Genomic DNA, 55,229 nt, shown 5'->3' with positions numbered 1-55,229 from the left:
GGTGCAGGGCGCACATAGCGGGCGGCTATCAGCAGATGGAGTCCGTCTCCGTTGACCCGGGATTCACCCGGCACCAGTTTCGGACCTTTCCTATACCTCTACGGGTCTGCGCTTTTGCAGAATCAGGCATTGGCTGCCGCCCGCCGTGGCCTGTCCGACCTTCGAGGAGCCGCGTGCATCCGCGCATCATCATCGCCGACGACCATCCCGTGGTCCTGCATGGCATCCGTATCGTGCTGCAGACCTACCTGATGGACATCGTCGGCAGTGCGCGCGACGGCGCCCAGCTGCTGGAGCTGGTGGATCACCACGACTGCGATGCGGTGCTGACCGACCTGTCGATGCCGGGTGCCGGTCCGGACGGTCCGGAGCTGATCGACGCGCTGCGCATGCGCCGCCCTGGCCTGCCGGTGGTGGTGCTGACCGGCGCCCGCCATCCCGGCCTGCTGGACAGCCTGCTGCGGGAGGGTATCAGTGGCCTGGTCGACAAGTGCGCCGATTTCGCCGAACTGCCCCACGCGCTGAACGCCGCGCTGGCCGGGCAGGTATTCGTCTCCCAGCAGTTGCGCCACCACCTGCAGGCGCGCGACCTGCTGTTTCCGCGTCAGCCGGCGCCGTTGTCGGCACGCGAACAGGAAGTGCTGGAGCTGCTGGCAGCCGGCCTCAGCGTGAACGAAGTCGCCGAGCGCTGCGGGCGCAGCCCGAAGACCATCAGCCGGCAGAAGGCCGAAGCCAAGCGCAAGCTGGGCCTGCAGAACAACCAGGAACTGTTCGACTACCTGCAGACCCGGCGCGGCTGAGGCAACCTCCGACCCCAGTCCGCGGCATGCCCCGATGGGAGCCACCGCAAGGTCTGGCGATGATGGGCCATGCCCATCCATGACTGGCCCGAACAGGAACGCCCCCGCGAGAAGCTGATCGCGCGCGGGCCCACGGCACTTTCCGACGCCGAACTGCTGGCCCTGTTTCTCGGCTCCGGGTTCGGTGGCCGCGATGCCGTGCAGACCGCGCGCGACCTGCTGCAGGCGCACGGCCCGTTGCGGGTACTGCTCGACCGCCCCGCCGCCGAGCTCGCCCGCCTGCCCGGGCTCGGCCCGGCACGCAGTTGCACGCTTGCTGCCGGGCTGGAACTGGCCCATCGCTACCTGGCGGCCGAGCTGGAGCACGGCGAGGCGGTTGGCAACAATCCGGCGGCGGTCGGCCGCTACCTGCAGCACCGGCTGCGTGGCCAGGCCCGCGAGGTCTTCATGGCCCTGTTCCTGGACAACCGCCACCGCCTGATCGCCTGTGAAGAGCTGTTCCACGGCACCATCAACGCCGCACCGGTCTACCCCCGCGAAGTGGTGCGGCGCGCTCTGCTGCACAACGCGGCGGCGGTGATCCTCAGCCACAACCACCCTTCCGGCGACCCGGAACCCTCCAGCGCCGATACCCGCATCACCGACGAACTGCAGCAGGCGCTGGCGATGGTGGACGTGCGCCTGCTGGACCACTTCGTGGTCGGCGAGGGCCGTCCCGTTTCATTTGCTGAACGGGGCCTGCTATCCCTGCCCCAGCCGCGGCTGTTCGGCTGAGCGCGGCCCTTCAGGCGCCATCGGCCGCCCCCACAGGCATGTTCTGGTCAGCGTGGGCGTGGGTATCTGCGCTAAAATGGGCGATTCCGCCGCTCATTCTCACAGCAGGCCTCGTGAAAAATCTCCTCCGCGCCCTGATCAGCCAAGGCATCGAAGCCTTGCGCGCCAATGGCACCCTGCCCGCCGACTCCCTGCCGCCGGACTTCGTGGTCGAGCGCCCGAAGACCCGCGACCACGGCGACTTCGCCACCAACGCCGCGATGCTGCTGGCCAAGGCCGCGCGCAGCAATCCGCGCGCACTGGCGCAGGCGCTGGTCGAGGCGCTGCCGCGCAGCGAGGACGTGAGCAAGGTCGAGATCGCCGGCCCCGGCTTCATCAACTTCCACCTGGCCCCGGCCGCGTACCAGCGCGAAGCCGCGTCGGTCATCAAGGAAGCCCACGACTACGGTCGCAACCTGTCCGGCAATGGCCGCACGGTGGGCGTGGAGTACGTGTCGGCCAACCCGACCGGCCCGCTGCATGTCGGCCATGGCCGCGCGGCGGCGATCGGCGACTGCGTGGCGCGCGTGCTCGATGCCAACGGCTGGAACGCCAAGCGTGAGTTCTACTACAACGACGCCGGCGTGCAGATCGAGAACCTGGCGCTGTCCACCCAGGCACGGATCAAAGGCATCGCGCCGGACCAGGACGGCTGGCCGGAAGGTGGCTACCGCGGCGAGTACATCGCCGACGTCGCCCGCGCCTACATGGCCGGCGCCAGCGTCGACCTGGAAGGCAGCACCGTGGTCGGCGCCAAGGACCCGGACGACATGCAGGCGATCCGCCGCTTCGCCGTGGCCTACCTGCGCAACGAGCAGAACCTGGACCTGGCCGCGTTCGGCGTCGACTTCGACATCTATTTCCTGGAAAGCTCGCTGTACGCCGACGGCAAGGTAGCCGAAGCGGTGGCCAAGCTGCAGGCGTCGGGTCATACCTATGAAGAAGGTGGCGCGCTGTGGCTGCGCAGCACCGACTTCGGTGACGACAAGGACCGCGTGATGCGCAAGTCCGACGGCACCTTCACCTACTTCGTGCCCGACGTGGCCTACCACCTGTCCAAGTGGCAGCGCGGCTACGAGCGCGCGATCACCGAGCTGGGCGCCGACCACCACGGCTCGCTGGCCCGCGTGCGCGCCGGCCTGCAGGCGATGGAAGTGGGCATCCCGCAGGGCTGGCCGGAATACGTGCTGCACCAGATGGTCACCGTCATGCGTGGCGGCGAGGAAGTGAAGCTGTCCAAGCGTGCCGGCAGCTACTTCACCCTGCGCGACCTGATCGAGGAAGCCGGCCGCGATGCCACCCGCTGGTTCCTGATCGCGCGCAAGCCAGATTCGCAGCTGACCTTCGACATCGACCTGGCCCGCCAGCAGAGCAACGACAACCCGGTGTTCTACGTGCAGTACGCGCATGCCCGCGTCTGCAGCCTGCTGCGCCAGGCGCAGGAGAAGGGCCTGGTGTATGAGCAGGGCAACGGCCTGGCCAACCTCGGCCGCCTGGCCGACGACGCCTCGCTGCTGCTGATGAACGAGATCTCGCGCTATCCGGAAGTGGTGGAAGCGGCCGGCGTGGCGCTGGAACCGCATCTGGTGGCGCAGTACCTGCGTGAATTGGCGCATGCGTTCCACACGTGGTATCACGGGACGCCGGTACTGGTGGATGACGCCGCCGACCGCAATGCCAAGCTGACCCTGGCCTGTGCGGCACGCCAGGTGCTGGCCAATGGCCTCGAACTCCTGGGCGTCAGCGCCCCGGAAAAAATGTAAGCATCAGGAGACGCAGTACACATGGCAGCACGACGCGGCAAAAGCCAGGCACGACGCAACAGCGGCAGCCAGGGCACCCCCGGATGGGTGTGGCTGGTGGCCGGTGTAGCGATCGCGGCCGTGGTGTTCCTGGCGGCGCCGAACCTGTTCAAGGGCGAGGGCGATGGCTTCCTGCGCGCCGGTCCGCAGCCGAACCCGAACGCGCAGCCGGCCCCGGTCGCCGATGCCGACAGCGATGTCGGTACCCAGCCGGCCGCGCAGCCGGCTGCGCCGAAGCAGGCCGAACCGGAAAAGCCGGCTGCCACCCAGTACGACTTCTACACCCTGCTGCCGGGCAAGGAAGTCGAGATGTCCGACGCCGAACTGGCCGCCAGCGCGCGTGCCGAAGACCAGCGCCGGGCCAAGGCCGAAGCGCAGCGCGCGCAGGCGGCACTGGAAGGCAAGCCGGTTCCGCCGGCGACCACGACCGCACCGGCACCGGCGGCCACCGCCAGCGTGTCCAGCACCGCGCAGGTGACCGCCACCAGCCGTCCGCTGCCGGCACCGCTGAGTGAACGTCCGGCTGCGGCAACGCCGCCGGCCAGCACGGCCTCGACCAGCACCGCCGCCGCCACGCCGGCAGCGCGCGTGGAAACCGCAACGGCAACGTCGGGTACCCCGGCCACTGCCGCACCGGCGGCCGCCGACAACGCCCGCTATATCCTGCAGGCAGGCGCCTTCGGCGCCTCCGGCGATGCCGAAGCAACCAAGGCCAAGCTGGCGATGATGGGACTTGCGGCGCGCGTGGAGTCAGCACAGATCAACGGCAAGACCGTGTACCGCGTGCGCATGGGGCCGTATGGCAGCGCCGGTGAACTGTCCGAAGCCAAGCAGAAGCTGGATGGCACCGGCCTGCAGGCGATGGCGATCAAGGCCCAGTAAGCCTGCCGCTGTGAATGAAAAAGCCGGGCATTGCCCGGCTTTTTCTTGTTTCTGCAGAGTCGAGCCATGCTCGACTCTACAAACGTCGGTCAGCCTTCGCGGGCGACCTGGAAACCGGCGAAGGACTGGCTGACCGGCATCAGTTCCAGGCGATTGATGTTCAGGTGCGGCGGCAGGCTGGCCACCCAGAAGATCTGTTCGGCGATGTCTTCGGCGGTCATCGGGTTGGCGCCGTTGTAGAGCTTGTCCGACGCCGCCTGGTCGCCGTGGGTACGCACCACGGTGAACTCGGTTTCAGCCATGCCTGGCTCGATCGTGGTCACGCGCACGCCGGTGCCGTGCAGGTCCGAACGCAGGCCCAGCGAGAACTGGCTGACGAAAGCCTTGGTGCCACCGTAGGCGTTGCCACCCGGGTACGGGTAGACGCCGGCCACCGACGAGATGTTGATGATCGCGCCCTTGCGCTCCACCAGCTGCGGCAGCAGGCGGTGGGTCAGGGTCACCAGCGCGGTGATGTTGGTGTCGATCATCGTGGTCCAGTCCGACAACTTGGCGCTCTGTGCCGGCGCGGTGCCCTGCGCCAGGCCGGCGTTGTTGACCAGCAGATCGATCTCGCCAAAGGCGGGCGGCAGTGCCAGCAGCGCCGCTTCCATCGCAACCGGATCGCGGATGTCGAAGGCGGCGGCATGCACCACGTCCTTGCCGTAGCGATCGACCAGCGGCTGCAGGCGTTCGCCGCGGCGGCCCGTGGCGATCACTTTCCAGCCGGCCTGGGCGAAGCGGTGGACGGCGGCGGCGCCGAAGCCGGACGTGGCGCCGGTAATCAGGACAGTGCGGGTCATCAGGCAACTCCAGGGGGAAAAACCGGACGCCCATTCTGGCACCGTCGGCCCGCCCTTGCGTTGTCGATGCCGGCTGACCACGCCCGAGGCGTGCGCGGCTCAGCGCACGCGGAATACCCGGGCCTTGGGCAGGTCTTCGTCGACCTGCAGGAACCAGCGCCCGGCAATTCCTGGAACAACGGCGATCTGCGGCGACTGCAGCACCTTGCGCAGCTTCATCTGCCCCTTCATCACCTGCCATTGCTGGCCGTTATCAAGGGTGAACAGCGTGCCGGGCTGCCAACCTGCGACCTCTCCGACCACGCGTGCATTGACCGGTCCTTCTTCCAGGCCCAGATGCATTGCTGGCGGTGCCGGCACATTGGCAGGCAGCGGCGCAGCGGCGGGGGCCACCGCTGCCGGCCCGGTGGCCGCGCGCTCTGCCTCGCGCAGTACCCGGTTCAGCGCCTGCAACTGCGCTGGACTGAGCCCGACCTCGGCCAGTTGGGATGTACTCAGGCGGCGCTCGACGGGTACGAAGCGGTCCTGGGCGAAGGCAGCGAAGCTGCTGGCGAGCAGCAGTGCGGAAAACAGATACCGGCGCATGCAAGGGTCTCAGCGAACGAGTGCCCACGATGCTGCAGTTCGATGACACTCCGGTGACACGCCAGGGGCCGGTACAATGGGCCATGATCAACAACGATGTCCTGCGCAGCGTGCGCTATTCCCTGGACCTGGGCGACCACCACGTGGTGACCCTGTGCCAGATGGCCGACCCGGCCTTCGCCGTGGATCCCGAACAGGTGAAGGCCTGGCTGCGCCGCGAGGACGAAGCCGGTTTCGAAGCGATGAGCGACAGCGCGCTGGCGCACTTCCTCGATGGCCTGATCGTGCACCTGCGCGGTCGCGACGAGAGCCAGCCGCAGCGCGCGGTGGAAACCCGCATCGACAACAACCTGGTGCTGAAGAAGCTGCGCGTGGCGTTCCAGCTGCGCGACGTCGATCTGATGGAAATCTTCGCCAGCGCCGGTTTCAACGTCTCCAAGTCGGAAGTCGGTGCGCTGTTCCGCCAGCCCGGGCACACCAATTACCGGCGTTGCCTGGACCAGATGCTGCGCAACTTCCTCAAGGGCCTGAGCCTGCGCCTGCGCGGCTGAGCACGGCCTCGACGAACGCCCGCGCCGCCGGTGTCGGCAGCCGCTGCCAGACCAGGTGCACGCGGCGGGTCGGGGTTGGCTGCAGCGGAATCCGCACCACGCCCTGGAAGCCTTCGGCGATCAGCGCCGGCACGATGCCAACCGCCAGACCATGGCGGACGAAGCGCTCCACCAGTTCCATCAGGTTGACCTCGAAACGCACCGTGTGCGGCAGGCCAGCGGCGACGAAAGCATCGTCGGTCTGCCGCCGCGCACCGGTGCCGCGCGGGAAGTCGACCAGCGCCTCGTCCTGCAATTCGGTCAATGGCAGCCGCTTGCGCCTAGCCAGCCGATGCGAGGGGGCCAGCACCGCCACCAGGTCTTCTTCCTGCAGCATCTGGTGGCAGACCCCGTCCAGGCCGGCCGAGGGCGCCAACCCCACCAGTGCAACATCCAGGTCACGCGACTGCACCTGCGCGATCAGGTCCTCGCTCTTGTCCACCCGCAACTGGAATTCCACCTGTGGGTGCGCCTGCTGGAACGCGGCCAGCATCGCCACCACATCGATATCGGTCAGCGAGGAGATCTGCCCGATCGCCAGCAGCCCGCGCACCTCGCCACTGACCGCGGCCACGTCGGCGCGCAGGTGGCGCAGGCTGACCAGCACCTGGCGTGCGTGCACCAGCAGCGCCTCACCCGCTGCCGTCGCCCGCACCTGCCGCGGCAGGCGCTCGAACAGCGGCGTGCCCAGTTCCTGCTCCAGGTAGGCAATCTGGTGGCTCAACGCGGACTGCACTACATGGCAGCGTTCGGCTGCGCGGGTGAAATTGCCCTCCTCGGCAAGGGCAACGGCAAACTCGAGCTGCTTGAGATTCATCCAACTATCTCGTTTCCAGATGGCATGGATGATGATGATTCATTTCCATCATGGCCGCAGCAGGTGGACACTGTGCCCCCCGCTTCCTGGAACACCGCGTGAGCCCGTCCCTCCCCCCTCTGCACCGCTGGCAGGTGCTGCTGATGTCCGTGGCTACCGGCGTGGCCGTGGCCAGCAACTACTATGCGCAGCCACTGCTGCACACCATCGCCGACGCCTTCGGTGTGCCGTTCGGCCAGGTCGGCATGGTCGTTACCGCCGCGCAGCTGAGCTATGCCGCCGGACTGATCCTGCTGGTGCCGCTGGGAGACCTGTTCGAACGCCGCCGCCTGATCGTGGTGATGAGCCTGCTGTCGGCCGGCGGACTGGTGATCAGTGCCTGCGCACCGTCACTGACCTGGCTGCTGGTGGGCACCGCCATCACCGGCCTGTTCTCGGTGGTCGCCCAGGTGCTGGCGCCGTTCGCCGCTACGCTGGCCGCGCCGGAACATCGCGGTCGCGTGGTCGGCACGCTGATGAGTGGCCTGCTGCTGGGCATTCTGCTGGCGCGCACCGTGGCCGGCCTGCTTTCCAGCCTGGGCGACTGGCGCCTGGTGTATGCGATCGCCGCTGCCACCCTGGTGCTGACCGCACTGGCATTGCAGCGCGGTCTGCCGCGATTCCACCACAGCGCCGGCTTGGGCTATTTCGCATTGCTGCGCTCGATCGGCGTGCTGTTCGTGCAGGAACCGGTGCTGCGCCAGCGCACGCTGCTGGGCGCCTGCAGCTTCGCCATGTTCGCGATCTTCTGGACCCCGCTCGCGTTCCTGCTGGCACAGCCGCCGTATGCCTACAGCGACGCCACCATCGGGCTGTTCGGGCTGGTCGGCGCGGCCGGCACGCTGGCGGCCGCCCTGGCTGGCCGCATGTCCGACCGTGGCCAGACCGGGCGTGCCACCGCCATTGCACTGCTGCTGTTGCTGCTGTCGTGGTTGCCATTGGGGCTGTCGGCACACTCGCTGCTGGCGCTGCTGGTGGGCGTGGTGGTGCTGGACCTGGCCGCGCAGCTGTTGCACGTCAGCAACCAGAACCTGATCTACGCACTGCAACCGGCGGCACGCAACCGCCTCAATGCCGGCTACATGACCGGCTATTTCATCGGCGGTTCGCTGGGTTCGCTGCTGTCTGCGCAGGTCTACCAGCGCTTCGGCTGGACGGGCGTCTGCGTGGCCGGCGCTGCCGTGGCTGCGCTGGCCCTGCTGCTGTGGCTGCCCGGCGCGCTGCGCGCGCGCCAGGCGTCGCTGGCCGACTAGAAGCTGCCCTGCAGCGCCAGCTCCCATCGCCCACCGGCGTTGCCGGGGAACAGGCGCTTGGCTGCGTTGTCCGTGTCATGCACGGTGGCGCGCAGTTCCCATGCCGGGGTCAGCGAGGCGATGGCACTGAGCTGCCCATGCAGGTAGTCCGGGCCCTGCGCGGTGGCCAGCCAGTACTGGCCCACCGCTGCTTCCAGGCGGAGGCGTTCGTGCAACGGCACACGCACACCCAGCTGGGCATAGGTACCGCGATGGCCACCGGCCAACGCATCGTTGGAATGGGCGACCTGCAGCCAGGCGCGCTGCTTCCAGGTCACCGTGGTGTTGAGCTCGGTCCAGTCCAGCGCGCGGCCGGTGCCCGGGTACACGTAACGGGTCAGGTTGGCATCCAGGCTCCAGTCCGGTGCCAGTGCGCCGGACCAGCCCGCCACCAGGTCGAACTCGCTGCGCGCGCCATTGTCCGGCTTGAACGAAACGTTGGCCCCCCACACGCTGGCGTACCAGCCCGCTGGGATCGAGACCTTCGCGCCGGCCTGCACCGCCGGGTCGCCGTCGCTCTGCGAGCTGCCGCGCCATACGTAGTCACTGGTCAACGCCGCACTGCCACTGACCTGCACCTGCGCCTGCGCGCTGCCGATCCCGAGCAGCCCTGCCAGGGCGGCCACCAGCGCCGCCATCATCCCCTTGCTGTTCACTGCACTGTGTTCCTCGTCGAAGGCGGTCACGCCGCCGGGAACGCAGTGTCGAGGCGGGGGCCGTAACGGATCGAGGGTGCTGCCGGGCCCGTGGCGCAAATTCGGCGTAAATCCCGTGGACTGCGGCCAATGCCAGCAGCGCGGTATCATGGCGCCCTGTTTCCAGGAACCAACCGCGTGGACGCCATCCTGACTCCGGTATCGATCGGCGAGCTGATCGACAAGATCACCATTCTCGAGATCAAGGCCGAGCGCATCGACGATGCCGCCAAGCTGGCCAACGTCCGCACCGAGCTGGACGGCCTGCTGCCGTTGCTGCAGCAGCTGCTGCACGCACAACCGGCACTGGCCGCGCTGAAGCAGCAGCTGAAGGTGATCAACGAGCGCATGTGGGACATCCAGGACCAGCTGCGCGACAAGGAAGCGGCCCAGGTGTTCGACGATGCCTTCATCCAGCTGGCACGCGGTGTCTATGGCACCAATGGCGAGCGCGTGCAGGTGAAGAACGAGATCAACCGCGTGGCCGGTTCGGCCCTGGTCGAAGAAAAGCAGTACCAGGGCGAGTAACCCCGCCTCAATCAGCGTCGATCAGATGGCGGAAGCGGAACAGCTCGCCATCGTTGCGGATGCCCAGCTTGCGGTATGCCGCTCGTTTCTGCGTGCTGATGGTGCTGGCCGCACGCCCGCTGCGGCGTGCCATCTCGCCGGTGCTGCAGCCACGCAGCACCCACTGCAGGACAACGCGCTCGCGCGTACTCAACCGTGGTGAACGCATGGACTGCTGGCGCTGCCGGCGGGACTGGTTCAACTGTGCACGCAGCTCCGGCGGCACGAAGCGCCCGCCGCGGGCAACCACGCTCACCGCGCGCAGCAGCATCTGCGGCGCGCAGGCCTTGGACAGGAATCCGCGCGCACCGGCCTGCAGGGCCAAGGACACGACACCCGCGTTGCAGTGTGCGGACAGCACCAGGATCGGCACTGCCGGCCAATGTCGTGATACGTGCCGCAGCAGTTCCAGGCCTTCCCCGCTGTCACCGATCGGCAAGGCGTCAACCAGCAGCAGATCGATCGCAGCTGCCTGCTGCTGCAGGCGCTGCAGCAGGTCACCGCTGCGGCCATAGCTTCCATCGACCTGCAGGCCCGTCTGCCGGGCCAGCAGTTCCTGCACGCCATGCCGCAACAGTGGATGCGGATCCAGCAGCAACAAGCGACAGGGAGAATCGCGGGGCGAGGGAAACGGGGGCATCGTTGCATTCCTGCAGGACAGGCCACTCACCCTAGGGCGCAGCCGACGCCTGCGGAATCCAATTCGTTGCAATGCCGCCCTTCCACCGCGACACGGTCAGGTAGCGTTTGCCCAGCCGGAAACGCAACAGGCCCGGCATGGGCCGGGCCTGTCGAGGCATCTTCAGCGCGCAGGCGCGCCGAGGAAGCAATTACCAGCTGAAGCGCGGGCCGACGGTGTATTCCTTGTCGCCGTGGCGGTTCATCTTCAGCTCGCCGTTCAGGCCCCAGTTCTGGTTCAGCTTGACCTGACCACCCAGGCGGCCGTACCACTGGCCGTCGATGTCGACGCCGTGCTTCTTGGCGTAGTCTTCGTAGCCGACCATGCCGTAGACCTCGGCGTGGGCACCGAAGGCGGTGCGGATACCGGCTTCAGCGCTGTAGCCGTTGAAGTCCAGGCCGTGCTTGCGATCGAACTTCTGGTAGGCAACGCGGGCAACGAAGTCGGTCGACGGAGCAATTTCGACGTTGTAGCCGGCACCGACCTTCCACTGGTCAACCTTGATGTTGGTGTGGTCGACTTCCTGACGGCTGTATTCACCGAACGCGTGGAAGTTCGGCAGGAAGCCGTAGGAACCCTTGACGCCCCAGCCGTCAGCCTTGATGCCATCGACGTCGGTCTTGGCGTAGTCGGCCTCAGCGTAGTTGTACGACAGGTTCTCAGCAGCCGAAGCGGTGAACGGCAGGGCAGCGGCCAGGGCCAGAGCAATCAGCGAATTCTTCATGGGGGTACACCTTTACTTTCTTATGGTGTGCAGCAGCGCCAGGGCGCCATCGCATCGGGAATGTAAATTCTCCGTTATTCGCCACAACGCTCCCTGAAAACAGTGGTCTTCGCATTGCTGAATTTTTGGGCTTGATTCAGGCTCCGTCTGGCATACGCGCGCGGCGCGCGTGCATCTGTAATCCTTCGACGATTGCAACAGGAGGTTGCCTTGCTCGTTTCCGATCCGCTGCGGACGTGTGTCCGCGCCGCTGTCTTTGCATGCGTTGCCCTCTTGTCGCCACACACCACGCATGCGCTGCAGGCGGCCGACTACCAGCGCGCCGAACGCGTGCATGACAGTCATCTGCGCGGCGCGCTGCGCAATGCTTCGGTCCTGCCCCACTGGTTGGCCGATGGACGATTCTGGTATGAGCGCGAAGACACTCAGGGCCGGCGCCAGGCGGTACTGGTCGATCCCGTCCAGGCGACACGCCAGACCCTGTTCGAACCCACTGCGCTGGACGCTGCGGTTGCACCGCTCGGTGCCAGCGGGCCACGCCTGCGCCTGGCCAGCGTGCAGCAGGCGGACGATGGCCTGCGCCTGCGGTTCAGCGGAGAAGTGCCCGTCGATTGCCAATGGCCGCGCTGGCAATGCGCACGTTCGCCGGATGCGCGGCCGCCGGCCGATGCACTGCCTTCGCCCGTAGGCGATGCGTGGCTGCAGGTGCGCGACAACAACCTGTGGCTGCAGTCGCCTGGCACGGCGCCACGGGCACTGACCCGCGGCGGTGAAGCCGGTAATGGCTATGGCGCACTGCCGGACTTCGCCCTGCGCGGTATTCCACGCCGTCAGGGCCGGATGCCGGTGCGGCCGTTCGCGGTTGGCTGGTCTGCGGACGGGCGCTACGTGGCCGGCATCCGCTACGACGAACGCGCGCTGCAGGACTACCCCTATCTGGAAAGCAGCCCGACCCACAGCGCGCGGCCGCGCGTGCATACCGTGAAGCTGGGGGTGCTGGGCGATGCACAGCAGGTGCGCGACACCCTGTTTGTGGTGGATACCCGCAGCGGCAGGCAGCATGACATCGCGCTGCCCGAGGGCTGGAACACGCTCAGTGAGGCCGGCATCCTGGGTTGGGACGGCGATCGGTTGTATGCCGTGATCGCGCACTTCGGCACGCCGCGCAGGCTGCGCCTGGTGGAGATCGATGCCAGCAGCGGTGCATTACGCACGGTTCTGGAAGAAGCCAGCGACACTCGCCTGCAGCTCAACGTGTATTCCTACAACCGGCCAGCGGTGGCCATCCTGCCCCGGCAGGACACCGCCGTGTGGTTCTCGCAGCGCGATGGTTGGGGCCATCTGTACCGGGTGCGCCTGTCCGACGGCAAAGTGCTGCGCCAGCTCACCCGCGGCCACTGGGCGGTGCGCGACCTGCTGGGTGTGGACGCTGCCGGTGGCTGGGCGTACTTCAGTGCCGGTGGCGTCGACGCGGGCGATCCTTACGTGCGCGACCTGTACCGGGTATCGCTGCAGGGAGGGCCGGTCCAGCGCCTGGCCGCCGATGGCTACGACCACATGGCCGATGCCGGTACCGGCGCGCTGTTCGGCGGGCGCGCCCCCCAGGCGCTGTCGCCCAGTGGTGGCTATCTGGTGGATACCGTTTCCCGTCTCGACCAGCCACCACGCACCGTGCTGCGGGCCAGCGATGACGGTCGCGAGCTGCTGTTGCTGGAAGCGGCGGACAACCGGGCAGTGCTTGCTGCGGGGTGGCGCCCACCGCAGCGCGCACGTCTGCTGGCCGCCGACGGGCGCACGCCGATCTTCGCCACCGTCTACCTGCCCCGCGACTATCGCGATGACGGCAGCTTCCCGGTAATCGATGCGATGTACGGCGGCGCCTTCATCAGCAATGCCCCGGTGACCTACGCCGAGGCGGTGTCCGCGCTGAATCCGGTGTCACGCGCCAGCCTGGCCGAGCTTGGCTTCGTGGTGGCCAGCATCGATGCGCGCGGCACCGGCGGCCGCGACAAGGCCTTCCATGACAGCAGCTTCCTGCACGGCGCCGATGTGCAGCTGGATGATCATGTGGCCGCGCTGCGCCAGCTGGGCGAACGCTACCCGGGCATCGACCTGCGGCGGGTCGGCATCTACGGGCATTCGTTCGGCGGTTACAGCGCGGCGCGGGCATTGCTGCGCTACCCGGCGTTCTACAAGGTGGGCGTGGCCTCGGCCGGCAGTCACAATTTCCAGGGCATGTACGGCGGCGCCCTGCACGGCATGGACCGGCTGTTCGGTGGCGTGCTGCCAGCCACGGCCATGACCGATGGCGTGCCGGCGCCCTTTGCCGGGCTCGACAACGCAGCGCTGGCCGGCAACCTGCGCGGGCATCTGATGCTGGTCTATGGCGAGCTGGACGAAAACGCACCGCCGGCGCTGACCCTGCAGCTGGCCGCCGCCCTGAACAAGGCCCAGCGCAGCTACGACCTGCTGTACCTGGCCCGGCAGGACCACGAGCTGTTCCGCAACGACGCCACCTACACGCACCGCATGTGGGACTACTTCGTGCGCCACCTGGCCGGCCAGCAGCCACCGGATACGGTGCTGGCACCGCTGCCCGGTGGCCCGGGCTGAACGGGCGCCCAGAGGATGTCGATCCACGACGCCCTGGTTCGTCGTGTACTTGAAGGCCGTGCATGCGGCACGGTCCATCCGGAGGCAGGCAATGAGCTACATCGATGGTTTCGTCCTGGCGGTGCCCACCGCCAACAAAGAGAAGTTCCTCGCCCATGCACGCACAGGGGATCCCGTTTTCATCGAGTACGGCGCGCTGCGCGTGGTCGAGTGCTGGGGTGACGACGTACCGCACGGCAAGACCACCGACTTTTTCGGCGCGGTGAAAGCCACGCCGGACGAGACGGTGGTGTTTTCCTGGATCGAATGGCCGGACAAGCCGACCCGCGACGCCGGCATGAAGAAGATGATGGAAGACCCAAGGTTTGATCCGGCGACGAATCCGATGCCGTTCGACGGCGCGCGGATGATCTACGGTGGCTTCGTGCCGATCTACGAACTGACCCGCTGAACCGGGCGGACGTGCTCAGCGCGCGTCCGTTCCATCGCTGGCGGAGGCATGGCCGGCGCCCAGTGCGGCGCCGGCGCCGAGGCCCACACCGCCCATGCCGGCCCCCATTCCGCCACTGCCGCCTCCACCCGCACGACCGCCCTTGGCATCGCCGTCGTTGCGGCCCTTGCCACTGGCACCGCCCGGCCGGGTCGGCCCCTGCGGCGGTATCTGCAGGTCGGCCGGAATCGGCGCCAGGTCCAGCGCTTCGCGCACGAAGTCGCGCAGCGAGACCACCAGTTCGTGGGTATGCACCGGTCGCCCCTGTGCAAGATCGTTGGCAGCGCGCGCAGCCAACCGCACCTGTTCGTCGGTGCCCAGCAGCAGGATGTCCGACAGCGCCGCTTCAACGGCATCGCGGATGCGTCGCGCGCGATCCGAGCGGGGTTCGGCGATGCCTTCGGCATCTTCGCGCTGGCGCAGGTCGCGGCGATGGCTGGGATCCACGCCCAGTTCGCCGGTGAACGAACCACCCAGGGTCTTGTAGGCCGCCATCAGCGTGCGCAGCCGTTCGTTGATCTGCCGGTTCTCGCGCTCGCGGCGCTGTTGCAGGGTCTGCATCACCAACAGGCGGATGCCCACGCCCAGCAGTGTGATCAGGACCAGGCCGGCCAAGGTGGACAGCACGCCCTGCCAGGAACTGAAGTCGATACCGCGCATGCCCGGGGCTCCAGCGGAAAGAACCCGCATCTTGCCCCGGACAGTGTCCCGGAAACGCGAAAGGCCCCACCACCCGGTGGGTGGCAGGGCCTTCGGTCACGGCGCGATTACTTGCGCTTGGCGGCCTTGCGCACGGCCTTCTTGGCCGGAGCCTTCTTGGCAGCGACCTTCTTCAGCGGGGCAGCCTTCTTGGCAACCGTCTTGCGGGTGGCGGCAACCTTCTTGCCAGCTGCCTTCTTGGCAACGGCGGTCTTCTTGCCGACGGCCTTCTTGGCCACAGCAGCCTTCTTGCCGACAACCTTCTTGGCGGCGGCGGTCTTCTTGGTGGCGACCTTCCTGGTGGCGGCAACCTTCTTGCCGACAACCTTCTTCGCAGCCACGGCCTTCTTGCCAGCGACCTTCTTGGTGGCGACGGTCTTCTTGGCCACAGCCTTCTTGGCGGTGGCGACCTTCTTGCCGACCACCTTCTTGGCGGCCGCGGTCTTCTTGGCAACGGTCTTCTTGGCGACGGCGGCCTTCTTGGTGGCAGCCTTCTTCACGGTGGCGACCTTCTTGCCGGCAGTCTTGGTGGCGGCCTTGGTGGTCTTCTTGGCAGCGGCGGCCTTCTTGGTCACAGCCTTGCCTGCAGCGGCCTTCTTCTTGGCCACTTCCTTCTTCAGGGCAGCGGCTTCGGCCTTGGCGTTCTTCTTGGCCGCTTCCAGCTTCTTCTTGGCGTTGGCAACAGTCTTGCCGACCGACTTGGCAGCCTTTTCGGCCTTCTTGGCAACGGTCTTCTCGACCTTGGCCACGGCCTTCTTGGCCTTGGCAACGCGGGTACCGGCAGCCTTGGTGGCGCGCTTGACGGTCTTCTTGACCGACTTCACTGCGTCTTCGGCAGCGTGGGCGATGGTCTCGCCAACGTTGGTGGCGGTTTCTTTGACGTTCTCGACAGCGTCGGTCACGACCGACACACCATTACCGTTGCTCATGTTGCCCTCCTGGGGGCCTTAAGTATCAAAACGGGGCGATGCTATACCGACATTGACGATCGTGGAACGGGGCATGCGCCACCAATCGCATCTGCTGCGACGGCGATGGTGTAGTCGACCATCCCTGCAGGCACACCGTGTTTACAGGAAACCCCTTTTTTTTCAGTGCTGCGCCGCATGATCCGCGTCGTGACAGGCCTTGGTTGTGTGCACCCGCCCGGATGCCGCGGAAGGCATGCAATATGGCGCGTCGCGGCACCGGGATGCGCAGAACTGCGCAAGTATCGTCCTGTATCCGCGCGACCTGCGGCTGACGTCCGCACACAGCCGGGCGCCGCCTCCGCTGTCGTCACCGGCCCAGCGCTGGTCGTCGCGATCCGCGCTCCCGACGCGCGGTTTTCATGGCGCATTTATCCAGATCGCGACACACTCATTCAGCTTGTTTTACCGTAGAGCCGAACCGCCCCCATTCCCGCCAGCAAACCGACTCCCATGCGACCGCTACCTACCCTGCTCACGCTCGCAATCGCCGCCGCCTTCGGTGGCTTCGTTGCCACCGGCATCAACGCCCACCTGGACAACCGTGCCGATGCCGCTCCGCTTCCAGCGGTGGTGCCGACCATGGCGGCACTGCCAGCCGCAGTGGCCGGGCAGCAGGTTCCGTCACTGGCACCGATGCTGGAGAAGGCGATGCCGGCCGTGGTCAGCGTCAACACCAAGCAGGTGGTGCGCGTACGCAATCCCTTCTTCAACGACCCGTTCTTCCGCCGCCTGTTCCCGGACATCCCGCAGGAACGCATCAACGAATCGCTGGGGTCGGGCGTGATCATCGACGCCAGGGAGGGCCTGGTGCTGACCAACCACCATGTCATCGACAACGCCGATGACGTACAGGTGACACTGGCCGACGGGCGCACGGTCAAGGCCGAATTCCTCGGCTCGGACCGCGATACCGACATCGCGCTGATCCGCATTCCGGCGCAGAACCTGACCGACATCAAGCTCGGCAACAGCGACCAGTTGCGGGTGGGCGACTTCGTGGTGGCCATCGGCAATCCGTTCGGCTTCAGCCAGACGGTCACTTCGGGCATCGTCTCGGCGGTGGGCCGCAGCGGCATCCGCGGGCTGGGCTACCAGAACTTCATCCAGACCGACGCGTCGATCAACCCGGGCAACTCGGGTGGCGCGCTGGTCGACCTGCAGGGCCAGCTGGTCGGCATCAACACTGCCAGCTTCAACCCGCAGGGCAGCATGGCCGGCAACATCGGCCTGGGCCTGGCGATTCCCTCGAACCTGGCGCGCAGCGTGGTCGACCAGCTGGTCAAGCACGGCGTGGTGGTGCGCGGCACGCTGGGCGTGGAAAGCCAGAACCTGACCGCGCAGATCGCGCAGGGCCTGGGCCTGGGCGAAACCCGCGGTGCGCTGATCACCCGCGTGCTGGCCGGTTCGGCGGCCGCCGCCGCCGGCCTGAAGCCGGGCGACGTGGTGGTGTCGGCCAATGGCCAGCGCGTGGACAGCGCCGAAGCCCTGCACAACGTGGAAGGCCTGGCGGCGGTCGGCAGCCCGATGACGCTGGACGTACGCCGCGAAGGCAAGCCGCTGCAGATCAAGGCGACGCTGAAGGAACAGGCACGCGCGGTCACCGGCGACAGCCTGGACCCGCGCCTGGGCGGGGCCACCTTCGTCGACCTGCCCGAGTCGCTGCGCCAGTCGGGCGCCAGCGGCGTGCTGGTCAGCGAGGTCAAGCGCGGCAGCCGCGCCGCCAGCAACGGCCTGCAGCAGGGCGACATCATCACCGATGCCACCGTCGGTGAATTCGCCGACTTGGCCAGCTGGCGCGCCAACTTCCAGCAGCGCCCGCCGACGCTGGTGCTGCGCGTGCTGCGCAACAATGGCCAGCAGCAGGGCCAGCTCGTGATGCGCTGATCGCCCTGCCGTAACACCCCCTATACCCCGGCAATGCTATTGCTGTCAGTCCAGGTCGGCACCGCCGACTCCCGTTCCCCCATCGCAACAGGAGTGATTCGATGAGCCCCACCAATACCGAGAACCTGAAGGAACACCTGGGTGAAGCCGGTTCCCACCTGAAGCAGGCCGCTACGGCCGCCGGCGGTGCGATCAAGGGTGCAACCGGTGCAGCGACCGACGAGCTTCGCATCGGCAAGGCCAACGTCAAGGCTGAATTGTCCGACAGTGCACTGTCCGGCCTGGCCGCCGCCGAGTTCGGCGGTGCCGCCGCCAAGGAACAGGTCGATGCGCTGATGGACAAGGGCAAGGACCTGATCGACAGCGCCGCCGAACTGATCCGCGAACGTCCGCTGGCCTCGTTCGGCGTCGCCTTCGCAGCCGGCTGGATCATCGCCAAGCTGGCCCGCGGCAGCAGCGACAAGTAAGCCGCAGCGTGAGCGAAGACAACACGCAAGCGCCTGATCCGGCGGCCACCCCGCCGCTGGATGAGAGCATCCGCCAGGTCGGCGCGGCCGGTCGTGCCGCTGCCGATTCGGCCAAGCACACGCTGCGTTCACTGCGCCGGCTGGCCTCGGCCGACTTCGCGCTGGCGCGCAGCGCATTCGGTCGTGCGCTGGCCTGGGCCGGCGTGGCGATCGTGTTTGGTGCCTCGGCCTGGCTGCTGATGGCCGCCACCCTCATCGCGCTGCTGCAGAGCTGGGGCCTGAGTTGGCTGCAGGCCCTGCTGATCACCTCGCTGCTGAGCCTGGCCGTCACCGGCTATGCGATCTGGCGGGTGTCCTACTTCTTCCACCACACCGGCATGCACGCCACCCGGCGTCAGCTGTCACGCTTGGGCCTGTTTGACGAACCCAGCGAAGACGACCCTGATGCCGGCGTGCAGCTGCCCGAGGGCAAGCCATGAAGTTCGGCGCGCTGCAGCGGCGGGTAAAGCGCTGCGAACAGGTGGTGACCGTGCGTCTGGGCGAGACCCAGGACCACTGGTCCACCCTCGGCCAGGTGTGGCGACAGGGCTGGTCGCCGTTGCGCATCGTAGTGGTCGGCCTTGCCGGTGGCTTCATCGCCGGCAAGCTGGAGGTACCGGGCAAGGTCAACGGTGCCCGCTGGCTGCAGATGGTCGGTTCGGTCTCGAACCTGTTCGCCAGTGCGCAGGCGGCGTTCGCCACGGCGATGGCGGCGCAGGCTGCGGCCACCGCCGACGATGCGGCCGAAGAAGCCGACGATGCCAGCGAGCAGGCACAGGCAGCGGCCTCCGCTGCCGGAGCACGGCCGGCACCGGCACCACGCTCCGTGCCGGAGCCAGAACCGGACCTGCGCGGACCACGTCCGGCCGAAGCGGCCACCGAGCTGTCCGAACGTTGATCCATGGAATCCGCCGCGCCGATCGCGGCCGGCGGATAATGCGCTCCCCTTTCCGGTTGATGCGTCGATGAGCGAGTCCCTCCTGTCCCCGCCACCGCCCGGCCCCGACGAGCCAGAGGCAGCGCTGCCACCACCGTCGCGCCCGCGCGGGCCGATGTCGCTGGTGGTGCTGGCGACCCTGGCGGTGGGCTACACGCTGTGGGCCGCGCAGGACATCATCCTGCCGGTGCTGCTGGCGATGTTCTTCGCCCTGGTCGGCAACCCGATCCTGCGCCTGCTGCAGAAGCTGTGGATTCCGCGCGCGCTGGGCGCACTGTTGATCCTCGGTGCGGGCCTGGGCGTGACCGGTTCGCTCGCCGTGCAGCTGATCGGCCCGGCAATGGAATGGGCGCAGGAAGCCCCACAGCAGCTGCGCAAGGTCGCCCGCCAGGTGCAGGACCTGACAAAGCCGGTGCAGCAGGCCAACCAGGCGGCGGAAAACTTCGCCCGTGTGGCCGGCGGTGACAGCAACCACAAGGTGCAGGTGATCCGTACCCAGCTGGACGACCCCTACCGCATGCTGACCCGTGCGCCGCGGCTGGCTGCCTCGGTGTTGGCCGTGGTGCTGCTGACGCTGTTCTTCATGATCTACGGGCAGAGCCTGCAGCGCGCGGCGATCGCCCTGTTCCCCAACCGCCAGCAGCAGCGCTTCACTACGGACATCCTGCGTTCGATCGAACGCGAGGTCTCGCGTTACGTGCTGACCATCAGCGTCATCAACACTCTGGTCGGGCTGGTGTTCGCCGGCGTGCTGATGCTGCTCGGTATCGGCCTGCAGGAAGCGCTGCTGTGGGGCACGGTGGCCGCGCTGCTGAATTTTGCGCCGTATGTGGGTCCGTTGATCGGCGTGGCGCTGATGCTGTTGATGGGCTTCGTCGAGTTCCGCGACCCGCTGCAGGCCCTGCTGCCAGCGGCCGCCTACCTGGGCCTGCACACACTGGAAGGGCAGATGGTGACCCCGATCGTGCTGGGTCGTCGGATGAAGCTGTCGCCGCTGGTGCTGATCCTGGCGCTGATGGTGTTCGGCTGGGCCTGGGGCATGATCGGGCTGCTGCTGGCGGTGCCGCTGCTGGTGTGCATCAAGCTGGTGCTGGCACGCTTGGACGGCATGCAGGGCTGGGCACGCCTGCTGGAATGAAAGCCCGCGCGGGCAGGGGTAGAATGGCGGGGTGAATTTCCCCGTCCAAGCCATCACCCTCGACCTTGACGACACGCTGTGGCCGTTCGCTCCGATCGGCGCCCGCATCGAACAGGTCCTGCACGCCTGGATGTGCGAACACAGCCCCGCTACCGCCGCGATGTATCCGGTGGAGGCGATGCGCGAACTGCGCGAGCGGCTGTACCACGCCCATCCGCACCTCCACCACGACCTGAGTGCGCTGCGCCGGCTGACCCTGCACGAAGCACTGCGCACCAGCGGTTCCAGCCTCGATCTGCTGGAGCCTGCGTATGAAGTGTTCTACGCCGCGCGCAACCAGGTGGAGTGCTATCCCGATGCGATCGACGCGCTGGCGCGCATTGCCGCACGGGTACCGGTGGCGGCGCTGAGCAACGGCAACGCCGACCTGGAGCGGATCGGCCTGGCCCATCATTTCGCCTTCCAGCTGGGTTCGCGCGAACACGGCGCGGCCAAGCCCGAAGCCAGCATCTTCCATGCCGCGTGCACCCGCCTGGGTGTGGCGCCGGCACAGGTGCTGCACGTCGGCGATCATGTCGACATGGACGTGGCCGGGGCGATTGCCGCCGGCCTGCGCGGCTGCTGGATCAACCGCGACGCAGCCACCTGGACCCATCCGCAGCTGCAGCCGGACCTGCAGTTCGACACCCTTACCGGCCTGGCCGACTGGTTGGATGCCAACCTCGACGCCGCCGCACCCCGGAGTACCTGACGCATGAGCGAGATCACTGGTTTCACCGCCGACACCGCTGCGGCGCTGCCGTTGTACGTGCTGGACCGCGAGCAGTTCACCGCCTGGAAGGACAGCCAGCCGGCTGCCACGCAGGCGTGGCTGGCATCGCAGGGCTTCAACGCCGGCGCCCACAGCGTGGCACTGCTACCGGGCGCCGATGGCCTGGCCGGTGCCGTGATGGGCGTGGGTGATCGTGCCGATGCCTACAGCTATGCGCATGCGCCGCACGCGCTGCCGGAAGGCAGCGTCTGGCAGCTGGCCAATGAACTGCCGGCCGCCGAACTGGCGCTGCTGCAGCTGGGCTGGGGCCTGGGCAGCTACCGCTTTGACCGCTACCGCAAGCGCAACCGCGCACCGGCGCAGCTGGTGGCCTCGCCGACCGGCGAAGTGGCCGACCTGATCGCCGCCAGCCTGCGCGTGCGCGACTGGGTCAACACCCCGACCGAAGACATGGGCCCGCAGCAGCTGGAAGACGCCGCGCGCGCGCTGGCCGACGCACATGGTGCGCAGGTCGAGGCGATTACCGGCGACGAACTGCTGAAGCAGAATTTCCCGGCCATCCACGCCGTGGGCCGCGCTTCGCACCGTGCGCCGCGCCTGGTCGTGCTGCGCTGGGGCAGGGAAACCGACCCGGCGCTGGTGCTGGTCGGCAAGGGCGTGTGCTTCGATACCGGCGGGCTGGACATCAAGCCGGCCGACGGCATGCGCAACATGAAGAAGGACATGGGCGGCGCCGCGCACGCACTGGCCCTGGCCGGCCTGGTGATGGCGCGCGGGCTCCCGGTGCGCCTGACCCTGCTGGTGCCGGCAGTGGAAAACGCGATCGGCCCCGATGCGTTCCGTCCGGGCGAGGTCATCGCCACCCGCAAGGGCCTGAGCGTGGAGATCGACAACACCGACGCCGAGGGCCGCGTGATCCTGTGCGACGCATTGACCTTCGCCGGTGAGCAGAAACCGGACCTGGTGCTGGACTTCGCCACCCTCACCGGTGCCGCGCGCATCGCCCTGGGCCCCGACCTGCCGGCACTGTTCAGCAACGACGACACGGTGGCCCAGCAGTGGCTGCAGGCCGGTGACGCGACCCGCGACCCGGTCTGGCGCATGCCGCTGTGGCGCCCCTACCTGCGCTACCTGAGCAGCGGCATCGCCGACCTGGCCAACGCCGGTTCGCGCATGGCCGGCTCGGTGACCGCCGCGCTGTACCTGGAACGCTTCCTGGAAGACGGCCAGCGCTGGGCGCATCTGGACGTGTATGCCTGGAACGACGGCGAGCGCCCGGGCCGTCCGGCCGGTGGCGAAGCGCTGGCGCTGCGCTCGGCGTGGGCGATGCTGAAGCAGCGCTACAGCTGATCGGGTGGGTGCCGACCGTTGGTCGGCACGCCGTCCCCGGAAAATCTGACGAAAAATTGAATTTCGGCCCCGGCCGGGTTCTGCGAGGATGTGTGGGTCGACCACCCACACGCTCCGTGAAGGCAGGACTCCGACCATGTCGCTCTTTCGCTACACCCGCGCTGGCCAGACGCCGGGCGCGCCACGCAAGCATTCACCCCTGCTCTGGATCGCACTGATCGCACTCATCCTGGGTGCGGTCGCGCTGGCCTTCGCCTGGCTGGCCGGCTGGATTGGCGGCCGCCTGACCGCGCAGCGCTTCACCGACACCATCGAAGCCACCGGCCCGGCACATCCCGGGTTCCGCCGGGCGCACAGCAAGGGCATCTGCGTGAGCGGTTGGTTCGAACCCAGTGCACAGGCCCCTACCCTGTCCAGTGCACGGGTTTTCTCGCAGCGCCGCGTGCCGGTGATGGGCCGCCTGTCGATCGGCGGCGGTGATCCCTACGGCGCCGACAACACCGCGCGCGTACGCAGCCTGGCGGTGCAGATGGTCAGCGATGACGGCCAGGAATGGCGCATGGCGATGAACAGCTTCCCGTTCTTCGCCGTGCCCGATGCCGAGGCGTTCTACGAGCAGACGCGCGCCTCCATTCCCGACCCGGCCACCGGCAAGCCCGACCCGCAGAAGATGGCCGCTGTGCTGGCGAAATACCCCAGTGCACAGGCGTTCCAGCAGTGGGCCAGGACGGCGCCGTGGACCAGCAGCTGGGCCGACACCACCTTCAACAGCGTCAACAGCTTCTGGTTCACCAACGCGCAGGGCCAGAAGCGTGCGGTGCGCTGGCGCTGGCAGCCGCAGGCGCCGGTGGTGGAGATGGATGCGGAAACGCGCAAGCAGGCCAGTGTCGATTTCCTCAGCCAGGAACTGCAGCAGCGCCTGGCCAGCGGCCCGGTGCGCTGGAACCTGGTCGTCACTACCGCCGCGCCCGGCGATGCCATCGATGATCCCTCGGTGCCGTGGCCAGAGTCGCGTGATCAGGTGGTGGCCGGCGTACTCAGCCTGGACCGCATGCAGTCGCAGGAAAAAGGCGCGTGCGGCCAGATCAACTTCGATCCGCTGATTCTGCCCAGCGGCGTGCGCGGCAGTGACGATCCGATCCTGGCGGCCCGCTCGGCGGTGTATTCGCAGTCCTTCAACCGCCGCGAGCGCGAGCGCGCCAGCGGCAACGTCGAGCAACCGAAGGAGGCCGCGCGATGAACACCCATAACGGCCACTTCAACCTGCTGGCGCGGGTGCTGCACTGGACCATGGCGCTGATGATCATCGCCATGCTGTTCATCGGCGTGACCATGGTCGCCTCGCTGCACCTGCGGCCGATGCTGATCGACCTGCACCGACCACTGGGCATCGCGATCCTGCTGCTGGTGCTGCTGCGCCTGTACAACCGCCTGCGCCACCGCCCGCCGCCGCTGCCGGCGAATCTTCCGGTATGGCAGGTGATGGCGGCCAAGGCCTCGCACTGGATGCTGTATGCGCTGATGCTGGCGATGCCGTTGATCGGCTGGGCGATGCTGTCGGCCGGCGGTTACCCGATCGTGCTGTGGGGTGGCCTGCACCTGCCGCCGATCGTGCCGCACACCCCGGCGTTGTATGCCGCGCTGCGCAATGCGCACAGCTTGTTGGCGTATGTGTTGTTCGCCACGGTGCTGATGCATGTGGGGGCGGCGCTGTTCCATTTGTGGGTGCGGCGGGATGGCGTGTTCCAGGCGATGGCGCGCGGGAAGGATTGATCGGGTTCGCCGGGTGTTCCCGGTGATGTCATTTCCGCGACCGCGGGTGGGTGTCACTTTCTTTGCTCGTGCACCACGCTGCAGGAGCAGCGTGGAACGGCGTAGCCGGCCCGTAGGGTGGCGCACATGGATGTGCGCCATCAAGAAAGTAACCAAAGAAACACGCCGCCAGATCGCGAGCCGGTGCTGCGCACCGGTGCCCTGCGCTTCTCGGTGAATCAGGGGACGGCGCCGAACTCGCTGCGCTCAGACATCGGCGCCTCTACGCCCCTGATTCCCCTGCGATGCTCGGCTCGCTAAAAGGCGGACCCGACGTCAAAGGCAAAAGCTGCACCCCGTAGATCCACGCCGCGCGTGAATGCTCTTGTTGTTGATCTTGCCCTTCAAGTCCGCCTTGAGCGAGCCGAGCACCGCAGGTCCGGCGAGGGCGAAGAGGTGCGGGTGTCTGAGCGCAGCGAGTTCCCGCGCCGTCCCTCGACGGACCGAGGAGCGCAGGGCACCGGCGTGCGAAGCACGCCGGCTCGCGGCCGGCGGAGCGTTTCTTTGGTTACTTTCTTTGCGCGCAAAGAAAGTGACACCCACCCGCGGTCGCGGAAACGACATCATTGGGAACAGCTGGGCGCCGCTACAACCATCCCTTCTGCCGCGCCAGCCGGTACGCCTCGATCCGGTTGGCCACCCCCAGCTTGCCGATGCACTCGGACAGGTAATTGCGCACCGTGCCATGCGACAACCCCAGCTGCTCGGCAATCTCGCTGGCGGTACGGCCCTCGCCCGCCAGCCGCAGCACGCGGCGTTCGCGGTCGGTCAGCGGGTCGGCCTGCGACCACGCATCCAGTGCCAGCTGCGGGTCGATCGCGCGGATGCCCTGTTTCACCTTGCGCAGGGCATCGGCCAGGTTCTCGGCCGGTGCGTCCTTCAGCAGGTAGCCCAGCACGCCCGCTTCCAGCGCGCGGCGCAGGAAGCCGGCACGGGCGAAGGTAGTCACGATCACGACCTTGATCGGCAACTCGTGGCGGGCGATGCGCTGGGCCAGTTCCAGCCCGGACAGGCCAGGCATTTCGATGTCAGTGACCAGAATGTCCGGCTGCAGCTGCTGCAGCATGCGCCACGCCGCCTCGCCGTCAGCAGCGCTGCCCAGCACCTCGATGTCCGGCTCCAGGCCCAGCAGCGCCGACAATGCACCGCGTACCATCGCCTGGTCTTCGGCCAGCAGGATGCGGATCATGCGGCACCATCCCGTGCCAATGATGCTGACGACAGCGGCGTGGTCGCGGCCACCAGTGGCACGCGCACGGTCACTAGGGTGCCTTCGCCGCGCGGCGACTGCAGTGACAACTGGCCGCCCAGCGCCATCGCCCGTTCGCGCATGCCACACAATCCGTTGCCCTCGGCCTGTACGCCACCGCGGCCGTCATCGCGTATCTGCATCACCAACTGTCGTTCCTCAAGCATGAAATCCACCTGCACCCGGGTCGCCTGCGCGTGGCGCACGATGTTGGTCGCAGCCTCGCGCAGCACCAGCGCCAGCCCACGTTCCACGTCGACCGGCATCGGCAGCGGCGGTGTGTACTGCAGGTGTACCTGCTGGCATTCCAGCAGCAGCCGCGCCGAGGCCAGCTCGCCAGCCAGGTCGCTGGCGCGGATGCCGGTCACCGCACTGCGCACCTGGGCCAGCGCCTCGCGGGCGATCGCCTCGGCTTCGCCGATCTCCTGCCGCGCGCGCGCGTCATCACGGTCGTACAGCTTGCGCGCCAGCTCCAGCTTCAGCGTGATCAGCGACAGCGTGTGGCCCAGCAGGTCATGCAGATCGCGGCCGATGCGCTCGCGCTCGGCGGTAGTGGCCAGCCGCCGCACCTCGTCCTGGGACAGCTGCAGGGCAACGTCCCGTTGATGGCTCAAGGCCTCCACGTTCACCACCAGGCCGACGATGAACGACACGGCCGGCATCCACACCATGGCTTGCCACGGATAACCGACGTAGAGCGCAGCGCCGCAGAACAACAGGTTCAGGCCGGTGAGCTGCAACAGGTACACCCACCAGCCGCCACGGCTGCTCATGCGGATCATCACGCAACCGAACACGAAGTAGCTCAGTCCCGACGGATACCACGGCAGCAGCACCAGGGCCATCAGGATCATGCCCAGCGCATAGCGCCATGCGTGGTGCCGTGGCGCCAGCATCACCTTCGCATAGAGCAGCAGGAACAGCGGATAGCTGGCCACGGTCAGCAGCAGCCAGCGCACCGTGAAGCCATTGCCGAGCACCGGGGTGAGGAAGATCCAGACCGACCACAGCAGGTGGATCGCACCGCTCCAGGGCGACTTGCCACGCCGCAGCAGGTCGGCCACCGCCGAGTCCGGCGCGGGGCGCAGCAGGGAGGCAAGCCAGCTCGACGACACGGAAGAATCCAGGCGGGAATGATCGCTGCCGATCATGCCAGTTCAGCCGATCCGGCGCAGGCGGCGGCGCGCAAGCAGCAGCGCCACCACCGTGACCGCCAGCAGCACCAGCAGGTGGCCAGCCATGCCGCCCACCGACGGCAGCCCGACCACCGGCAGCGCCAGCTGCGCCAGATGCCAGGTTGGCCACAGCGGTGCCATCATCGAGAACACCTTGGGCAGCGCCGACAACGGCAGCCACAGGCCTGACAGCAGGGCCAGCGGCAGGTAGACCAGGTTGACCATCGCCGGCGCCGCGCTGGCACTGACATGACTGCCGATCAGCAGGCCGATCGCCCCCAGCGGCAGCGCTGCCAGGCCCGCCACCGCCAGCAGCTGCAGCATCTGCACTGGCTGCAGCTGCACGCCACCCAGCGCGCGCGCCACCCCGATCAACAGGGCGGCTACCAGCAACGCGAACATCACGGCCATCGCCAGTCGCGCCAGCAACGGTGCCGCCGCCGGCATCGGCAGCGCTCGCTTGAGGGTCAGCAGGCCGCCTTCACGGTCCAGCGCCAGCTGCACGCCGAAGCCGAACAGGGCCGGGGCCATCGCACCGAACACGCAGTAGGTGGCCAGCAGGTAGAGCGGTGCATGGCCGCGGCCCAACAGCACGCCGAACAACAGGTAGAACAGCACCGGGAACAGCAGCGAAGGCACCGCGAAGGCGGGTGTACGCCAGGCGCGGCGCAGCTCGGCCACCAGTTCAGCGCCGTACGGGCGCAAGGCCTGGCGCCACGCCGATACCGGCGCGGGTGTAGTGCCGGTACGGGTCATCGTGTTCATGCGGCCTCCCGGGTCATGTCGAGGAAAGCGTCGGCCAGTGCCGCGCCCTGTACTTCCAGCTCACGCAGCTGTGCATCGGCGGCCAGCAGGCGCGCCACCACCGGCTCGGCCGGGCTTGCCATCAACTGCAGGTGCTCGCCATCACGCTGCACCTGCTGCACGCCCGGCCACTGCTGTACGTCTTCAACAGTCAACACGCTGCGGCAGCGGATGCGGCGCGGCCGATCGGCCAGGCGCAGCTCGCTCAACGGTGCGTCGGCCAGCACCCGGCCCTGCTCCAGCACCACCACCTGCTGCGCCAGCGCTTCGGCCTCTTCCAGATAGTGGGTGGTCAGCAGCACGCCGCAGCCTTCGGCCACCAGCTGCCGGATCGCCTGCCACATCGCCTGCCGCGCCTGGATGTCCAGGCCGGTGGTGGGCTCGTCCAGGAACAGCACGCGCGGGCGACCACACAGCGCGATGGCGAACTGCACCGCGCGCTGCTGGCCACCGGACAGCTGACCGTAGCGACGGCCTGCCAGTGCCTGCAGGCCTGCGCGCTGCAGCACCTCCTGCAGCGGCATCGGGTCCGGATAGCAGGCGCTGGCCTGCGCCACCAGTTCGTCCACCTGCAGCATCGGCGGCAGGCTGGTGCTCTGCAGCATCACGCCCAGGCCGAGGCGGCTGCTGCGCTGCTGCGGGTCGCCACCGAGCAGCTCGACCTGGCCGGCATCGGCGCGGCGCAGGCCCAACAGCACGCTGATCGCGGTACTCTTGCCGGCACCGTTGCGGCCCAGCAATGCCAGCACCTGGCCAGCGCGGACCTGCAGGTCGATGCCCTGCAGGGCGGTATGGTCGCGGTAGCGCACCTGCACCTGCTGCAGGCGGGCCAGCGACGGGGCGATCGGATCCATGGGCGGTACCGGTAGCGGGGACGTTGCCATCCTGTGCCGCCGTGGTCACATTTCGCAGTTGCCGCCGTCAGTGTCATCGGATGACAGCTGTCACTGCCGTCATCGCTGTGCCAGCCTTCATGCTGTGCCGCACGCTCCACCGCCGGAACCGCCGCCGTCCGCGCTTCCGGCCACACCCGCCCGAACGCCTGTGATGGAACGAATGAACGCTTCTGCCGAGCTGTTGAAGGAACTCCGTATCGACCGCAAGTCGCCGCCGCCCGCCTCCGGTGGTGGCAGCAATGGCGGTGGCCGTCGTTGGCTGTGGATCGCGATCATCGTGGTCGTGCTGCTGATCGCCGCTGCCGTGGCCTTCCTGCTCGGCCGCGCGCCGGCCGTGGAAGTGGAAACCGCGCCCGCAGTGGCCATCCAGCAGGGCAGCGCCAGCAGTTCGGTGCTCGATGCCAGTGGCTACGTGGTCGCCCGGCGCATGGCCACGGTCTCGGCCAAGATCACCGGCAAGGTGCGCGAGGTGATGATCGAGGAAGGCATGCGGGTCGAAGCCGGCCAGGTGATGGCCACCCTGGATCCGATCGATGCCGATGCGCAGCGCAGCCTGTATGCCTCGCAGTTGCAGGCCGCGCGCAGTCAGGTGGCCGGGCTGGAGGCACAGCAGAAGCAGGCCGCCGCAGAAGCCAGCCGCCTGCAGGCGCTGGTCGACCAGCAACTGGTGTCACGTTCGCAGTACGACCAGGCCGTGGCCCAGCGTGACAGCCTGCGTGCGCAGCTGGAAACGGCCCAGCGCAACGTCAAGGTCGCCAACGACCAGCTGGCCATTGCCGATCTGGGCGTGGACAACAACATCGTGCGCGCGCCGTTCTCCGGCGTGGTCACCGCCAAGGCCGCGCAGCCGGGCGAAATCGTTTCGCCGCTGTCGGCGGGCGGTGGTTTCACCCGTACCGGCATCGGCACCATCGTCGACATGGACTCGCTGGAGATCGAAGTCGAGGTCGGTGAGGCATTCATCGGCCGCGTGCAACCGAAGATGCCGGTGGAAGCCACGCTCAACGCTTATCCGGAGTGGAAGATTCCGGGCGAGGTCATCGCCATCATCCCCACTGCCGACCGCGGCAAGGCCACGGTGAAGGTGCGCGTGGCGCTGAAGGTGAAGGACCCGCGCATCGTGCCGGAGATGGGCGTGCGGGTCAGCTTCCTGGAGCAGGCGCAGCCGCAGGCGGACGCCAAACCGCAGGGCGTGCGCATGCCGGCTGGCGCGGTGGTCCAGCGCGAGGGCGCCTCGGTGACCTTCGTACTGGGCGACCAGAGCCGCGTGCAGCAGCGCACGGTCGAGGCCGGCCAGGCGATGGGCAAGGACCGCCAGATCCTCAAGGGCGTCAGCGCGGGTGAGTCGGTGGTGGTGAACCCGCCGGACACCCTGCGCGATGGCGCCAAGGTGCAACAGAAACAAGCGCAGTAACGGCCTGGCGCCCATGGGCGCCGCCGGCAGCACCGCTCGACGCACGCCTGCGGCCACCGCAGGTGCGCTTCCCCGTTTCCCGCCTTCCGTGGAGAACCACCCATGTCGACCCTGGTTTCACTGCGCAACATCACCAAGACCTACCAGCGTGGCCCCGAGAAAGTGCAGGTGCTGCACGGCATCGACCTGGACATCGCCAGCGGCGACTTCGTCGCGCTGATGGGCCCGTCCGGCTCGGGCAAGACCACCCTGCTCAACCTGATCGGCGGCCTGGACAACCCCAGCGGCGGCGAGATCAGCATCGAAGGCGAACGCATCGACCAGATGAGCGGCGGCCAGCTGTCGACCTGGCGCAGCCACCACGTCGGCTTCGTGTTCCAGTTCTACAACCTGATGCCGATGCTGACCGCGCAGAAGAACGTGGAGCTGCCGCTGCTGCTGACCCATCTCAATGCCGCGCAGCGCCGCCGCAATGCCGAGATCGCGCTGACCCTGGTCGGCCTGGCCGACCGCCGCAGCCATCGCCCCAATGAACTGTCCGGCGGCCAGCAGCAGCGCGTGGCGATCGCGCGGGCGATCGTCTCCGACCCGACCTTCCTGATCTGCGACGAACCCACCGGCGACCTCGACCGCCAGTCCGCCGAGGAGATCCTCGGCCTGCTGCAGCAGCTCAACCGCGAACACGGCAAGACCATCATCATGGTCACCCATGACCCGAAGGCCGCCGAGTACGCCACGCACACGGTGCACCTGGACAAGGGCGAGCTGGCCGACGCGCCGCTGGCCCACTGACGGAGGCCACGGCGATGAAATACTTCTCGTTGGTGTGGGCGCAGCTGTTCCGCAGCCGCACGCGCACCCTGTTGACCCTGCTGTCGGTGGTGGCCGCGTTCCTGCTGTTCGGCATGCTCGACTCGGTGCGCGTGGCGTTCTCGTCCGGCGGCAGCGTGGAAGGCGCCAACCGCCTGGTGGTGGCCTCGCGGCTGTCGATCACCCAGTCGCTGCCGATCCGCCTGGAAACCCAGATCCGCCAGGTGGCCGGCGTGCGCGACGTGGCCTACGGCATGTGGTTCGGCGGCATCTACCAGGATCCAAAGAACTTCTTCCCGAACTTCTCGGTGTCGCCCAACTACTTCGATGTCTACCGCGAGCTGCAGATCGATCCGGCCCAGCTGGAGGACTGGAAGCAGACCCGCACCGGCGCCATCGTCGGCGAATCGCTGGCCAAGCAGTTCGGCTGGAAGATCGGCGACACCATCCCGTTGCAGGCCACGATCTTCCCGCGCGGCGGCAGCAACGACTGGCCGCTGGAACTGAAGGGCATCTACCGTTCCAAGGACCGAGCGCTGGCGGCCAACGAAGAACGCCAGTTGATGATGAACTGGAAGTACTTCGATGAATCCAACGACTACATCAAGAACCAGGTGAGCTGGTACACGGTGACGCTGGACAACCCGGATCATTCCTCGCGGGTAGCGCAGGCCATTGATGCAATCTCGGCCAACTCCGACCACGAGACCAAGACCCAGACCGAGTCGGCGTTCCAGCAGGCCTTCGTCAAGCAGTTCGCCGACATCGGCATGATCGTCACTTCAATCATGGGCGCGGTGTTCTTCACCCTGCTGCTGTTGACCGGCAACACCATGGCGCAGGCGGTGCGCGAACGTGTGCCGGAGCTGGCCACGCTGAAGACGCTGGGCTTCAAGGACAGCACCGTGCTGACCCTGGTGATGGTGGAGTCGGTGCTGCTGATCGGCCTGGGCGGCCTGATCGGCATGGGCCTGGCCGCACTGATCCTGCCGGCGATCGGCCCGAAGAGCATGGGCATGCTGCCGCCACACGTACCGACGCCGACCTGGCTGATGGGGCTGGGCCTGATCGTGGTGATCGGCATCATCGTCGGGTTGTTGCCGGCGCTGCGTGCCAAGCGCCTGAAGATCGTCGACGCACTGGCCGGCCGCTGAGGAGGACACCGACATGTTCAAGAGCAAACTCAAGAAATGGCTGGGCAACGGCCTGACGGTGCTGCTGCTGGTGATCGGCCTGGTGCTGTGGATCAGCCTGCCGTGGTTCGGCGTGCTGGCCGTGGCCGTGCTGGTGGCACTGTGGCTGCTGCTGACCCGTGGCGGACGGTTGGCGCTGGCCGCCACCCGCATCGGCGTGGCCAGCCTGCCGCAGCGCTGGGGCGCGTCCTCGGTGATCGTGGTCGGCATCGCCGGCGTGGTCGGCGTGCTGGTGGCGATGCTGGCGATGGGCGAAGGCTTCCAGGCCACGCTCAACAACACCGGCGACGACACCACCGCCATCGTGCTGCGCGGCGGCTCGCAGGCCGAGACCAACTCGGTGATCACCCGCGAGCAGGTGCCGACGTTGTCCACCCTGCCCGGCATCAGCCGCGATGGCGAAGGCCGGCCGCTGCTGTCGCCGGAGCTGTCGCAGGTGGTCAACCTGGTATCGAAGTCCGACGGCACCGACGTCAACGCGCAGTTCCGCGGCGTTGGTCCGCAGGCCTGGGCCGTGCATGACAAGGTCAAGATCATCGAAGGCCGCAAGTTCGCAGCCGGCCTGCGCGAGATCGTGGTCGGCCAGGGTGCCAAGGGCCAGTTCCGCGACATGGACGTGGGCAGGACGCTGACCCTGGGCAACCAGACCTGGACCGTGGTCGGCGTGTTCGCCACCGGCGATGCGCACGATTCGGAGCTGTGGACCGACGCCGATACGCTGGCCACCACCTACCAGCGCAGCGCCTGGCAGTCGATCAGCGTGCGTACCGATGGCAAGGCCGGCTTCGAGCAGTTCAAGGCAGCGGTCGCCGCCGACCCGCGCCTGAAACTGGACGTGGAAACCACCCGTGTCTACTACAGCAAGCAGGGCGGCGGGCTGACCAAGCTGATCGACATCCTCGGCAAGGTCATCGGCACGATCATGGCGGTGGGTGCAGTGTTCGGCGCACTCAACACCATGTATGCGGCCGTGGCCACCCGTGCGCGCGAGATCGCCACCATGCGCGCGATCGGCTTCCGCGGCCTGCCGGTGGTGACGGCGGTGATGCTGGAGACCATGCTGCTGGCGTTGCTGGGTGGCCTTCTGGGGTGTGCGGTGGCGTGGCTGCTGTTCAATGGCTACAGCGTGTCCACCATCGGCAGCAACTTCAGCGCGGTGGTGTTCAAGTTCCATGTGTCGCCGGAACTGCTGTGGACCGGACTGAAATGGGCGCTGGGCATCGGCCTGGTCGGCGGCCTGTTCCCGGCGCTGCGCGCGGCCCGTTTGCCGATCACCACGGCGTTGCGAGAAACCTGAGCATCACGCAGCGGTGGACTGCGCATCACGCAGGGGACGGAGCGAAGACTCCGTCCCTTTTATTTTGCGCGTCATCCACGCTTGCTGGTGAGCCAGAACGTCCAGTAGATCCACGCCATGCGTGGATGGATGCCGGCGCACGCGCACGGCTACAGATTGCGGGAAATACGCCGCTATCGATGCCTCTGCCCATCGAGAACGCAACGCGCGTGACGTCGCGCACATCCCATCTGTGGATTGTTGGTTGCGATTCATTTTCGCGCACATCCGCGGCGCAGAGGCAAACAGTTACGAATGGAAACATTCTAGAATCGCCCCCCCACGTTGGTTTGCAGCACCCCACGCGTCCATAGAACGGGCGCTTGTTTTCCTGAAACACGAGATTTCACGGATGTCCCTGAAAACCAATCCGCTGCGCAACGCGATCGTCATCGCGCTGGCCGCCAGCTGCACCACCCCCGCCTTCGCACAGAGCGCCGGCGATACCCCGACCAACCTCGATCGCATCGAGATCACCGGCTCGCGCATCCGCCAGGCCAGTGTCGAGACCGCACAGCCGGTCGTCGCGCTCAGCCGCGCCGAGATCGAGAAGAAGGGTTACATCAACGTCGCCGACATCCTGCAGGACGTCACCGCCGCCGGCGCACCGAGCCTGAGCCGCTCGTCGTCGCTGAGTTCTTCGCGCGACTTCGGCGGCACGTACGTCAGCCTGCGCAACCTCGGCCCGGAGCGCAGCCTGGTGCTGATCGACGGCCGCCGCATGGGCGTCAGCGCCGGTGGCTACTCCGACCTGGCTTCGATTCCCTCGGCGATTGTCGAGCGCGTGGAAGTGCTCACCGATGGCGCGTCCGCGCTGTACGGCTCGGACGCCATCGCCGGTGTGGTCAACATCATCACCCGCAAGAACTTCGACGGTGGCGAAGCCAGCGTCTACGTCGGCCAGTACGGTGAAGGTGACGGCCAGAAGCGCTCCTACAGCGCCACCTTCGGCAAGACCTTCGACCGCGGCTGGTTCAGCGTCGGCGCCGAGCGCACCAAGGAAGACGAGATCCTCGGCAGCGAGCGCGAGTTCAGCCGTTACCCGGGTGGCCCGCGCCATCCCGACGACGTCAAGGCACTGAACCAGACCACGCAGTGGGGCAGCGTCACTGTCGACGGCAAGTCGCTGACCGTGGGCCCGGGCGGCGACCCGAGCCAGAAGGGCAATTTCCACACGCCCAATCCGGCCGATGGTGCCAACACCAAGACCAACATGAGCCTGCTGAGCGGCCTGGAGCGCACTTCGGTGTTCGCCAACGGTGGCTTCTCGATCACCGATGACCTGCGCATCGTGGCCGACGCGCTGTACAGCAAGCGCGAGTCGACCAAGCACCTGGCCGGCTACCCCTACTCGGTGTCCACCGCACAGGCGCGCAACGGTTCCCGTGCTGCCCTGTCCAAGGACAGTGCGTTCAACCACTGGGGCCAGGACGTGCTGTTCTCGCACCGCACCGAAGAAATGCCGCGTGCGACCGAGAACAACCTGGACACCAAGCGCGCCAGCATCGGCCTGGAAGGCAGCTTCGAAACCGGTTCGCGTTACTGGGACTGGAACGTCAGCTACATGTACAACCGCAATGAAGGCGAGCGCATCGGTACCGGCAGCATGTACCAGCCGCACGTCGACCTGGCGGTCGGCCCATCCTTCATGGATGGCACCGTGGCACGCTGCGGCAGCCCGGGTGCAGTGATCGCCGGCTGCGTGCCGTGGAACCCGGCCGCGCCGATGGGCTATGCGGGCCCGGGCTCGCTGAGCAACCAGGACGTGCAGGACTACCTGTTCACCCGCTTCGTCGACAAGATGAAGAGCACCACGAAGGTCGCCAGCGCCAACATCTCCGGTTCGGTGTTCACCCTGCCGGCCGGCGACGTGATGGCCGCGATGGGCTTCGAGCACCGCAACGAAGAAGCCAGCTACACCCCGGACCTGATGGTGCAGAAGGGCCAGATTGCCGGCACCACCGGCCAGCCGACCCGTGGCGACTACTCGCTCAACGAGGTCTACCTGGAGCTGCAGGTACCGCTGCTGGCCGACATGCCGTTCGCGCGTGAACTGTCGCTGGACCTGGCCGGCCGCTACACCGACTACAACACCTTCGGTTCGACCACCAACAGCAAGTTCGGCCTGAAGTGGAAGCCGATCGACAGCCTGCTGGTACGCGCGACCTATGGCACCGGCTTCCGTGCGCCGACCGTGGACGACCTGTACGGCGGTGCGGTGAAGAGCCGTGATTCGTTCACCGATCCGTGCGATACCTCGTTCGGCATCGCTGCCAGCAGTGCGACCGTGGCCGCACGCTGCCAGGCGCTGAAGGTGCCGGCGGACTTCCGCCAGCAGACCGCGTCGGAAGGCAACGTCGCCAACCGTCCGGGCCAGCAGGGCATCGCCGATTTCGACTCCGGTTCCAATGCGAACCTGAAGCCGGAAACCGCCAAGACCTGGACCGTGGGCCTGGTGTACAGCCCCGAGTTCGTGCCGGGCCTGGACGTCAGCCTGGACTGGTGGAAGATCCGCATCGACAACGCGATCGTGGGTGAGTCGGCCACCGACATCCTCAACCAGTGCTACGTGCAGGGCGTGGATTCGGCGTGCGGCCGCTTCACCCGCTCCACCAGCGCCAAGACGCTGGGTCAGGTGACGTCGCTGGACCGCTCGCTGGTCAATGCGGGCTACCGCGAAACCGCCGGGTACGACTTCAGCCTGCGTTACCGCCTGCCGGAAACCGCGTTCGGCCGCTTTGCCGCCACCTGGAACACCACCTACACCGACTACCTGGAGCAGCGCAACGACAGCGCCGCCACCACGCCGGTGGAGCAGAAGACCGGCTGGCAGGGCAACTTCCGCGTGCGTTCGACCTTCAACCTGGATTGGCAGTACGGCGACCTGGGCATCGGCTGGACCGCCCGCTACTACTCGGGCATGAAGGAAGCCTGCTCGTATGACCTGGCCGGTGGCCCGGACTGCAACATGGCCGGCTTCGTCTCGCCGTACACCGATGCGCAGCCGAGCCGCAAGGTGGGCTCCAACACCTTCCACGACCTGCAGGTGCGTTACAGCCTGCCGTGGGACGGCACCGTGTCGCTGGGCGTGAACAACGTCTTCGACCACCAGGGTCCGATCATGTACAGCCAGCCGAACAGCAGCTTCACCTACTACGGTGGCTTCGACATCGGTCGTTTCATGTACATGAAGTACCAGCAGCGCTTCTAAGCCTGCAACCGCGTTCCCGCCACCGCCATCTCTCTCTCCTGGCGGTGGATGGAAGCAGAACGGCGCCCTTCGGGGCGCCGTTCTTTTTTGGGTGGAAGCGGGTCGGATCCCTTCACCCTGCGAAGGGCTCTGACCCCACGCGACGGATAGAACAGGGTCAGAGCCCTCCGCGTTGCGGAGGGATCCGACCCCGCAGCCCCGCCGGCGCTAGCGCTTGGCGCGCATCGTGCGGATGTTGTCACCGACGAACAGGATCAGGCCGGCCCAGATCGCGGCGAAGCCGATCGCCTTGGCAGTATCGAACGCTTCGTGGAAGAAGAACACGCCCAGCAGCAGCTGCAGGCTCGGCGCGATGTACTGCAGGATGCCGACCAGCGACAGCGGGATGCGCTTCACGCCGTAGGCGAAACCGATCAGCGGCACTGCGGTCACTGCGCCACCGAAGACCAGCAGCAGGTCATTGCGCCAGCCCCAGCCATGGAAGAACGCGCCGCCATGGCCGTTTTCCGCCCAGATCGCGAAGGCCAGCGCCGGCAGGAACAGGTACATGCTCTCCACGCCCAGGCCGGCCACCGGATCGACCGAGACCAGCTTGCGCAGCAGGCCATACAGGCCGAACGAACAGGCCAGGCCCAGCGCGATCCACGGCGGCGTACCCGCGTCGATGGTCAGCCAGGCCACGCCCACCGCTGCCATCGCCACCGCCACCCACTGCAGGCGGCGCAGCCGCTCCTTCAGCACCAGCACGCCCAGCAGCACGTTCACCAGCGGGTTGATGAAGTAGCCCAGGCTGGTCTCGATCACATGGCCGGCGTTGACCGCCCAGATGTACAGGCCCCAGTTGAAGGCGATGGTCAGGCTCGACACCAGCAGGATCGGCAGCGCGCGCGGCTGCGCGGCGATCTTCTGCCACCAGCCCAGGCGCGAGCTGATCAAGAGCCAGCCCAGCACCATCACGGTGCTCCAGATGATGCGGTGGGCGATGATCTGGAAGGAGGGTACCTCGTTGAGCAGGTGCCAATAGACCGGCACCAGGCCCCAGATCACGAAGGTGGATGCGGTGACCAGCAGGCCCCGGCGTTGTTCTTTCTCGTCCATGTTCACTTCTTTCTCGTCCTTGCCATTGTCAGCACCACCACACCCAGGAGAATCACCGCCATCGCCAGCAGGTCGCGCCAGCCGAAGCGCTCGCCGTTGAGCAGCGCGCCCAGCAGCACCGCGATCACCGGATTGACGTACGCATAGCTGCCGGCCAGCGCCGGCCGCACGTTCTGCAGCAGCCAGACGTAGGCGGTGAAGGCAACGATGGAACCGAACACGCACAGGTAGGCCATCGCCAGCAGGCCACCGGTATCGGGCAGCGTGGTCGGGCGCTCGCCGACCGCCAGGCCGATCAGCACCAGCAGCACGCCACCGCAGATCATCTGCCCGGCGGCGGTCATGAACGGGCCCGGCAGGTCCAGGCCGCGCGCCCACACCGAACCGAAGGCCCAGCCGATCGGCGCGATCAGCAGCAGCACCAGCCCGGTCGGCGAGGCCGTCAGGCTGCTGCCGGCGTTGAGCCAGACTACGCCGAGGAAGCCGATGGCGATGCCCAGCCACTCACCGCGGCTGGCATGCTGCCCGCGCAGCGCCGAGAACAGCGCCATCCACAGCGGCACCGAGGCCACCGCTGTCGCGGCCAGGCCCGAGGACACCTCACGCTCGGCCAGCACCACCATGCCGTTGCCCAGCACCAGCATGGTCACGCCCATCACCACCAGGTTGCGCCACTGCCGCAGGGTCGGGTTCGGCATCTTCCAGAACAGGCGCAAGGCCAGGAACATCAGGCCACCGGCAATGATGAACCGGCTGCCGGAAACCATCGTCAGCGGCAGCGCGCCGCCGTGCAGGGCCTTGGCGATGCCCAGGTAGGTCGAGCCCCAAACCACGTAGACCAGCAGCAATGCCAGCGCGACAAGGCCACCCCGGGGGGCAGCCGCAGACGAAGAGGGGGGAACCGACATGACACACCAGGGAGCCGGGGGAAGGCGGATTCTAGGACGTTTTGAGTATGGTCCGGCACCCCGGACGGTGGCACGCTGTCATCCATCCATGCACCCTGCTCTGGTCTGCTACCCCGTGTTGACGGCCGATGCAGTACCAAGAGGGCTGCCCGGCCGCGCCGCCCCAAGGCCGGGCGCCGTTTTCCCTGCGCACGGACGCGCCGCATCGAGGATTCCCACCCAGATGAGCACCACGTCCCAACCTGCCGTACCCGCGAACGACCGCGCCGCCCTGCGCAGGTCGATCTCCAACACCCTCAAAGGCTCCGCCGGCAACCTGGTGGAGTGGTATGACGTCTACGTGTACTCGGTGTTCGCCGTGTACTTCGAATCGCAGTTCTTCTCGCCGGACGACAAGAACTCCACGATGTACGTGTGGGCGATCTTCGCCGCCACGTTCCTGATGCGCCCGATCGGTGCCTGGTTCTTCGGCCGCTTCGCCGACCGCCACGGCCGTCGGTTGGCGCTGACTGTCTCGGTCACGCTGATGGCGCTGTGCTCGTTCCTGATCGCCATCACCCCCACCGCCGCCAGCATCGGCATCTGGGCCGCAGTCATCCTGCTGTTCGCGCGCCTGCTGCAGGGCTTCGCCACCGGCGGCGAGTACGGCGCCAGCGCCACCTACATGTCCGAGGCCGCCATTCCCGGCCGTCGCGGCTTCCTGTCCTCCTTCCACTACGTCACCCTGGTTGGCGGCCATGTGCTGGCCCAGCTGACCCTGCTGCTGATGCTGACCTTCTGGGGCAAGCCGGAGATCTCCGAGTGGGGCTGGCGCATCGCCTTCGGCATCGGTGGCATCGCCGCGGTGGTGGTGTTCTGGCTGCGCCGCGGCATGGACGAATCGCTGTCGGAGTCGTCGATCGAAGCTGCGCGCGAGGGCAAGGCGCAGAAGTCCGGCTCGATGTACGAGCTGTTCGTGCACCAGTGGCGGCCGCTGCTGCTGTGCTTCCTGATCACCGCCGGTGGCACCGTGGCCTTCTACACCTACTCGGTGAACGGCCCGAAAATGATCCAGAGCGCATTCGCGGGCAACGACCCGATGACCGGCACCCTGATCAACCTGGGCGTGCTGGCGTTCCTGATGGTGCTGCAGCCGATCGGCGGCTGGCTGTCGGACATCATCGGCCGCAAGACCCTGCTGGTGTTCTTCGGTGTCGGCGGCGTGCTGTACAGCTGGTACCTGATCACCCAGCTGCCGCACCAGCACGACGCCACGCTGGCGTTCCTGACCCTGGCACTGGCCTTCGTCATCCTCACCGGCTACACCTCGATCAATGCCGTGGTGAAGGCCGAGCTGTTCCCCACCCACGTGCGTGCGCTGGGCGTAGGCCTGGGTTACGCGCTGGCCAACTCGCTGTTCGGCGGCACCGCCCCGTTGCTGTACCAGGGCGCGCTGAAGACAGGCCACGTCGACTGGTTCGCCATCTACGTGACCGCAACGATCGCGGTATCGTTGGTGGTCTATGTGTTCTTCCTCACCAACAAGGGCCCCAACTGGCTCGACGGCACCCGCAAGTAAGCGCGTTGCCCTGATCGCGGCCACCGGTGCACTGCCGGTGGCCGCTGCGTCTCCCGCCACGCCACTGATGTGGATCGCGGCGGCGCTGGCCGCAGCCACGGTACTGGCCTGGCTGCTGCGCCGCCCCAACGCACAGGCCGCGTGGCCACGCACCGGGTTCGGGGTCGCCCTGCTGGTGTTCTGCGCCGCGCTGGCGCTGCAGCTGGCGGTGGACCTGGGCAGCGGCCACAGCTCGCTGCAACTGCGCCTGCATCGCGGCATCAATGCAGGATCGCCGGTTGGCCTGCGTACGATGGTGGCGTGCTATCTGGCAGCGCTCGCTGCCGCCGGCTGGGGCGCATGGACGCTGCTGCGCGGGCGCAGGTAGTGCCGGCCGCTGGCCAGCAATGGCAATCGGCAATCCGCAATCGGTAGAGTCGACTGTTGGTCGACTGCTCTCTCTGTCGGCACCGAAAAACCCGCGCTGCGCGCGATAGTCGACTGACTGTCGACTCTACCCCCGGCGGAATGACATGACACCTCGCCGGTCCCGAGCCTCAGCGGCGGGCCGCTTCGCTCTTGTCGCGCGCGCCGCGGAACTCCGATTCCTTCTCCCACGTCGGCCAGCGGCGGCTGTTGGCCAGCTCGGCACCCAGGTCGTAGACCAGCAGAGTGTCAGCCGCGTGGCCGCTCGGATCCCAGCTCGGGGTCCAGGCATCGCAGGCCTGGTGGTAGCAGTCGGCGAAGTACTTCTCGCGCAGCGCGCGGCCGGCTTCAACGCCGCCGTCCAGCTTGTCCAGGCCCGGGCCGATGGTGATCGCCGGCACGCCCAGGCGGGCAAAGGCGAAGTGGTCGGCGCGGTAGAAGAAGCCGGCCTCCAGGTTCGGGTCCAGGCTGTAGCTGCGACCGCGGGCCTTGGCCACGCGTTCCAGGTCGCCTTCCAGCGACACCCGGCCCTTGCCCCACGAAGCGATGTCGCGGGTCGCGCCATCCGGGCTGAACATCTCGATGTTCAGCACTGCAGCGGTCTTGTCCAGCGGCGCCAGCGGATGCGCGGCGTAGTAGCTGGCGCCCAGCAGGCCCTTCTCTTCGGCGGTGAGGGCCACGAAGTACAGCGTGCGCTGCGGCTGCGGGCCGGCGGCGAACACGCGGCCCAGTTCCAGCACCGTGGCCACGCCGGTGGCGTTGTCGATCGCACCACGGCGGATGCGGTCGCCCTTGGCGTCGGCCTGGCCGATTCCGAAGGCATCCCAGTGCGCGGAGAAGATCACCGCCTCGTCGGCGTGTTCACCACCGGGCAGCTTGGCCACCACGTTGCGGGTCACCACCTGCTCGCGCTTGAGCGCGAAATCCACGCTCAGCTTCGCGTTGTCCAGTGCCACCGGGCGGAAGTCGGCACGCATCGCCTTGCGCTTCTCGGCATCGAAGTCCAAGCCGGCGTCAGCGAAGATCGCCTCGGCAAGTTCGCGCTGCATCCAGCCACGCAGCGGCGTGTGCTGCGCCATCGCCTCGGCCTGGCCGCGTTCGATGTCGAACAGCGGCGAGGTGCCCGAGCTCTTCACCGTGGCCCAGCCATAGGCGGCCGGCGCGGTCTCGTGCACGATCAGCACACCCTCGGCACCACGGCGCGCGGCTTCCTCGAACTTGTAGGTCCAGCGGCCGTAGTAGGTCACCGCCTTGCCATCGAACGCGCCCGGCGCATCGGCCTCGAAATCGGCGTCGTTGATCAGCACCACGGCGATCTTGCCGTGCAGGTCCACGTCCTTGTAGTCGTTCCAGTGGCGTTCCGGTGCGTCGATGCCATAGCCGACGAACACCAGTGGCGCGTCCTTGATCTGCACGCGCTTTCGCGGCTGCAGGCTCTGCAGGGTCACGTCCACGCCGTTGGCCAGCGCGCGCTTGCCCTGCTTCAGCGACAGGCTGGCCTTGGCCGGCCCGTCCAGCTGCGCGCGCACCAGCGGCACCGGCTGCACCCAGCTGCCATCCACGCCACCCGGCTGCAGGCCGTAGCTGCGGAACTGCTCGATCAGGTACTGCACCGTGCGCTCTTCGCCCTCGGTGGCCGGCGCGCGACCCTCGAATTCATCCGATGCCAGCACACGCACGTGCCGCGACAGAGCCTGCGGATCGATGCCGCCACCCGGGAGGTCGTTGGCCGCATGGGCCAGGCCGCCGACAAACAGGCAGGACGACAGCAGCAACACGCGCATCGGATTCACGGCAGTACCACGGCTAGCTTGGAAGTCACCAGAGTGTAACGTGGTCGTGACATCACGGCGCAGCCTGGGCTCGCGTCATCCACGCATGGCATGGGTCTACCTGCTGATGCGGTCCAGCCAGCAGGCCAGGCCCTGCGCGTTGAGTTCGATGTCCATCGCCAGAACAGCGATCACCGCCGCATCGTCCAGCGCACAGCCATGCAGCTGTGCACGTTCCAGGTACAGCGCCTGCAGCGCGGCCAGCAGGCAGCGGTGGCGGTCCGGCCGGCCATCGCACTGGCGGCCGATGGTGGCCATCGCATCGATCTGTTCGAACAGGTCGTTGGCCAGTTTCTGCACCTGCTCCACGCGGCCGTAGTGGGTCAGGTACATCGCCTGCGGGCCATAGCCCAGCATGCGCTGGATCGAGGCCTTCATCGCTTCCGGGTCGAACTGCACCGGCGACGAGGTCGGGAAGATGAAGACCCCCTGCGCACTGTCCAGCTCGCGGTAGGAAATGCCGAAGGTATCGCCGGTGAACCAGCTGCGGCTGCGCGCATCCCACACGCAGTAATGGTGCAGTGCGTGGCCCGGGGTGTGCAGCAGCACCAGCTCGCGGCCGGCCAGGTCGATACGGTGGCCGTCCTCGGCCACCACCACACGATGTTCGGGAATGGCCTCGATACGACCATAGCTGCGCGCGATTTCCTCGGCACCGTACACCGCCGTGGCACCGGCGATCAGCCGGGTCGGGTCGATCATGTGCGGCGCACCGCGCGGGTGCAGCACTGCCTTTGCGTTGGGCAGCTGCTGCATCAGCAGGCCGGCGCCGCCGGCGTGGTCCAGGTGCACGTGCGTGAGCAGCAGCCAGTCCACCGCGTCAACGGCCAGACCCGCGTTGGCCAGCGCCTGCAGCATCGCCGGCACCGACAGGCCGGTGCCACAGTCGACGAACGCGGCGCGGTCGCTTTCAACGATCAGATAGGCCGCGTCGAAGTCGGGACGCTGGAAGCCGGTATCGATGGTGTGGATGCTGGGGTCGGCGATCATCGGCACGCACCTGGCAGGATCGGGAACAGACGCCCATGGTAGGCGCGCGGGCGGTCCGGGTTCGATGCGGCTTTGGTCGGGTGGTGCCGGCCGCTGGCCGGCAACCTCGGGGCAGCCCGTTGAATGCAGTTGCCGGCCAGCGGCCGACACTACCGGTCCAACCAGCGCGGCCGCACCAGCAGCGCCAGCACCAGCACCGCCAGAAACGCGCCGTAGGCGTAAAGCACCGCCAGTACCTGCGGCCAGATGGGGCCGGCACCAAGCTGTGCCATGCCGATGCGATACCCCCACAGCATCGACGCGATGCTCAGCGCGAAGGCCAGCAACAGGGTGGAGCCATCGAACAGGCGCCGCCGCGGGGTGCGCGGCTGGCGCGGGAACAGCCAGTACAGGCTGCCCAGCAGCAGGAACCAGGGCAGGAACAGCAGCAGCGACAACCAGGCCATCGCAGACTCCATGTCATCGCGCCGGAGGCGCGCGGACATCATGCCATGACGTTCGTTCGCGGGTAGGGCCCGGCCGCTGGCCGGCGTTTTCCTATGCAGTGCCGTGGTAGTGCCGGCCGCTGGCCGGCATTTCCTATGCAGTTGCCGGCCAGCGGCCGGCACTACCCTTACGCTTCGCGCAGCATGGCCAGGGCCGCCAGCACGGCGTCCACTTCAGCGTCCAGCTTGAACAGTTCGCTCTGCAGCTGGTCACCCTGCTCCGCCTGCTTGATCACGGCAATCAACTGCCCCGCATCGCGCGGCGAATCGAAGCCTTCGCTCTGGATCAGCAGCGTGCCGTCACCGGCGGTCAGCTTGAAGTAGAAGCGGCCGTCCTTGTCGCGGTACTGCTTGAACTGCGGCGGTGCCACGCGGGCCACGCCGGCGTCCTCGCTGGCGATATCGCCTGCGGTGGACAGGTCACGCAGGCCCACCGCATGGCGCAGTTCGTCCAGCAGCGGTGCCGCCAGCTGCTCGCGCAGCTGCTGGCCACGGCGCTTGAGCAGCGCCTCGATCTTCTCCGGCTCGGCCATCAGCGCGTTGTAGCGCTCGCGCAGCGGCGACAGTTCGCTGTCGATGCGCTCGAACAGCTGCTGCTTGGCGTCACCCCAGCTGATGCCGGCGGCGAACGCCCTGGCGAATTCGGCGGTCTGTTCCGGGGTGGCGAAGGCCTGGTACATCTGGAACAGCGCCGAGCCCTCGGTGTCCTTCGGCTCGCCAGGTGCGCGCGAGTCGGTCAGGATCGAGAACACCAGCTTCTTCAGCTCCTCGCGCGGCACGAACAGCGGAATGGTGTTGTGGTAGCTCTTGCTCATCTTGCGGCCATCCAGGCCCGCCAGCGTCGCCACCTGCTCGTCGATCACCACGTCCGGCAGCGGGAAGTACTCCTTGCCATACACGTGGTTGAAGCGCTGGGCGAAGTCGCGCGCCATCTCGATGTGCTGGATCTGGTCACGGCCCACCGGTACCTGGTTGGCCTTGAAGATCAGGATATCGGCGGCCATCAGCACCGGATACATGAACAGGCCGGCGCTGACGCCTGCGTCCTCGTCCACGCCTTCCTCGCGGTTCTTGTCCACCGCCGCCTTGTAGGCGTGCGCGCGGTTGAGGATGCCCTTGCTGGCGATGGCGGTCAGGAACCACATCAGCTCGCTGGTCTCGCGGATGTCGCTCTGGCGGTAGAACCACACGTGTTCCGGGTCCAGGCCACAGGCCAGCCAGCTGGCCGCGATCTCCAGGGTCGCGCGCTGGGTGCGCTGCGGGTCCTGGGACTTGATCAGGCTGTGCAGGTCGGCCAGGAAGAAGAAGCTCTCGATCCCCGGCGCGCGGCTGGCCGCGATGGCCGGACGGATGGCGCCAACGTAGTTGCCCAGGTGGGGCGTGCCGGAGGGGGTGATGCCGGTAAGGACTCGGGTGGTCATGACTGCGTGGGGTAACCTTCGATGAACGGGGCCAGTTTACCTTGCACGCCACCAACCCCGTCAGGGCCTGCGGCGCGTTCATTCACGCAACCCCGCTGGAGACGCCCGATGAAACGCCTGCTGCCCCTGCTGCTGATCCTGCCCCTGGCCGGCTTCCGCCCCGCCCCGATGCCGCCGCCGGCCTACGAGGGCGGCCCCGTGCGCATGTCTCTGGTCGACCGCGACCGCGGCACCGAGTTGCGCAGCTACCCTGCCGAGGGCCAGCGCTGGGTGGCCGGCGAGCGCGGCCACCGCTACGCCGTGCGCCTGTACAACGACAGCCCGCGCCGGGTGCTGGTGGTGCTGTCGGTGGACGGCGTCAACGCCATCTCCGGCGAGGATGCCGATCCGTCGCAGACCGGCTACGTGCTCAACCCCGGCCAGCGCGCCGACATCACCGGCTGGCGCAAGAGCCAGGATGAAGTGGCGCAGTTCGTGTTCAGCAGCCCCAGCGGCAGCTATGCCAGCCGCACCGGTCGCCCGGACAACATCGGCGTGGTCGGCGTGGCGGTGTTCGAGGAAGCGCGCCGCTGGCGTCCGGATCCGATCCTGCGCCGCAGCCTGCCACTGCCGGCTCCGGCCCCGACGGCCGAAGCGGCGGCCGATGCCAGCGCCAGCAACAGCCGCATCGAGGGCTATGCCAGCAAGTCACAGACCCCTGCGCTGGGCACCGGCCACGGCGCACGCGAGCAGTCGTCGGTACGCGATACCGACTTCGAACGCGCCAGCCGCAGCCCGGCACAGGTTCTGCAGCTGCGCTACGACAGCGCCCGCAATCTGCGCGCGCGCGGCATCCTGGTCGATACGCCGCCGTCGCGCCTGCCGCGCGAACCGCAAGCGTTCCCGAACCGCTACGTGCCGGACCCCCCGGCGCGCTGAGCGCAGACAGCACGACGCCCGCAACCTCTCGGTGCGGGCGTTGTGCCGTGGGGGGAAAACCGTAGCGCTTACTTGTAGTCCGGGTAGTCCTTGCTCACGGCATCCTGGAACTCACGGACTTCCTTCTCAGCGCGATCCTTGGCCCAGCCATAACGTTCCTGCAGGCGGCCGGCCAGATACTCGGCATTGCCTTCAGCCACATCGAAGTCGTCGTTGGTCAGATCGCCCCACTTGGCCTGGGCCTTGCCCTTCAGCTGCGACCACTTGCCGGAAATGATGTCTTTGTTCATTGCTGGGAGTCCTTGGTTGCAACGGCGTTCTTACCGTGGCTACAGCTTCGCGCAGCGGCTGTTGAGTGCCGGTCAACCGACCATGAAAGCACTGCTCACCTGCTTGAATGGTTCACTACGCTTCGACACGTACGCTGCAGAAAAACGCGCAAGAAAAAAGGCCGGGGAGGTCCCCCCGGCCTTTTTGCTTTCCGTTCCACTTCAGGCTCAACGGCCCTTGGCGGCATCCTCAACCTTTTCGCCAGCCTTCTGCACGTCCTTGCCGGCACCGGCAACGGTGTTGCAACCGGCCAGCAGGGCCACCGAGAACATCGACAACAGCATCAGGGCAACTACGCGCTTCATGGGCTTCTCCTTGGGTTCGCCGCTATACCGCTTCATTCGCGGATGGGGTTCGGTCGCTCGGCGGAAGGAGCCAATGCCACTGCCGCCGCGTGATGTGCAATCTGGCGGCAGGGGCGTGGAGCGCGTGTGAACGGATCATCGATCCGTTCAGGCGGAGAGCTCAGTCGCGCATCAGGGTGGACTTGCCGAACAGGCTTTCGACCAGGTCCACGGCCAGTTCGGCGGTGGCATTCTGCTTGTCCAGCAAGGGGTTGAGCTCGACGATGTCCAGCGAACCCATGCGCCCGGTGTCGGCAATCATCTCCATCACCAGCTGCGCCTCGCGGTAGTTCACCCCGCCCGGCACGGTGGTGCCGACGCCCGGTGCGATGCTCGGGTCGAGGAAATCCACATCGAAGCTGACATGCAGGTGGCTGTTCTCGTCGATGCCCGCCAGTGCTGCCTCGACCGCGCGCTTCATGCCGTTCTCGTCGATGTAGCGCATGTCGTAGACATCCACCCTGTGGGTCTTGATCAGGCGCTTCTCTTCCGGGTCCACCGAACGGATGCCGATCTGGTGCACCTGGATGGGGGTGATCGCCGGTGCGCTGCCGCCGAGGTGGGTCAGCGCCTTCGGGCCGAGGCCGCACAGGCAGGCCACCGGCATGCCGTGGATGTTGCCCGATGGAGTGACATCGCTGGTGTTGAAGTCCGAATGCGCATCCAGCCACAGCACGCGCAGGGTCTTGCCCTGCTCGCGGCACCAGCGTGCCACGGCAGTGATCGAACCGATGCCCAGGCAGTGGTCGCCGCCGAGCATGATCGGCATGCGGCCGGCCTGCAGTTCGGCATAGCTGGCTTCCATCAGCGCGTGGTTCCACGCCACCACTTCATCCAGGTGGCGGTAGCCTTCCACCGGCGCGGTCCACGGATTGCGCGGACCATCCAGGTTGCCCAGGTCGCGCACATCCACGCCGCGCGCCTCGAGCGCTTCCGGCAGCCCAGCCACGCGCAGCGCTTCCGGCCCCAGCCGTGCACCGCGATGGCCGGCACCCACGTCGGTGGGAACGCCAATCAGCGATACGGAAATGGGATGGGCCATGGGTGCCTCCTGCGGGGGAAAAAGAAGCACAGTCTAGCCAGAGCTGTGTGACACCACTCGCGGCGGTGCAGCAGGGCCATTGCATGGCATGATGCCGCGCGGAGCCAACCGCCCTTCATGGAAGATTGCGATGTCGCCTTTCATCAATACCGCCTGGCCACGCTTTTTCATGGTCGCGCTGCCCATCGCTGCGTTTGGTTTTTTTTTCAGCAGCTCGATTGATGCGTCGCCGAACGCCTGGCTGATGCAGGCGACGCTGCTGCTGGTGCCGTTCTCGACCCTGGTATTCCTCGGGTTGGGTTGGCAGCGTCTGCGCAAAGCACACGCCGAACACCCGATTCTGAAAAGCGAGCTGCCCCGTGTGGCGACGGCATTGATCGGCAACGTGAAGCTGGCGGCGCTATGGTTCGGCCTGACCTTCGTTGGCATGTTCACCCTGATGCTGGCGTGGGTGTTGCTGTATAAGTCCTGCGGCTGAAGCCTGCCCCAACCCGCTGCGCGCTCAGCGTCCGCGGCGGCGAACCGGCGTCAGGCTCTGCACCTGGCCGTTGTTGCGCATCATGCACAGGAAGCGGCCATCGGGGTAATCGATGATCAGTTCCTGGTAATCGCTGCCCACCGGCATCTGGGTGACCAGAGCGCCCTGCGCGCGCTTGCGCATGTTGCAGGCGCCCAACGCGGTATCGCCTGCCGGCGCGGGGGTAGTCACCGAGGACACATTGCGGAACACCGCGCGGCAGCCGCCATTGACCCACACCGAGTGCCGCGACAGGCCCCAGTTCTTGCCCTCCTCGCAGCGGGTACGGCTGAGCTGGCGCACGATTTCCACATTGCCACGGGTATTCAGATCGCACGACACCTGTTGCTGGCCGGTGGATTCGCAAGTGACTTCGCGCGGCAGCGCGGCATCCCCGGCGGCAGCGTCGCCAGGGCGGGCGCTGTTTGTGGCGGGCGCGGGCGCACCGCTGCTACTGACCTGGCAGATGCCATTGGCGCCGCCTCGGCCGGTGTAGCTGACCTGCGGCGAGCCGTCATCGTTGCGGCTGATCGACAGCGTGATGCCACTGTTGGCATCGCCTGCTTCGAAATAGCGGTCGTTGAAACGTTTCAGCGTGGCCTCGCGGCCCTGCACGTAGACCGGCCCGCCTTCATCAGCGTGCACATCGATACCGCCCGGGCAGCTGGCGTTGAAGAACGGTACCGCAGCCATGGCCGGGGCCGCGAAAGCGGTGGATACCAGTGCGACGGTGAGCGACAGGGCGTGGCGACGCATGTGCGGATCCCGAAGAGGCCCAGGTGGGCGTGTAGCGGCAGTATGCGGTGGGCGCTGCGGGCGGTCCGTGAGGAATATCAAGATCCGGGGCGCCCGTTGGCACTTTTGGGTCTGGTATCGTTGCCTTGGTCCCTTGCCGAGGCTGTTAAGCCAGCTTTACGTCGCACGCTACTGTAAGCCGTGCGGCAACAGTGGCGCAGCCCGGATGACCGATGATGACGGCGCTGCGCGATATGTCGCTTCTGGCATTGCGATGCTCGAAACGGGCCAAACGCGATAATTCATTTTTCCTTTCAGATCACCCGATGCCATCGAAACAAACGACTGGCAGGCGGTGATTTCACGTGCGCATGATGAATCGCCACCTGCAAAGGTGGTCGGGACTTCCAAGCCCGTTTAATCGAAGCTGTATACGCTTGCCAGCCGGCGCCGTCTTCCCAAAAGCGGCGCCGGCTGGCAATCCGTTCGCCGATCGACGGCGGGCGGTGCGTGGGGGCCCTGTGCCCGCCGGCTCATCGATTTCCGGTCTTGGAAGCCACGCATCGCCCGCCACCCTACCGTGGCGGCACCTCTGTTCCTGACGAGGATGCCTGCATGTCCAGAACCCACCACCCGTACCTGACCGCCACCTTGGGCGAGGCGGCCCTGCGCCTGCCGCCCGAACTGGCGCAGCCGTTGGAAGCTGCTTTCGCTGCCGCGAACGAGGCGCCCGCGCCGATCAACCTGCCCGGATGCCTGCAGCGCATCCAGGCCGGTGACGCCGCCGATGGACAGCCGTGGCCGGAGCCCTCCACCACACCCGGCCAGGCCGTGGCCGCCGCACGCCGGGATCGCGCCGCGGTGGGTTTGGTGTCGCTGTTGGAGCTGTATCACGCCGCCGAGCGCGTGCGCGTGGATGGGGAAGAGAAAGACGACATCGGCGACGGCACGCGCGAAGGTCTGATGCTGGCCTGCCGGGGGCTGGCGGAGTATGTGGCGTTGCAGATGGGTGGGACTCAATAATGCGGAACGTTGAGATCCCCAACGCATAGGTTCAACACGCCGCAACCCAGCTAACGATTCAGGCAGACCCGCTGCTGGAATGAGCACGCCCTACCCAAACCTGTCCTCGTTGAGCTGCGGCTGGACGAAGAGGATTCGCGTGGCGGCGCTGTTGCCGAGATGATCGCGTCCACCGCACGCCCCATGGCGCCTTCCATGAGTCCTGAACTCATGTGGTACAGCTTCGTCTTGAATGACAGAGCCATCACCCGGATCCGTCCTGGAACGCGGACGAATTGCACGATCTCATTCGTCAACCATGACGGTGCGAACGAGGTATTCCCCTGTGGCACGGTGGCCGCCTTCGGAGACGGATCGTCGACAAGAGGGTTGATCCGCATCATTCGGTTTGATTAAGACTGATCGCACCGGACTTCTTGGAGCGGCGGAAGTGGAGCGCAGTGCCTTGACGCCTCACACGGCACTGGCATGCAGGCGCACACACAAGGCACGGGTCACCTTCAGGATGGTGGCGAAATCGGGGCTGCGTTCGCCGGACAGTGCGCGGTAAAGGCTCTCGCGCGACAGGCCCGCCGCGCGCGCAACCTTGCTCATACCCTGAGCGCGCGCGATGTCGCCAAGCGCCTTAGCGATGAATGCGGAATCGCCGTCGCTTTCCTCGATGCAGGCGTCGAGATAGGCGGCCATTTCTTCGGGTGTCCGAAGGTGTTCGGCCACATCAAATGCTTTGAGTTCGACTTTTTTCTTAGTGGCCATGATGGAACAGCTCCAGTACTTGGGTATTGATTCGTTTCGACTACAGCCGGTTCGACGCTCACAGGGCACGTGCAATCTCCCTGGCCTTTTCGATATCGCGTTGCTGTGAGCTTTTGTCACCTCCGACCAAAAGAATCAGCAACTGCCTGCCGCGCTGGGTGTAGTACAGGCAGTAGCCCGGCCCTGCATCGACACGCAGTTCGGAAATACCGTCCCCCAGATAGCGGTGATCGCCCGGATGGCCTTCGGTGAGCCGACCGATGCGGGCCAGGATGCGAGCGCGCGCAGTTACGTCCTTGAGAGCGTCAATCCATGTCGCGAACTGACGGGTACGCTGGATCTTCATGGAAAAATGTAGCCTACTGACTACACATTTTCAACTACGAGAAACGCGTATCAACCACGAAGGACGCGCACAGACAGGTGGGACGCGCCTCGTCAGGTGCAAGATGAGATAACAGCAAGGCAGGAAAAGAAGGGGAGAGACGCAGCAGGGAGCAGTGCTCGACCGATTACTGCGCCGCCGTGTCGAGCTGCACAACTGGAGTGTGGTGGTGCCGCTTATCCGAATCGAACGGATGACCTACTGTTTACAAGACAGTTGCTCTACCAACTGAGCTAAAGCGGCATGGGGGATGCACCGGCGGCAGCGCCGCGGTCCGGGGATTCTAGCGCAACCGCGTGCATTCCAGCGACCGGCTCTGTGCCGCCCCGCTGCGCTGCTGGGCCTGGGCCGGCTGCGTGCCTGCCGCCAGCTGCCCTTCCAGCCACCACTGGCCGGCGTCGCCGCTGGCGACAAGGCGCGGCTGGAAGCCGGCGGCCTGCACCGCCGCCATGCGCCGCTCGGCGCCTTCGCGGTTGCGGTACTGGCCCAGCGCCACGGCGTTGGCCTCCTCGCCTTGGCTGATGATGTAGTAGTCGCTCAGGCCAGCGGCGACGATGCGTTTCACGGTGGCCTGGGCTTCTTCGCGGTTGGCGGCGGCCGGCAGCATCACCCGGTAACGGGCGCTGCCGCTGGCAGCGGGCTGTTCGCGCAGGCGCACCTGGCTGAGCAGCGTGCCGGCCTTGCCCTGCGCGCTGCTCGCGGTGGCGCGGTCGGCGAACGGGCCCAGCGCGACGCAGCGCGGCGGTTCGGCAGCCACGGGCGGGGTTACGGGCCTTTCCGGCGCCGGCGCCGGGGTCGGGGTCGGTGCAGGCGGTGTTGCCGGCTTGGCAGCGGCAGCAACCGGCGTAGCCTCAGCCGCCTGCGGCTTGGCAATCTCCGGCTTGGCCGGGGCGGCGGGCGCCGGCGTTACAGCCACGGCCGTATTGTCCGCCGGTTCGCGCTCCATCAACGGCGCGGTCGGCGCGGCGGCTGTGGCTTCGGCGGCCGCAGCGGCATCCACGCCACCGGGCACCCAGCGCAGCTCGGCCACGCCGGCCGGTTGCGGCGGCGGCGCAGGCTTCTGCGGCGCATCGCGCAGCAGCCACCAGCAGGCGACGCCAAGATTGAGGATGGCCAGTACGACGATCAGGGCACGGGTCAGCATGCGCGGATACTAGCCTGCGGGCTGGTGCACCGCCCAGCGGGCGAGGCCATCCAGCACCAGCGAGGGATGGTAATCCGCGCCGGGCAGCAACGGCATCAGCGCCGGTGCGCCGCCACCGTGCACCAGCAGCGACGGTGCCACGCCCAGCAGCGTGTGCGCCTGCTGTGCGCTGCGTTCGATCAGTGCCACGGCCGCACCATCGCAGCCGGAGGCCAGCGCGTCGGCGGTGTCGTTGGCGAATTCGCTGTAGTCACCGCCGGTAGCCGGCAGCTGCACCGCGCGGGCATGCAGTGCTTCGCGCATGGTGGTGGGCGATGCGGAAATGCGGCCACCGTGGTGTTGGCCGTCGGCGTCAAGCAGATCAATCGTCAGTGCGGTGCCCACCCCGACCACCAGCACCGGGCGCTGCGCCTTGGCCGCGGCCAGCAGGGCCAGGAAGCGGTCCACACCGAATTTTTCGGGCTTGGCATAGGCAATGCGCACACCGGCGCATTCGGCGCTGGTACGCACCACGTGCACGTGCTCGAAGCGACGTTGCAGCTGGTCCAGCATGGCGCTGGTCAGCGACGGTGCGGCCACGCTGGCCACGAACGCGGTGGTACCGCTGGGCAGGCTGTGCGGCGGCTGTCCGGCCATGCCTTCGGCGCCATGCGCCCAGGCCTGCACGTCACCGGCACGGTCACCCTGCAACGGCGCGAACTTGAAGCGCGAGTTGCCGAGGTCGAACAACCAATCGCTCATGCCGCCCTCACGCTGACTTCGCCGGCGTGCAGCAGGCGCTCACGGCCATCGATGCGCACGCACAAGGCGCCGTCATCAGCCAGGCCGAGTGCGGTGCCATGCTGCCACTGCCCTTCCAGTTCCACCCGCACTTCGCGACCGGCCAGCATGTCGAACGCGGCGTAGCGCGGCAGGAAGGGAGCGAGGCCTTCGCGATCGAATTCTTCCAGTGCCGGCAGCAGGCGCGCCAGCACGGCAGCAACCACCACGTTGCGGTCCACCGGCTTGCCGGCCAGCGTGTCCAGGTCAACCCACGGCTGGGTGATCTGCTCGGCGAAGGACGGCGGCATGTGCGTGTTGATGCCGATGCCGATCACCGCGCGCGCCGGGCCGGCGTATTCGCCACCGCCTTCTGCGAGCAGGCCGACCAGCTTGCGCTTGCCATCGACGATCAGGTCATTCGGCCACTTCAGCTGCGCCTGGGTGTAGCCCAGGTCGTGCAGCGCTTCGGCCACGGCGATGCCGGCCACCAGGCTCAGCCCGGCCAAGCGACCGAGGCCACCGGAAAACAGCCGCAGTACCGACAGGTAGATATGCGCGGCCAGCGGCGACGCCCACGTACGGCCGCGACGGCCGCGGCCGCCGGTCTGGCGCTCGGCCAGCAGAACGCTCACCCCGCGCTGGGGCGCGCTGCAACGCAGCAATTCGGCGTTGGTCGAGTCCACTGTCCAGGCCACCTGGAGGTCGTGCAGCAGCGCCTGGGCGTCGCCGGGCAGGCCGGCGCGGATCGCGGCCGGGTCCAGCAGGTCGACCGGGCGGGTCAGGCCATAGCCCTCACCTGCACGCCCCTCGATGTCTACACCGGCGGCTCTAAGTCCTTGAATACGCTTCCAAATGGCCGCCCGGGTCTGGCCCAGCTCACGGGCCAGGGCGTCGCCGGAGAGGCGACCGGCAGCGAGTTTGGCCAGCAATTGGCGGTCGTCCACGGCAGCTTCCACGAAGTCAGGAAGGAATTATGCGGGAAAGCCGCCAGCGGCGCCCGCCACGCTGGGTTCCGCGGGGGCTTCCAACGGGGCGCCGGGTTCGGGCTAGAATCGGGAACTCACCTTCCCTTAACGTGGATGTCGTCAATGCGCCGTTATGCCCATTGCCTGATCCTGCTGACGATGCCCTTCGCGGCGTCTGCGACGGCAGCGCTGGACGACAGCCGCGGCGCCTGCGTGTCCTCCAACGGCGATGCCGCTTCGCAGCGTGCACCGACCGCGACCGCTTCGGCCGCCACCACCAAGCCGGCACCGGTCCGCCCGGCAGCCAGCACCAGCACGGGCGGCGGTGGCAGCGATGACGACGTGCTGCAGCGCATCCGCGCACCGAAGTGGCACAGCTACCTGCCGGGAATGTTCCGCTGATCAAGTCGTTGCTGCAGTGGCTGCGGCCTGCGCCGCGGCCGATCGACGATGTACTGTGGGATGAGGCCTGCCGCCGTGCGGCTTGGATGCACGGTCTGGACGACGATCGCCGCGCGCGATTGCGCCTGCTGGCCACGCGCTTCCTGCACGAGAAGACCATTACCCCGATCGGCGAGCTGCAGCTGGAGGCCGGCGATGGCGTGCTGCTGGCGGCACTGTGCTGCCTGCCGCTGCTGGAGTTCGGCGAGGTGGGTCTGGAAGGCTGGTCGCAGCTGATCGTCTACCCCGATGCATTCCGCGTACATCGCAGCCACATGGATGCGGCCGGCGTACTGCATGAGTGGGATGACGAACTGATTGGCGAGTCGTGGGACAGCGGTCCGTTGATCCTGTCGTGGGCCGATGTGCAGGCCGACCTGGCGACGCCGCACGAGGGCTACTGCGTGGCGGTGCACGAGATGGTGCACAAGCTGGATGCGCTGGATGGCGCGATGGACGGCACGCCGCCACTGCCGCGCGAGTGGCAGCGCGAGTGGGCAGCCACCTTCCAGCGTTCCTACGACGCCTTCTGCGCGCAGGTGGATGCCGGCGAGGAGACGTTGATCGACCCGTACGCGGCCGAGGCGCCGGAAGAGTTCTTCGCGGTGGCCAGCGAGTATCACTTCTCGGCACCGGATCTGCTGCAGCAGGCGTTGCCGGAGGTCGCCGCGCAGCTGCAGCGGTTCTATGGCGAGCCGCCAAGGATCGAAACACGGTAGTGCCGGCCGCTGGCCGGCAACCTGGCAATGCCACCGAAGATCATGAGGGTGCCGGCCAGCGGCC

The 55,229-nt window shown here is 67.3% G+C and carries 57 protein-coding genes and 1 tRNA gene; 30 read left to right on the top strand and 28 right to left on the bottom strand.

The genetic code is table 11. The annotated features are described in order from the left end of the window. The first annotated feature begins 173 nt into the window (after positions 1-173). The 4 genes from H4O10_RS18450 to H4O10_RS18435 all read left to right on the top strand — a co-directional run bounded on the left by H4O10_RS18450 (position 174) and on the right by H4O10_RS18435 (position 4,297). On the top strand, positions 174-800 hold the full coding sequence (locus tag H4O10_RS18450; RefSeq protein ID WP_033834997.1) for a response regulator transcription factor: 627 nt from the start codon (positions 174-176) through the stop codon (positions 798-800). Between the two features lie 69 nt (positions 801-869). Next, positions 870-1,574, top strand: a complete 705-nt coding sequence (gene radC / locus H4O10_RS18445; protein WP_033834996.1) for a DNA repair protein RadC — start codon at positions 870-872, stop codon at positions 1,572-1,574. Between the two features lie 113 nt (positions 1,575-1,687). Beyond that, on the top strand, positions 1,688-3,376 hold the full coding sequence (gene argS / locus H4O10_RS18440; RefSeq protein WP_010486900.1) for an arginine--tRNA ligase: 1,689 nt from the start codon (positions 1,688-1,690) through the stop codon (positions 3,374-3,376). 21 nt (positions 3,377-3,397) lie between these two features. Then, a complete protein-coding gene (locus tag H4O10_RS18435; RefSeq protein ID WP_049453631.1) occupies positions 3,398-4,297 on the top strand; it encodes an SPOR domain-containing protein in 900 nt (299 codons plus the stop codon). 89 nt (positions 4,298-4,386) lie between these two features. On the opposite strand, the gene H4O10_RS18430 is transcribed toward H4O10_RS18435, so the two are convergent. Together H4O10_RS18430 and H4O10_RS18425 are read right to left on the bottom strand one after the other, a co-directional pair. After that, positions 4,387-5,139, bottom strand: coding sequence for an SDR family NAD(P)-dependent oxidoreductase (locus H4O10_RS18430; protein WP_005411994.1), 753 nt, complete (start codon positions 5,137-5,139; stop codon positions 4,387-4,389). Positions 5,140-5,238: 99 nt separating this feature from the next. Beyond that, positions 5,239-5,724: a hypothetical protein gene (locus H4O10_RS18425; RefSeq protein ID WP_049453629.1), complete on the bottom strand. Its 486-nt coding sequence runs from the start codon at positions 5,722-5,724 to the stop codon at positions 5,239-5,241. Positions 5,725-5,807: 83 nt separating this feature from the next. Here H4O10_RS18425 and H4O10_RS18420 point away from each other — a divergent pair, with 83 nt between their 5' ends. Next, positions 5,808-6,275 (top strand): DUF1456 family protein, encoded by a 468-nt coding sequence (locus tag H4O10_RS18420; RefSeq protein ID WP_005411992.1) that lies wholly within the window; start codon positions 5,808-5,810, stop codon positions 6,273-6,275. Here H4O10_RS18420 and H4O10_RS18415 read toward each other — a convergent pair. Then, entirely contained in the window at positions 6,244-7,131 is an 888-nt protein-coding gene (locus H4O10_RS18415) for a LysR family transcriptional regulator (protein WP_005407753.1), read from the bottom strand. The two genes, H4O10_RS18420 and H4O10_RS18415, sit on opposite strands and share 32 nt — an antisense overlap. A gap of 143 nt (positions 7,132-7,274) precedes the next feature. Here H4O10_RS18415 and H4O10_RS18410 point away from each other — a divergent pair, with 143 nt between their 5' ends. Continuing rightward, positions 7,275-8,423: an MFS transporter gene (locus tag H4O10_RS18410; RefSeq protein ID WP_338417247.1), complete on the top strand. Its 1,149-nt coding sequence runs from the start codon at positions 7,275-7,277 to the stop codon at positions 8,421-8,423. On the opposite strand, the gene H4O10_RS18405 is transcribed toward H4O10_RS18410, so the two are convergent. Then, complete coding sequence (locus H4O10_RS18405) at positions 8,420-9,118, bottom strand: TorF family putative porin (protein WP_049453645.1); 699 nt, start codon at positions 9,116-9,118, stop codon at positions 8,420-8,422. The two genes, H4O10_RS18410 and H4O10_RS18405, sit on opposite strands and share 4 nt — an antisense overlap. Positions 9,119-9,295: 177 nt before the next feature. On the opposite strand from H4O10_RS18405, the gene H4O10_RS18400 reads away from it, so the two are divergent. After that, the gene (locus H4O10_RS18400; RefSeq protein ID WP_005407750.1) at positions 9,296-9,685 is read left to right on the top strand and encodes a DUF6165 family protein; all 390 of its coding nucleotides are present in this window, start codon (positions 9,296-9,298) and stop codon (positions 9,683-9,685) included. Positions 9,686-9,692: 7 nt separating this feature from the next. Here the strand turns inward: H4O10_RS18400 and H4O10_RS18395 are convergent, their stop codons facing one another. Together H4O10_RS18395 and H4O10_RS18390 are read right to left on the bottom strand one after the other, a co-directional pair. Beyond that, positions 9,693-10,364 carry a response regulator transcription factor gene (locus H4O10_RS18395; RefSeq protein ID WP_049453625.1) on the bottom strand — a complete coding sequence of 224 codons (672 nt, stop codon included), beginning with the start codon at positions 10,362-10,364 and terminating at the stop codon, positions 9,693-9,695. A 190-nt stretch (positions 10,365-10,554) separates the two neighbouring features. Beyond that, on the bottom strand, positions 10,555-11,127 hold the full coding sequence (locus H4O10_RS18390) for an Ax21 family protein (protein ID WP_005407747.1): 573 nt from the start codon (positions 11,125-11,127) through the stop codon (positions 10,555-10,557). Positions 11,128-11,337: 210 nt separating this feature from the next. Here H4O10_RS18390 and H4O10_RS18385 point away from each other — a divergent pair, with 210 nt between their 5' ends. Together H4O10_RS18385 and H4O10_RS18380 are read left to right on the top strand one after the other, a co-directional pair. After that, the gene (locus H4O10_RS18385) at positions 11,338-13,740 is read left to right on the top strand and encodes a DPP IV N-terminal domain-containing protein (protein ID WP_049453622.1); all 2,403 of its coding nucleotides are present in this window, start codon (positions 11,338-11,340) and stop codon (positions 13,738-13,740) included. A gap of 91 nt (positions 13,741-13,831) precedes the next feature. Further along, positions 13,832-14,191: a DUF1428 domain-containing protein gene (locus H4O10_RS18380; protein ID WP_005407745.1), complete on the top strand. Its 360-nt coding sequence runs from the start codon at positions 13,832-13,834 to the stop codon at positions 14,189-14,191. Positions 14,192-14,206: 15 nt separating this feature from the next. Here H4O10_RS18380 and H4O10_RS18375 read toward each other — a convergent pair whose 3' ends face one another. Beyond that, positions 14,207-14,890, bottom strand: a complete 684-nt coding sequence (locus H4O10_RS18375) for a hypothetical protein (RefSeq protein WP_049453620.1) — start codon at positions 14,888-14,890, stop codon at positions 14,207-14,209. 107 nt (positions 14,891-14,997) lie between these two features. Further along, entirely contained in the window at positions 14,998-15,858 is an 861-nt protein-coding gene (locus H4O10_RS18370; protein ID WP_049403470.1) for a hypothetical protein, read from the bottom strand. Between the two features lie 492 nt (positions 15,859-16,350). Here H4O10_RS18370 and H4O10_RS18365 point away from each other — a divergent pair, with 492 nt between their 5' ends. The 9 genes from H4O10_RS18365 (at position 16,351) to H4O10_RS18325 (ending at position 24,260) form a co-directional block, all read left to right on the top strand. Next, positions 16,351-17,784 carry a Do family serine endopeptidase gene (locus tag H4O10_RS18365; protein ID WP_012478904.1) on the top strand — a complete coding sequence of 478 codons (1,434 nt, stop codon included), beginning with the start codon at positions 16,351-16,353 and terminating at the stop codon, positions 17,782-17,784. Positions 17,785-17,885: 101 nt separating this feature from the next. Continuing rightward, a complete protein-coding gene (locus tag H4O10_RS18360) occupies positions 17,886-18,251 on the top strand; it encodes a hypothetical protein (protein WP_004153835.1) in 366 nt (121 codons plus the stop codon). An 8-nt stretch (positions 18,252-18,259) separates the two neighbouring features. Beyond that, the gene (locus H4O10_RS18355; protein ID WP_005407741.1) at positions 18,260-18,730 is read left to right on the top strand and encodes a phage holin family protein; all 471 of its coding nucleotides are present in this window, start codon (positions 18,260-18,262) and stop codon (positions 18,728-18,730) included. Beyond that, positions 18,727-19,188 (top strand): hypothetical protein, encoded by a 462-nt coding sequence (locus H4O10_RS18350; RefSeq protein ID WP_005411983.1) that lies wholly within the window; start codon positions 18,727-18,729, stop codon positions 19,186-19,188. The genes H4O10_RS18355 and H4O10_RS18350 overlap by 4 nt, the downstream gene beginning before the upstream one ends. 67 nt (positions 19,189-19,255) lie before the next feature. After that, complete coding sequence (locus tag H4O10_RS18345; RefSeq protein ID WP_049453618.1) at positions 19,256-20,365, top strand: AI-2E family transporter; 1,110 nt, start codon at positions 19,256-19,258, stop codon at positions 20,363-20,365. Between the two features lie 31 nt (positions 20,366-20,396). After that, complete coding sequence (locus tag H4O10_RS18340; protein WP_049453616.1) at positions 20,397-21,116, top strand: HAD-IA family hydrolase; 720 nt, start codon at positions 20,397-20,399, stop codon at positions 21,114-21,116. A gap of 3 nt (positions 21,117-21,119) precedes the next feature. Next, entirely contained in the window at positions 21,120-22,487 is a 1,368-nt protein-coding gene (locus H4O10_RS18335) for a M17 family metallopeptidase (RefSeq protein WP_033833591.1), read from the top strand. A gap of 136 nt (positions 22,488-22,623) precedes the next feature. Beyond that, positions 22,624-23,727: a catalase family peroxidase gene (locus tag H4O10_RS18330; RefSeq protein ID WP_033833590.1), complete on the top strand. Its 1,104-nt coding sequence runs from the start codon at positions 22,624-22,626 to the stop codon at positions 23,725-23,727. Beyond that, positions 23,724-24,260, top strand: a complete 537-nt coding sequence (locus H4O10_RS18325; protein ID WP_049453614.1) for a cytochrome b — start codon at positions 23,724-23,726, stop codon at positions 24,258-24,260. Before H4O10_RS18330 ends, H4O10_RS18325 begins: the two co-directional genes overlap by 4 nt. Positions 24,261-24,885: 625 nt before the next feature. On the opposite strand, the gene H4O10_RS18320 is transcribed toward H4O10_RS18325, so the two are convergent. The 4 genes from H4O10_RS18320 to H4O10_RS18305 are packed head-to-tail and all read right to left on the bottom strand — an operon-like array spanning position 24,886 to position 28,381. Then, positions 24,886-25,488 (bottom strand): response regulator transcription factor, encoded by a 603-nt coding sequence (locus H4O10_RS18320; RefSeq protein WP_005407733.1) that lies wholly within the window; start codon positions 25,486-25,488, stop codon positions 24,886-24,888. Then, a complete protein-coding gene (locus H4O10_RS18315) occupies positions 25,485-26,699 on the bottom strand; it encodes a sensor histidine kinase (protein ID WP_049454244.1) in 1,215 nt (404 codons plus the stop codon). Before H4O10_RS18315 ends, H4O10_RS18320 begins: the two co-directional genes overlap by 4 nt. 6 nt (positions 26,700-26,705) lie before the next feature. Then, a complete protein-coding gene (locus tag H4O10_RS18310; RefSeq protein WP_049454242.1) occupies positions 26,706-27,488 on the bottom strand; it encodes an ABC transporter permease in 783 nt (260 codons plus the stop codon). Beyond that, positions 27,485-28,381, bottom strand: coding sequence for an ABC transporter ATP-binding protein (locus H4O10_RS18305; RefSeq protein WP_049403473.1), 897 nt, complete (start codon positions 28,379-28,381; stop codon positions 27,485-27,487). The genes H4O10_RS18310 and H4O10_RS18305 overlap by 4 nt, the downstream gene beginning before the upstream one ends. A gap of 202 nt (positions 28,382-28,583) precedes the next feature. On the opposite strand from H4O10_RS18305, the gene H4O10_RS18300 reads away from it, so the two are divergent. From H4O10_RS18300 to H4O10_RS18280, 5 genes are all read left to right on the top strand, one after another. Beyond that, positions 28,584-29,837 (top strand): efflux RND transporter periplasmic adaptor subunit, encoded by a 1,254-nt coding sequence (locus tag H4O10_RS18300; protein WP_049454240.1) that lies wholly within the window; start codon positions 28,584-28,586, stop codon positions 29,835-29,837. Positions 29,838-29,939: 102 nt separating this feature from the next. Further along, positions 29,940-30,629, top strand: a complete 690-nt coding sequence (locus tag H4O10_RS18295; protein ID WP_004137569.1) for an ABC transporter ATP-binding protein — start codon at positions 29,940-29,942, stop codon at positions 30,627-30,629. Between the two features lie 14 nt (positions 30,630-30,643). Beyond that, the gene (locus tag H4O10_RS18290; RefSeq protein WP_005407727.1) at positions 30,644-31,801 is read left to right on the top strand and encodes an ABC transporter permease; all 1,158 of its coding nucleotides are present in this window, start codon (positions 30,644-30,646) and stop codon (positions 31,799-31,801) included. Between the two features lie 13 nt (positions 31,802-31,814). Next, positions 31,815-33,137, top strand: coding sequence for an ABC transporter permease (locus H4O10_RS18285; RefSeq protein ID WP_005407726.1), 1,323 nt, complete (start codon positions 31,815-31,817; stop codon positions 33,135-33,137). A gap of 391 nt (positions 33,138-33,528) precedes the next feature. Continuing rightward, entirely contained in the window at positions 33,529-36,387 is a 2,859-nt protein-coding gene (locus tag H4O10_RS18280; RefSeq protein ID WP_005407725.1) for a TonB-dependent receptor, read from the top strand. A 207-nt stretch (positions 36,388-36,594) separates the two neighbouring features. On the opposite strand, the gene rarD is transcribed toward H4O10_RS18280, so the two are convergent. Together rarD and yedA are read right to left on the bottom strand one after the other, a co-directional pair. Next, a complete protein-coding gene (gene rarD, locus H4O10_RS18275; protein WP_049454238.1) occupies positions 36,595-37,491 on the bottom strand; it encodes an EamA family transporter RarD in 897 nt (298 codons plus the stop codon). Beyond that, complete coding sequence (gene yedA, locus H4O10_RS18270) at positions 37,488-38,393, bottom strand: drug/metabolite exporter YedA (RefSeq protein ID WP_043035189.1); 906 nt, start codon at positions 38,391-38,393, stop codon at positions 37,488-37,490. Before yedA ends, rarD begins: the two co-directional genes overlap by 4 nt. Before the next feature lie 223 nt (positions 38,394-38,616). Between yedA and H4O10_RS18265 the strand changes: the two genes are divergently transcribed. Then, the gene (locus H4O10_RS18265) at positions 38,617-39,951 is read left to right on the top strand and encodes an MFS transporter (RefSeq protein WP_033833624.1); all 1,335 of its coding nucleotides are present in this window, start codon (positions 38,617-38,619) and stop codon (positions 39,949-39,951) included. Positions 39,952-40,018: 67 nt separating this feature from the next. Then, positions 40,019-40,318, top strand: a complete 300-nt coding sequence (locus H4O10_RS18260; protein WP_033833623.1) for a hypothetical protein — start codon at positions 40,019-40,021, stop codon at positions 40,316-40,318. A 169-nt stretch (positions 40,319-40,487) separates the two neighbouring features. Here H4O10_RS18260 and H4O10_RS18255 read toward each other — a convergent pair whose 3' ends face one another. From H4O10_RS18255 to H4O10_RS18240, 4 genes are all read right to left on the bottom strand, one after another. Continuing rightward, entirely contained in the window at positions 40,488-42,140 is a 1,653-nt protein-coding gene (locus H4O10_RS18255; protein ID WP_088470132.1) for a M28 family metallopeptidase, read from the bottom strand. Positions 42,141-42,245: 105 nt separating this feature from the next. Then, complete coding sequence (locus H4O10_RS18250; RefSeq protein ID WP_049454235.1) at positions 42,246-43,178, bottom strand: MBL fold metallo-hydrolase; 933 nt, start codon at positions 43,176-43,178, stop codon at positions 42,246-42,248. A 149-nt stretch (positions 43,179-43,327) separates the two neighbouring features. Next, positions 43,328-43,624, bottom strand: coding sequence for a hypothetical protein (locus tag H4O10_RS18245; RefSeq protein WP_049454233.1), 297 nt, complete (start codon positions 43,622-43,624; stop codon positions 43,328-43,330). Between the two features lie 167 nt (positions 43,625-43,791). After that, positions 43,792-45,084, bottom strand: coding sequence for a tryptophan--tRNA ligase (locus H4O10_RS18240; protein ID WP_180845702.1), 1,293 nt, complete (start codon positions 45,082-45,084; stop codon positions 43,792-43,794). Between the two features lie 108 nt (positions 45,085-45,192). On the opposite strand from H4O10_RS18240, the gene H4O10_RS18235 reads away from it, so the two are divergent. Beyond that, positions 45,193-46,002 carry a hypothetical protein gene (locus H4O10_RS18235; protein ID WP_033833620.1) on the top strand — a complete coding sequence of 270 codons (810 nt, stop codon included), beginning with the start codon at positions 45,193-45,195 and terminating at the stop codon, positions 46,000-46,002. A gap of 68 nt (positions 46,003-46,070) precedes the next feature. Here the strand turns inward: H4O10_RS18235 and H4O10_RS18230 are convergent, their stop codons facing one another. From H4O10_RS18230 to rocF, 3 genes are all read right to left on the bottom strand, one after another. Then, positions 46,071-46,292, bottom strand: coding sequence for a CsbD family protein (locus H4O10_RS18230; RefSeq protein WP_004153772.1), 222 nt, complete (start codon positions 46,290-46,292; stop codon positions 46,071-46,073). Between the two features lie 207 nt (positions 46,293-46,499). After that, on the bottom strand, positions 46,500-46,637 hold the full coding sequence (locus tag H4O10_RS18225) for an entericidin A/B family lipoprotein (protein ID WP_005407710.1): 138 nt from the start codon (positions 46,635-46,637) through the stop codon (positions 46,500-46,502). A gap of 160 nt (positions 46,638-46,797) precedes the next feature. Then, on the bottom strand, positions 46,798-47,718 hold the full coding sequence (gene rocF / locus H4O10_RS18220; RefSeq protein ID WP_049454231.1) for an arginase: 921 nt from the start codon (positions 47,716-47,718) through the stop codon (positions 46,798-46,800). 130 nt (positions 47,719-47,848) lie between these two features. Between rocF and H4O10_RS18215 the strand changes: the two genes are divergently transcribed. Continuing rightward, positions 47,849-48,196 carry a hypothetical protein gene (locus H4O10_RS18215; protein ID WP_049454229.1) on the top strand — a complete coding sequence of 116 codons (348 nt, stop codon included), beginning with the start codon at positions 47,849-47,851 and terminating at the stop codon, positions 48,194-48,196. A 24-nt stretch (positions 48,197-48,220) separates the two neighbouring features. On the opposite strand, the gene H4O10_RS18210 is transcribed toward H4O10_RS18215, so the two are convergent. Further along, entirely contained in the window at positions 48,221-48,991 is a 771-nt protein-coding gene (locus H4O10_RS18210; protein ID WP_049454227.1) for a DUF3011 domain-containing protein, read from the bottom strand. Positions 48,992-49,585: 594 nt separating this feature from the next. Here H4O10_RS18210 and H4O10_RS18205 point away from each other — a divergent pair. Then, entirely contained in the window at positions 49,586-49,993 is a 408-nt protein-coding gene (locus tag H4O10_RS18205; RefSeq protein WP_049454224.1) for a hypothetical protein, read from the top strand. A 453-nt stretch (positions 49,994-50,446) separates the two neighbouring features. On the opposite strand, the gene H4O10_RS18200 is transcribed toward H4O10_RS18205, so the two are convergent. The 6 genes from H4O10_RS18200 to birA form a co-directional block, all read right to left on the bottom strand. After that, complete coding sequence (locus H4O10_RS18200) at positions 50,447-50,749, bottom strand: addiction module antidote protein (protein ID WP_049454221.1); 303 nt, start codon at positions 50,747-50,749, stop codon at positions 50,447-50,449. Positions 50,750-50,807: 58 nt separating this feature from the next. Then, positions 50,808-51,095: a type II toxin-antitoxin system RelE/ParE family toxin gene (locus H4O10_RS18195; RefSeq protein ID WP_033833615.1), complete on the bottom strand. Its 288-nt coding sequence runs from the start codon at positions 51,093-51,095 to the stop codon at positions 50,808-50,810. 206 nt (positions 51,096-51,301) lie between these two features. Beyond that, a tRNA-Thr gene (locus tag H4O10_RS18190) sits at positions 51,302-51,377 on the bottom strand. 40 nt (positions 51,378-51,417) lie between these two features. After that, entirely contained in the window at positions 51,418-52,278 is an 861-nt protein-coding gene (locus tag H4O10_RS18185) for an SPOR domain-containing protein (RefSeq protein ID WP_049452260.1), read from the bottom strand. Between the two features lie 9 nt (positions 52,279-52,287). Further along, on the bottom strand, positions 52,288-53,019 hold the full coding sequence (locus H4O10_RS18180; protein WP_005407698.1) for a type III pantothenate kinase: 732 nt from the start codon (positions 53,017-53,019) through the stop codon (positions 52,288-52,290). After that, on the bottom strand, positions 53,016-53,984 hold the full coding sequence (gene birA / locus H4O10_RS18175) for a bifunctional biotin--[acetyl-CoA-carboxylase] ligase/biotin operon repressor BirA (RefSeq protein WP_049452262.1): 969 nt from the start codon (positions 53,982-53,984) through the stop codon (positions 53,016-53,018). The genes H4O10_RS18180 and birA overlap by 4 nt, the downstream gene beginning before the upstream one ends. A gap of 144 nt (positions 53,985-54,128) precedes the next feature. Between birA and H4O10_RS18170 the strand changes: the two genes are divergently transcribed. Both H4O10_RS18170 and H4O10_RS18165 read left to right on the top strand, forming a co-directional pair. After that, positions 54,129-54,407, top strand: coding sequence for a hypothetical protein (locus H4O10_RS18170; RefSeq protein ID WP_005407696.1), 279 nt, complete (start codon positions 54,129-54,131; stop codon positions 54,405-54,407). Next, positions 54,374-55,165 carry a M90 family metallopeptidase gene (locus H4O10_RS18165; RefSeq protein ID WP_176425392.1) on the top strand — a complete coding sequence of 264 codons (792 nt, stop codon included), beginning with the start codon at positions 54,374-54,376 and terminating at the stop codon, positions 55,163-55,165. The genes H4O10_RS18170 and H4O10_RS18165 overlap by 34 nt, the downstream gene beginning before the upstream one ends. The last annotated feature ends 64 nt before the right edge of the window (positions 55,166-55,229 follow it).

This window comes from Stenotrophomonas sp. I18B00994 (assembly GCF_014145825.1).
In the GTDB taxonomy this organism is placed as follows: Bacteria; Pseudomonadota; Gammaproteobacteria; order Xanthomonadales; family Xanthomonadaceae; genus Stenotrophomonas; species Stenotrophomonas maltophilia.
The sequence above is the reverse complement of the archived record's forward strand: the minus strand, read 5'-3'. Positions and strand labels throughout refer to the sequence as shown.

Coding starts and splice junctions, on each gene's coding strand:
- H4O10_RS18300 (WP_049454240.1), top strand. CDS start 28,584: ATGAACGCTTCTGCCGAGCTGTTGAAGGAACTCCGTATCGACCGCAAG.
- H4O10_RS18215 (WP_049454229.1), top strand. CDS start 47,849: ATGTCGCCTTTCATCAATACCGCCTGGCCACGCTTTTTCATGGTCGCG.
- H4O10_RS18200 (WP_049454221.1), bottom strand. CDS start 50,749: ATGGCCACTAAGAAAAAAGTCGAACTCAAAGCATTTGATGTGGCCGAA.
- H4O10_RS18265 (WP_033833624.1), top strand. CDS start 38,617: ATGAGCACCACGTCCCAACCTGCCGTACCCGCGAACGACCGCGCCGCC.
- H4O10_RS18255 (WP_088470132.1), bottom strand. CDS start 42,140: ATGCGCGTGTTGCTGCTGTCGTCCTGCCTGTTTGTCGGCGGCCTGGCC.
- H4O10_RS18345 (WP_049453618.1), top strand. CDS start 19,256: ATGAGCGAGTCCCTCCTGTCCCCGCCACCGCCCGGCCCCGACGAGCCA.
- H4O10_RS18170 (WP_005407696.1), top strand. CDS start 54,129: ATGCGCCGTTATGCCCATTGCCTGATCCTGCTGACGATGCCCTTCGCG.
- H4O10_RS18195 (WP_033833615.1), bottom strand. CDS start 51,095: ATGAAGATCCAGCGTACCCGTCAGTTCGCGACATGGATTGACGCTCTC.
- H4O10_RS18420 (WP_005411992.1), top strand. CDS start 5,808: ATGATCAACAACGATGTCCTGCGCAGCGTGCGCTATTCCCTGGACCTG.
- radC (WP_033834996.1), top strand. CDS start 870: ATGCCCATCCATGACTGGCCCGAACAGGAACGCCCCCGCGAGAAGCTG.
- H4O10_RS18410 (WP_338417247.1), top strand. CDS start 7,275: ATGTCCGTGGCTACCGGCGTGGCCGTGGCCAGCAACTACTATGCGCAG.
- H4O10_RS18235 (WP_033833620.1), top strand. CDS start 45,193: ATGAAACGCCTGCTGCCCCTGCTGCTGATCCTGCCCCTGGCCGGCTTC.
- yedA (WP_043035189.1), bottom strand. CDS start 38,393: ATGTCGGTTCCCCCCTCTTCGTCTGCGGCTGCCCCCCGGGGTGGCCTT.
- H4O10_RS18315 (WP_049454244.1), bottom strand. CDS start 26,699: ATGATCGGCAGCGATCATTCCCGCCTGGATTCTTCCGTGTCGTCGAGC.
- H4O10_RS18210 (WP_049454227.1), bottom strand. CDS start 48,991: ATGCGTCGCCACGCCCTGTCGCTCACCGTCGCACTGGTATCCACCGCT.
- H4O10_RS18430 (WP_005411994.1), bottom strand. CDS start 5,139: ATGACCCGCACTGTCCTGATTACCGGCGCCACGTCCGGCTTCGGCGCC.
- H4O10_RS18285 (WP_005407726.1), top strand. CDS start 31,815: ATGTTCAAGAGCAAACTCAAGAAATGGCTGGGCAACGGCCTGACGGTG.
- H4O10_RS18320 (WP_005407733.1), bottom strand. CDS start 25,488: ATGATCCGCATCCTGCTGGCCGAAGACCAGGCGATGGTACGCGGTGCA.
- H4O10_RS18365 (WP_012478904.1), top strand. CDS start 16,351: ATGCGACCGCTACCTACCCTGCTCACGCTCGCAATCGCCGCCGCCTTC.
- H4O10_RS18180 (WP_005407698.1), bottom strand. CDS start 53,019: ATGAGCGATTGGTTGTTCGACCTCGGCAACTCGCGCTTCAAGTTCGCG.
- rocF (WP_049454231.1), bottom strand. CDS start 47,718: ATGGCCCATCCCATTTCCGTATCGCTGATTGGCGTTCCCACCGACGTG.
- H4O10_RS18370 (WP_049403470.1), bottom strand. CDS start 15,858: ATGAGCAACGGTAATGGTGTGTCGGTCGTGACCGACGCTGTCGAGAAC.
- H4O10_RS18325 (WP_049453614.1), top strand. CDS start 23,724: ATGAACACCCATAACGGCCACTTCAACCTGCTGGCGCGGGTGCTGCAC.
- H4O10_RS18245 (WP_049454233.1), bottom strand. CDS start 43,624: ATGGCCTGGTTGTCGCTGCTGCTGTTCCTGCCCTGGTTCCTGCTGCTG.
- H4O10_RS18390 (WP_005407747.1), bottom strand. CDS start 11,127: ATGAAGAATTCGCTGATTGCTCTGGCCCTGGCCGCTGCCCTGCCGTTC.
- H4O10_RS18225 (WP_005407710.1), bottom strand. CDS start 46,637: ATGAAGCGCGTAGTTGCCCTGATGCTGTTGTCGATGTTCTCGGTGGCC.
- H4O10_RS18185 (WP_049452260.1), bottom strand. CDS start 52,278: ATGCTGACCCGTGCCCTGATCGTCGTACTGGCCATCCTCAATCTTGGC.
- H4O10_RS18360 (WP_004153835.1), top strand. CDS start 17,886: ATGAGCCCCACCAATACCGAGAACCTGAAGGAACACCTGGGTGAAGCC.
- H4O10_RS18435 (WP_049453631.1), top strand. CDS start 3,398: ATGGCAGCACGACGCGGCAAAAGCCAGGCACGACGCAACAGCGGCAGC.
- H4O10_RS18415 (WP_005407753.1), bottom strand. CDS start 7,131: ATGAATCTCAAGCAGCTCGAGTTTGCCGTTGCCCTTGCCGAGGAGGGC.
- H4O10_RS18305 (WP_049403473.1), bottom strand. CDS start 28,381: ATGGATCCGATCGCCCCGTCGCTGGCCCGCCTGCAGCAGGTGCAGGTG.
- H4O10_RS18240 (WP_180845702.1), bottom strand. CDS start 45,084: ATGACCACCCGAGTCCTTACCGGCATCACCCCCTCCGGCACGCCCCAC.
- H4O10_RS18335 (WP_033833591.1), top strand. CDS start 21,120: ATGAGCGAGATCACTGGTTTCACCGCCGACACCGCTGCGGCGCTGCCG.
- H4O10_RS18425 (WP_049453629.1), bottom strand. CDS start 5,724: ATGCGCCGGTATCTGTTTTCCGCACTGCTGCTCGCCAGCAGCTTCGCT.
- H4O10_RS18250 (WP_049454235.1), bottom strand. CDS start 43,178: ATGATCGCCGACCCCAGCATCCACACCATCGATACCGGCTTCCAGCGT.
- H4O10_RS18395 (WP_049453625.1), bottom strand. CDS start 10,364: ATGCCCCCGTTTCCCTCGCCCCGCGATTCTCCCTGTCGCTTGTTGCTG.
- H4O10_RS18375 (WP_049453620.1), bottom strand. CDS start 14,890: ATGCGCGGTATCGACTTCAGTTCCTGGCAGGGCGTGCTGTCCACCTTG.
- H4O10_RS18295 (WP_004137569.1), top strand. CDS start 29,940: ATGTCGACCCTGGTTTCACTGCGCAACATCACCAAGACCTACCAGCGT.
- H4O10_RS18310 (WP_049454242.1), bottom strand. CDS start 27,488: ATGAACACGATGACCCGTACCGGCACTACACCCGCGCCGGTATCGGCG.
- H4O10_RS18330 (WP_033833590.1), top strand. CDS start 22,624: ATGTCGCTCTTTCGCTACACCCGCGCTGGCCAGACGCCGGGCGCGCCA.
- H4O10_RS18260 (WP_033833623.1), top strand. CDS start 40,019: ATGTGGATCGCGGCGGCGCTGGCCGCAGCCACGGTACTGGCCTGGCTG.
- H4O10_RS18350 (WP_005411983.1), top strand. CDS start 18,727: ATGAAGTTCGGCGCGCTGCAGCGGCGGGTAAAGCGCTGCGAACAGGTG.
- H4O10_RS18280 (WP_005407725.1), top strand. CDS start 33,529: ATGTCCCTGAAAACCAATCCGCTGCGCAACGCGATCGTCATCGCGCTG.
- H4O10_RS18290 (WP_005407727.1), top strand. CDS start 30,644: ATGAAATACTTCTCGTTGGTGTGGGCGCAGCTGTTCCGCAGCCGCACG.
- H4O10_RS18380 (WP_005407745.1), top strand. CDS start 13,832: ATGAGCTACATCGATGGTTTCGTCCTGGCGGTGCCCACCGCCAACAAA.
- H4O10_RS18230 (WP_004153772.1), bottom strand. CDS start 46,292: ATGAACAAAGACATCATTTCCGGCAAGTGGTCGCAGCTGAAGGGCAAG.
- H4O10_RS18205 (WP_049454224.1), top strand. CDS start 49,586: ATGTCCAGAACCCACCACCCGTACCTGACCGCCACCTTGGGCGAGGCG.